The 43,705-nt window shown below is 35.1% G+C and carries 40 protein-coding genes and 1 pseudogene; 36 read left to right on the forward strand and 5 right to left on the reverse strand.

Annotation, left to right across the window (positions count from 1 at the left end; genetic code table 11):
- Positions 1-172: 172 nt before the first annotated feature.
- From RMR19_RS12530 to RMR19_RS12610, 17 genes and pseudogenes are all read left to right on the forward strand, one after another.
- A complete protein-coding gene (locus tag RMR19_RS12530) occupies positions 173-382 on the forward strand; it encodes a FeoA family protein (RefSeq protein WP_310603830.1) in 210 nt (69 codons plus the stop codon).
- 434 nt (positions 383-816) lie between these two features.
- On the forward strand, positions 817-1,041 hold the full coding sequence (locus tag RMR19_RS12535) for a FeoA family protein (RefSeq protein WP_310603831.1): 225 nt from the start codon (positions 817-819) through the stop codon (positions 1,039-1,041).
- A 17-nt stretch (positions 1,042-1,058) separates the two neighbouring features.
- Complete coding sequence (gene feoB, locus RMR19_RS12540) at positions 1,059-3,245, forward strand: ferrous iron transport protein B (protein ID WP_310603832.1); 2,187 nt, start codon at positions 1,059-1,061, stop codon at positions 3,243-3,245.
- 59 nt (positions 3,246-3,304) lie between these two features.
- Positions 3,305-3,442, forward strand: coding sequence for a FeoB-associated Cys-rich membrane protein (locus tag RMR19_RS12545; protein WP_310603833.1), 138 nt, complete (start codon positions 3,305-3,307; stop codon positions 3,440-3,442).
- A 50-nt stretch (positions 3,443-3,492) separates the two neighbouring features.
- Positions 3,493-3,954 carry a transcriptional repressor gene (locus RMR19_RS12550; RefSeq protein WP_310603834.1) on the forward strand — a complete coding sequence of 154 codons (462 nt, stop codon included), beginning with the start codon at positions 3,493-3,495 and terminating at the stop codon, positions 3,952-3,954.
- A 248-nt stretch (positions 3,955-4,202) separates the two neighbouring features.
- The gene (locus tag RMR19_RS12555; RefSeq protein WP_310603868.1) at positions 4,203-5,309 is read left to right on the forward strand and encodes a cysteine desulfurase family protein; all 1,107 of its coding nucleotides are present in this window, start codon (positions 4,203-4,205) and stop codon (positions 5,307-5,309) included.
- Between the two features lie 207 nt (positions 5,310-5,516).
- The gene (locus RMR19_RS12560; RefSeq protein WP_310603835.1) at positions 5,517-6,374 is read left to right on the forward strand and encodes an ATP-binding protein; all 858 of its coding nucleotides are present in this window, start codon (positions 5,517-5,519) and stop codon (positions 6,372-6,374) included.
- Positions 6,375-6,584: 210 nt separating this feature from the next.
- Positions 6,585-7,124: a rubrerythrin gene (gene rbr, locus RMR19_RS12565; RefSeq protein WP_310603836.1), complete on the forward strand. Its 540-nt coding sequence runs from the start codon at positions 6,585-6,587 to the stop codon at positions 7,122-7,124.
- A gap of 210 nt (positions 7,125-7,334) precedes the next feature.
- The gene (locus RMR19_RS12570; RefSeq protein WP_310603837.1) at positions 7,335-7,754 is read left to right on the forward strand and encodes an HIT family protein; all 420 of its coding nucleotides are present in this window, start codon (positions 7,335-7,337) and stop codon (positions 7,752-7,754) included.
- Positions 7,755-8,064: 310 nt separating this feature from the next.
- Positions 8,065-9,045: a Gfo/Idh/MocA family protein gene (locus RMR19_RS12575; protein ID WP_310603838.1), complete on the forward strand. Its 981-nt coding sequence runs from the start codon at positions 8,065-8,067 to the stop codon at positions 9,043-9,045.
- A 120-nt stretch (positions 9,046-9,165) separates the two neighbouring features.
- Positions 9,166-10,701, forward strand: coding sequence for a glycoside hydrolase family 43 protein (locus RMR19_RS12580; protein ID WP_310603839.1), 1,536 nt, complete (start codon positions 9,166-9,168; stop codon positions 10,699-10,701).
- A gap of 11 nt (positions 10,702-10,712) precedes the next feature.
- Positions 10,713-12,161 carry a 4Fe-4S dicluster domain-containing protein gene (locus RMR19_RS12585; protein WP_310603840.1) on the forward strand — a complete coding sequence of 483 codons (1,449 nt, stop codon included), beginning with the start codon at positions 10,713-10,715 and terminating at the stop codon, positions 12,159-12,161.
- A gap of 131 nt (positions 12,162-12,292) precedes the next feature.
- Positions 12,293-12,562: a hypothetical protein gene (locus RMR19_RS12590; protein WP_310603841.1), complete on the forward strand. Its 270-nt coding sequence runs from the start codon at positions 12,293-12,295 to the stop codon at positions 12,560-12,562.
- Positions 12,563-12,714: 152 nt separating this feature from the next.
- Positions 12,715-13,125: pseudogene (locus RMR19_RS22055) on the forward strand (GNAT family N-acetyltransferase); the annotation flags it as partial.
- A 30-nt stretch (positions 13,126-13,155) separates the two neighbouring features.
- Positions 13,156-13,566 (forward strand): metal-sensing transcriptional repressor, encoded by a 411-nt coding sequence (locus RMR19_RS22060; protein ID WP_310603869.1) that lies wholly within the window; start codon positions 13,156-13,158, stop codon positions 13,564-13,566.
- A gap of 134 nt (positions 13,567-13,700) precedes the next feature.
- The gene (locus RMR19_RS12605) at positions 13,701-14,423 is read left to right on the forward strand and encodes an ABC transporter ATP-binding protein (RefSeq protein ID WP_310603842.1); all 723 of its coding nucleotides are present in this window, start codon (positions 13,701-13,703) and stop codon (positions 14,421-14,423) included.
- Positions 14,407-15,993: a putative ABC transporter permease subunit gene (locus tag RMR19_RS12610; protein WP_310603843.1), complete on the forward strand. Its 1,587-nt coding sequence runs from the start codon at positions 14,407-14,409 to the stop codon at positions 15,991-15,993. Before RMR19_RS12605 ends, RMR19_RS12610 begins: the two co-directional genes overlap by 17 nt.
- Before the next feature lie 105 nt (positions 15,994-16,098).
- Here the strand turns inward: RMR19_RS12610 and RMR19_RS12615 are convergent, their stop codons facing one another.
- The 5 genes from RMR19_RS12615 to RMR19_RS12635 all read right to left on the reverse strand — a co-directional run bounded on the left by RMR19_RS12615 (position 16,099) and on the right by RMR19_RS12635 (position 19,969).
- Positions 16,099-16,764 carry an ABC transporter ATP-binding protein gene (locus RMR19_RS12615; protein ID WP_310603844.1) on the reverse strand — a complete coding sequence of 222 codons (666 nt, stop codon included), beginning with the start codon at positions 16,762-16,764 and terminating at the stop codon, positions 16,099-16,101.
- Complete coding sequence (locus RMR19_RS12620; RefSeq protein WP_310603845.1) at positions 16,761-17,624, reverse strand: hypothetical protein; 864 nt, start codon at positions 17,622-17,624, stop codon at positions 16,761-16,763. Before RMR19_RS12620 ends, RMR19_RS12615 begins: the two co-directional genes overlap by 4 nt.
- A complete protein-coding gene (locus RMR19_RS12625; protein ID WP_310603846.1) occupies positions 17,611-18,381 on the reverse strand; it encodes a hypothetical protein in 771 nt (256 codons plus the stop codon). Before RMR19_RS12625 ends, RMR19_RS12620 begins: the two co-directional genes overlap by 14 nt.
- 26 nt (positions 18,382-18,407) lie before the next feature.
- Complete coding sequence (locus RMR19_RS12630; RefSeq protein ID WP_310603847.1) at positions 18,408-19,535, reverse strand: hypothetical protein; 1,128 nt, start codon at positions 19,533-19,535, stop codon at positions 18,408-18,410.
- 83 nt (positions 19,536-19,618) lie between these two features.
- Positions 19,619-19,969 (reverse strand): hypothetical protein, encoded by a 351-nt coding sequence (locus tag RMR19_RS12635; RefSeq protein ID WP_310603848.1) that lies wholly within the window; start codon positions 19,967-19,969, stop codon positions 19,619-19,621.
- Between the two features lie 332 nt (positions 19,970-20,301).
- On the opposite strand from RMR19_RS12635, the gene RMR19_RS12640 reads away from it, so the two are divergent.
- The 19 genes from RMR19_RS12640 (at position 20,302) to RMR19_RS12730 (ending at position 43,564) form a co-directional block, all read left to right on the forward strand.
- Entirely contained in the window at positions 20,302-20,979 is a 678-nt protein-coding gene (locus tag RMR19_RS12640; protein WP_310603849.1) for a hypothetical protein, read from the forward strand.
- A gap of 234 nt (positions 20,980-21,213) precedes the next feature.
- Positions 21,214-22,938 (forward strand): methyl-accepting chemotaxis protein, encoded by a 1,725-nt coding sequence (locus RMR19_RS12645; protein ID WP_310603850.1) that lies wholly within the window; start codon positions 21,214-21,216, stop codon positions 22,936-22,938.
- 159 nt (positions 22,939-23,097) lie between these two features.
- Positions 23,098-25,314 (forward strand): poly(ethylene terephthalate) hydrolase family protein, encoded by a 2,217-nt coding sequence (locus RMR19_RS12650; RefSeq protein ID WP_310603851.1) that lies wholly within the window; start codon positions 23,098-23,100, stop codon positions 25,312-25,314.
- Between the two features lie 556 nt (positions 25,315-25,870).
- Positions 25,871-27,829 (forward strand): ABC-F family ATP-binding cassette domain-containing protein, encoded by a 1,959-nt coding sequence (locus RMR19_RS12655; RefSeq protein ID WP_310603852.1) that lies wholly within the window; start codon positions 25,871-25,873, stop codon positions 27,827-27,829.
- 61 nt (positions 27,830-27,890) lie between these two features.
- A complete protein-coding gene (locus RMR19_RS12660; RefSeq protein ID WP_310603853.1) occupies positions 27,891-29,099 on the forward strand; it encodes a tetratricopeptide repeat protein in 1,209 nt (402 codons plus the stop codon).
- Between the two features lie 25 nt (positions 29,100-29,124).
- Complete coding sequence (hflX, locus tag RMR19_RS12665) at positions 29,125-30,375, forward strand: GTPase HflX (protein ID WP_310603854.1); 1,251 nt, start codon at positions 29,125-29,127, stop codon at positions 30,373-30,375.
- A 252-nt stretch (positions 30,376-30,627) separates the two neighbouring features.
- Positions 30,628-33,033 carry a ribonucleoside triphosphate reductase gene (locus tag RMR19_RS12670; protein ID WP_310603855.1) on the forward strand — a complete coding sequence of 802 codons (2,406 nt, stop codon included), beginning with the start codon at positions 30,628-30,630 and terminating at the stop codon, positions 33,031-33,033.
- Between the two features lie 170 nt (positions 33,034-33,203).
- Positions 33,204-34,049 (forward strand): thymidylate synthase, encoded by an 846-nt coding sequence (thyA, locus tag RMR19_RS12675; protein WP_310603856.1) that lies wholly within the window; start codon positions 33,204-33,206, stop codon positions 34,047-34,049.
- A 91-nt stretch (positions 34,050-34,140) separates the two neighbouring features.
- Complete coding sequence (locus tag RMR19_RS12680; protein WP_310603857.1) at positions 34,141-34,632, forward strand: dihydrofolate reductase; 492 nt, start codon at positions 34,141-34,143, stop codon at positions 34,630-34,632.
- A 220-nt stretch (positions 34,633-34,852) separates the two neighbouring features.
- Positions 34,853-35,923 (forward strand): branched-chain amino acid aminotransferase, encoded by a 1,071-nt coding sequence (locus RMR19_RS12685; protein ID WP_310603858.1) that lies wholly within the window; start codon positions 34,853-34,855, stop codon positions 35,921-35,923.
- A gap of 189 nt (positions 35,924-36,112) precedes the next feature.
- Positions 36,113-36,880: a dihydroorotate dehydrogenase electron transfer subunit gene (locus tag RMR19_RS12690; protein WP_310603859.1), complete on the forward strand. Its 768-nt coding sequence runs from the start codon at positions 36,113-36,115 to the stop codon at positions 36,878-36,880.
- Positions 36,880-37,782, forward strand: a complete 903-nt coding sequence (locus RMR19_RS12695) for a dihydroorotate dehydrogenase (protein WP_310603860.1) — start codon at positions 36,880-36,882, stop codon at positions 37,780-37,782. Before RMR19_RS12690 ends, RMR19_RS12695 begins: the two co-directional genes overlap by 1 nt.
- A gap of 66 nt (positions 37,783-37,848) precedes the next feature.
- The gene (gene pyrE / locus RMR19_RS12700; RefSeq protein WP_310603861.1) at positions 37,849-38,526 is read left to right on the forward strand and encodes an orotate phosphoribosyltransferase; all 678 of its coding nucleotides are present in this window, start codon (positions 37,849-37,851) and stop codon (positions 38,524-38,526) included.
- 24 nt (positions 38,527-38,550) lie between these two features.
- Positions 38,551-38,703 carry a hypothetical protein gene (locus tag RMR19_RS12705; RefSeq protein ID WP_310603862.1) on the forward strand — a complete coding sequence of 51 codons (153 nt, stop codon included), beginning with the start codon at positions 38,551-38,553 and terminating at the stop codon, positions 38,701-38,703.
- Between the two features lie 363 nt (positions 38,704-39,066).
- On the forward strand, positions 39,067-39,564 hold the full coding sequence (locus RMR19_RS12710; RefSeq protein WP_310603863.1) for a hypothetical protein: 498 nt from the start codon (positions 39,067-39,069) through the stop codon (positions 39,562-39,564).
- A gap of 75 nt (positions 39,565-39,639) precedes the next feature.
- On the forward strand, positions 39,640-40,137 hold the full coding sequence (locus RMR19_RS12715) for a hypothetical protein (RefSeq protein ID WP_310603864.1): 498 nt from the start codon (positions 39,640-39,642) through the stop codon (positions 40,135-40,137).
- A gap of 237 nt (positions 40,138-40,374) precedes the next feature.
- Positions 40,375-41,022 carry a hypothetical protein gene (locus RMR19_RS12720; protein WP_310603865.1) on the forward strand — a complete coding sequence of 216 codons (648 nt, stop codon included), beginning with the start codon at positions 40,375-40,377 and terminating at the stop codon, positions 41,020-41,022.
- Complete coding sequence (locus RMR19_RS12725) at positions 41,016-41,852, forward strand: hypothetical protein (RefSeq protein ID WP_310603866.1); 837 nt, start codon at positions 41,016-41,018, stop codon at positions 41,850-41,852. Before RMR19_RS12720 ends, RMR19_RS12725 begins: the two co-directional genes overlap by 7 nt.
- The gene (locus RMR19_RS12730) at positions 41,843-43,564 is read left to right on the forward strand and encodes an ATPase, T2SS/T4P/T4SS family (RefSeq protein WP_310603867.1); all 1,722 of its coding nucleotides are present in this window, start codon (positions 41,843-41,845) and stop codon (positions 43,562-43,564) included. Before RMR19_RS12725 ends, RMR19_RS12730 begins: the two co-directional genes overlap by 10 nt.
- The last annotated feature ends 141 nt before the right edge of the window (positions 43,565-43,705 follow it).

Genomic DNA, 43,705 nt, shown 5'->3' on the forward strand with positions numbered 1-43,705 from the left:
GTTGCGGAAACTAATCTATGCAGAGTGAAAAATATCAAAAGATTATCACTTCTCTCAATAGAAGATAATATATTAAATTTTCAAGGAACAATATGACAAAGAGGCAGATTTATAATACCTCATTTGTCGGGCAACTCATTATAAAAAATCTATATAGAAAGAAGATGAGAGTATGCCATTAACAATGATGGAAGCTGGGGAAGAAAAACTTATTAAAAAAGTTGGAGGAAAAGATGAAACGAAACGTTTCTTAGAAAGTCTTGGATTCGTGACAGGAGGAATGGTTACGGTAATATCTAAGATTCAGGGAAATGTAATTGTGAATGTGAAAGAATCAAGAGTTGCAATTGGAGAAGATATGGCGAGAAAGATATTGGTATAGGTAATTGCGAAACTCCATTTTATGTGTCTAAGCTTCTTGCTTAATCTACGCTAACACAAAACACGTTGCACATCTAAGTACTTCTAGGTGTATACGGATAGATATTCAGAGGTCACGGAAACGCCTTCGATTCGGCATTCTGCCTCAGCTCAGGCTGGCTCGGCGTCCATGCCTCGCCTTCCTAGGTCGCATAGTATACACCAAGAAGTACTAAAGATGTTTCGCTATCGTTTTTTCGTTAGCGTAGATTAATCAAGAAGCAGTCAAGTATAATCAGAGTTTCGCAAATACCTATATAGTAGTGTAGTGAGAGAAAGGATAAAAAGGTGAAAGAAAATAAATATAAAGGAGAAACCATGCAGCAATAGGATTCTTTCACCTGTATTTATTTGAGCAGTATCACAAGCAGGCTTGTGATATGCATGGGTATAACTATGAAAACATTAAATGAAATTCCTTGTGGGAAGACAGTGACGATTAAGAAACTTACAGGGGAAGGTCCTGTAAAGAGAAGAATTATGGATATGGGAATTACGAAAGGAATTGAGGTTTTTGTAAGAAAGATAGCACCATTAGGTGACCCAATGGAATTGACCGTAAGAGGGTATGAGTTATCTCTAAGAAAAGCAGATGCGCAGATGATAGAAGTAGAGGAATAAGAGAAGGAGTGAATAAAATGGGAATTAAGATTGCATTAGCAGGGAATCCAAACAGTGGTAAGACAACATTGTTTAATGCATTAACTGGTTCAAATCAATTTGTAGGAAACTGGCCAGGTGTAACAGTTGAGAAAAAGGAAGGAAAGTTAAAGAAAGCATATCTTTCAAATCAAGGTGAGGCAGTTACGATTATGGACTTACCAGGTATCTATTCTTTATCTCCATATACATTAGAAGAAGTGGTAGCAAGAAACTACCTTATTGATGAAAGACCAGATGTTATATTGAACATTATTGATGGTACGAACTTAGAGAGAAATCTATATCTAACAACACAATTAATGGAACTAGGAATACCAATGATTATTGCTGTTAACATGATGGATGTTGTTGAAAAAAATGGTGACCGTGTACATATTGATAAGTTAAGTAAAGCATTAAACTGTGAAGTTACTACAATTTCTGCATTAAAGGGAACCGGTATTGAGGAAGCAGCAAAGAAGGCTGTGAAATTAGCAGATAAATCAATAAGCAAAGAGAAAGCAGTTCAAGTATTTTCGAATGAAGTAGAAACGATTTTAGACGAAATAGAAGAAAAAATTGTATTAGAAGTAGAGGAAAGTCAAAGAAGATTCTTTGCAGTGAAATTATTAGAAAAAGATGAAAAGATTAAGGCAAAGCTAAAGACTGTTCCTGACATTTCAAAAGAAATTGCTAAAATTGAGGAAGTGATGGATGATGATTCGGAGAGTATTATAACGAATGATCGATATGTATTTATCTCATCTATTATAAAAAGTTGTTGTACAAAGAAAAGTCATAAGAGTTTAACAGTATCCGATAAGATTGATCGAATTGTTACGAATCGTTTTCTTGCATTACCAATATTTGCAGTAATTATGTTCTTAGTATATTATGTGTCTGTAACAACAGTAGGAACATGGGCTACTGATTGGGCAAATGACGGAGTGTTTGGCGAAGGTTGGAGCTTGTTCGGACTAGAGATTCAAGGTATTCCAGTTATGTTAGAATCTGCTTTACAAGCGATTGGCTGTGCGGATTGGTTACAAGGATTACTACTAGATGGTATTGTAGGTGGCGTTGGTGCTGTACTTGGTTTCGTGCCACAGATGTTAATTCTATTTGCATTTTTAGCATTCTTAGAATCTTGTGGATATATGGCAAGAGTAGCATTTATCATGGATCGTATCTTTAGAAAGTTTGGATTATCAGGAAAATCATTTATACCTATGTTAATCGGCAGTGGTTGTGGTGTTCCAGGAATTATGGCATCAAGAACAATTGAAAGCGACCGTGACCGTAAGATGACAATTATGACAACTACATTTATCCCTTGTGGAGCGAAATTACCTATTATTGCATTAATTGCAGGTGCATTATTTAACGGAGCATGGTGGGTTGCACCAAGTGCTTACTTTGTTGGTATTCTTGCAATTATCTGTTCGGGTATTATTTTAAAGAAAACAAAAGTATTTGCTGGAGATCCAGCACCATTCGTTATGGAATTACCAGCATATCATATGCCAACAGTTAGTAATATCCTAAGAAGTATGTGGGAAAGAGGTTGGTCTTTCATTAAGAAAGCGGGAACTATTATTTTACTATCAACAATCCTTGTATGGTTTGCAACATATTTTGGCGTTGTAGATGGTCAGTTCAGAATGTTAGACGATATGGAAATTGATCACAGTATACTTGCAGCAATTGGTAACGGACTAAAAGTAATTTTCATTCCGCTTGGATGGGGAAATTGGAAAGCTGCGGTAGCAGCGATTACAGGGCTTATTGCGAAAGAAAATGTAGTAGGAACATTTGGCGTATTATATGGATTTGCTGAAGTTGCGGAAGATGGTAATGAGATTTGGGGTACACTTGCTGCGAGTATGACTACCGTAGCAGCATATTCATTCTTAGTATTTAACTTATTGTGTGCACCTTGCTTTGCAGCAATGGGAGCAATTAAGAGAGAAATGAACAATGCAAAATGGTTCTGGTTCGCAATTGGATATCAAACAGGATTAGCATATCTCGCTTCTCTTTGTATCTATCAAATTGGAACACTTATTACAACGGGAGCATTTGGATTTGGAACAATTGTAGCATTTGTGATAGTAGCAGTGTTTATATTCTTATTGGTAAGACCAAGTCAGAAGAAGAAAGTGGTTTTAGAGGCTGCTTTGTAAATAGGAGTTCGTTGTAGAATTAGATAAGTCTCTAAGGTTTGAAAGGAGAGTGTGTAGTGATGGGTACAGTTTTTGTAGGTAGTATTCTTGTATGTATTGTAACATTAATTATTAAGCACATGCTAAACGAGAAGAAAAAAGGTAACTCAATGGTATGTGGTGGAGATTGCAAGCATTGTGGTGGACATTGTTCGTAATATAGCTGCGCTTCAAAGTTTGTAGGTTTTGAGAAAGGCATGGTAGTAATATGGTAAAAGGACAATGTGAATGCAGTAGCGATCAAGAACAAAGAAGTTATCATCGTTCAAAGATGCAAAAAGAGCATATTATAGAGAAATTAAAAGAAAGCGGTTGTAGGATTACAAAACAGAGATTGCTTATCTTAGATATTATTCTGCAACAAGAATGTTCTTGCTGTAAGGAAATCTTCTATCAAGCATCAAAATCGGATTCTAAAATCGGCAAGGCTACCGTTTATCGAATGGTCAACACACTTGAAGAAATTGGAGCTATTCGAAGAAGTAATATGTACAAATTAATCAATCACACACAAGAAGACATAGAAGAAATCAGACGTATGGTAACATTAGATGATGGAACGATATATCAGATATCACCAAAGAAGTGGAATGATATCATTCTTGCTGGATTAACAAGCTTAGGCTATGTAAATAGACAGAAGATAGCGTCGGTTGAGACGGTAATGTAGAACATATAGATAGTGAAAAAAGCTTTTCCGTGGATAATCATTTAGATAATAAGAATGGTTTATCCTAGTGGAGAGCTTTTTTGAATTAGTAGGAAAAGCTCTTCCTTACGAATGGAAAAATGTTTTGCAACATTGTAAAAATAGACTGTCCATCTTGAATTACATATGTTATAATGCTACTATTCCTATAAGAAAAATATAAAATAAATGACTTAAACAGAGTAAGAGGCAAGAAAAGAGTGAAAGATATGATATATTTGGATTATGCAGCAAATACGCCAACAGATGAACGGGTGCTGCAAGAATTTTGTTTGGTAAATCAAGAGTACTTTGGAAATCCGAATTCACTTCATCCGCTTGGAGTTGCGGCAAAGGATAAGCTGGATTCGATTACCGCTAGAATAGTTAAAGAATTAGAATTAAAAGAAAGAGAAATTGTATATACATCAGGTGCAAGTGAATCCAATAATACTGCGATTAAAGGGATTGCCAGAAGTAGTAGGCATATGGGAAAGCACATACTTACATCTGGATTGGAGCATTCTTCTGTCAGTGGAACGCTATTGTATCTTCGAGAGCAAGGGTATGAAGTTGAATCACTTGCTATTTGTAACGATGGAACGATTGATAGAGATAGTTTAAGAGAACTATTAAGAAATGATACGGTATTAGTGACGGTTTGTGCTGTTGATAGTGAGTTGGGAATTGTTCAGCCAATAGAGGAGATTGCATCAATTGTTAAGGAATTTCCAAACTGTCGCTTACATATTGATGCGACACAAGCGATAGGGAAAGTTAAGTTTGATTTTAATTTAGGCGATACGATTAGTTTTGCACCGCATAAATTCTATGGTTTGAATGGTTGTGGAGTTCTGATTAAGAAAAGTGATTTGATAATGGAACCGTTAATTCATGGTGGTGCAAGTACAACGATTTATCGAAGTGGTACACCTGCAGTAGCGATGGCGGCATCTATATGGAAAGCGATTAAGTTAACGTATGACGAGTTTACTAATCGAGAACAAGTTGTGAAAGAGAATAATATCTACTTACGAGAAAGGCTTAGAAAAAGTGGGTATGTGATAATAAATAGTCCGATAGAAAGTGTACCACACATTCTCAATATAAGCATATTGGGGATTCGGGGATATGAGATGCAGGAAAGGCTTGCAAAACAGGGAATCTGTTTATCGGCAAAATCGGCATGTTCTACAAAGACAACACCGTCAAAGCCGGTACTTGCAGTAACAAAGGATAAGAAAAGAGCAATGTCATCTTTTCGAATAAGTATGAGTCATATTACTACAAAAGAGGAGATAGATATATTTTTGGAGATTTTGAATGGATGTAGGTGAGCAGTGTTTTTTATAGAAAAGTTGACTTAATTAGATGGAGAATATATAGTATAATAGAGTAACTTGAAGGGGGAGTCCCAGATAGTTAAGGAATATAAGAATAGGACGATAGCAAAATGATTTACTCACTCAATTCATCGATTGAGATAAGGGAAAATAATAGATCGTTCCAAGAAAAAGAACAAAAGCAGGAGAAATAATAAAAATATGAGTAGAGAATTAACAACTTGTCAATTAATAGAGAGAAGTATCAACAAGAAATTTAGAAAAGAAATATGGTCACCATTTGTACAGGCAATTAAAAAGTATGAATTAATTCAAGCGGGCGATCACATTGCAGTTTGTATCTCTGGTGGTAAAGATTCGATGTTGTTGGCTAAGTTGATGCAGATATTACAAAGAATCACAGAGATTCCTTTTGAGATTACATTTCTTATGATGGATCCAGGCTATAATCCAATTAACCGTCAGAAGATTGAGAGTAATGCAAAATTATTAGAGATACCACTTGTTATATTCGAAACGGATATCTTCGATATTGTAAATGAAATTGATAAGTCACCATGTTATCTATGTGCCAGAATGAGAAGAGGAAATCTATACAGTAATGCAAAGGAACTTGGTTGTAACAAAATTGCGCTTGGTCATCATATGAGTGATGTTATTGAAACGACATTGATGGGTATGCTATATGGTTCGCAGATTCAAGGAATGATGCCAAAACTTCATAGTACAAATTTTGAAGGAATGGAATTAATTCGTCCAATGTACTGTATATTAGAAGAGAATATAATAGCATGGAAAAACTATAATGAGTTAGAGTTTATTCAATGTGCGTGTCGTTTTACAGAAAATTGTACTTCTTGTGATAATGGTGTTAGTGTTTCAAAACGTCAAGAAGTAAAAGAACTTATCAAAAAACTAAAGAAAGATAATAAGACAATTGAAACAAATATCTTCAATAGTATCCATAATGTAAGTCTTGACACATTAATATCGTACAAGCAAAAGGGTGTAGAGCATTCTTTCCTTGATACGTATTATGATAAAAGAAAAGAAGAATAAAGAAGTATAACAATGAAAGATTGCAGAGATAATAAGGAATAGCTGATTACTTGATTATCTGCAATCTTTTTTTCTCATAGAAAGCGATATCTCTGTTACTGGTCACAGAGTATTCACAAATTACCAAAATATGATATAATAATAGAGACAGTTACATGAAATCAAGATATTTTAAATGAATGAATTTTTATATCAGAGGAGGAAATAAACATGTCGAATTTAAAAGGAACAAGAACAGAAGCAAACTTAATGGCAGCATTTGCTGGGGAATCACAAGCAAGAAACAAGTATACGTATTATGCGTCAAAAGCGAAAAAAGAAGGATATGTACAGATTGGAGCATTGTTTGAAGAAACTGCGAATAATGAGAAAGAACATGCAAAGATGTGGTTCAAATTATTGCATGGTGGTATGCCAGATACCGTAGAGAATCTTAACGATGCGGCAGCAGGTGAAAATTACGAATGGACAGATATGTATGCGAAATTCGCAGAGGAAGCAAAAGAAGAAGGTTTTGATAAAATAGCATTCTTATTTGAAGAAGTAGCGAAGATAGAGAAAGAACATGAAGAGAGATTTCGTAAGTTGTTAGCGAATATTGAAGGTGGACTTGTATTCTCAAAAGAGGGAGATGCAATTTGGGAATGTTCAAACTGTGGTCATGTTGTTGTTGGAAAACAAGCACCAGAGGTATGTCCAGTATGTGCACATCCACAAGCGTATTTTCAAGTTAAAGCAGAGAATTATTAGGAATAGAAATTAGAACAATAAATTCGATTTCAACAGCATAAAACTATCACTTATTTCGATTTTATAAAAGAAATGAGTGATAGTTTTTTTACGAATTATATGGTATGATAAAGCATAGGTAAGCGGTGTTTTGACGAAATAACAACCGTTGTCCTTGGAGTTATTATCTGAATCTTTTGGCAAAATACTAGAATATTAAAGGAGAATAGTATGAAAGATCAGAATTGTGCGTATTGTATGCAAGGTGAGTTAGTAGCTAAATTTGGATATTTAGCAATGGAGATGGAGAATAGCTTTGTGTATATATTCAAAGAACAAAGTAATCCAGGCCGTGTTATTGTAGCTCACAAGAAGCATGTAAGTGAGTTAATTGACTTATCAGATGAGGAAAGAAATGCGTATTTTGCTGAAATTGCGAAAGTAGCGAACGCAATGCACAAAGCATTTTCACCAGGCAAAATCAATTATGGTGCTTATGGTGATACTGGCCGTCATCTACATTTTCACTTAGTTCCTAAGTACGAGGGTGGAAGTGAATGGGGTGGAACATTTACCATGAACAGCGGTAAGGTTATGATTGATGACGTAAAGTGTGAAGAGCTTGCACAAAAACTAAGAGACGCAATGTAAGAACACAAAGGTTGAAAGGTCATGCACTTCATGCCTGCATGAAAAAGTAAGGCTTTGAGACTTGTAAAACATGAGAGATTATTAAGAGATGCTCCTTCTGAGAGAAACCATTTGCTGACTAGAATGGTTTGTTGAAAGAAGGAGCATATTTTATTGCTGTGAACGTTTTGTATGAACAGTAACAACGTATTTTTTATGTACAGAGAATCGTATCTTTCTCGTAGTAAGAAGTAGAAGTTAGGTGTATAATAAAACATATAAGAAATAGTTTCAAACATAATTGAGATAGATAAAAAGGAGGCATTATATAATGAAATTCGGAATTCTTGGTGCAGGAAACATTGCACAAACAATGGCTAATACGATAAGCAAAATGGCTGGAATAGAAAGTTACGCGGTAGCCTCACGTGACATATCGAAAGCAAATGCATTTGCGACGAAGAATGGGTTTAAGAAAGCATATGGTTCCTATGAAGAACTGGTACAAGATGAAGAAGTGGAGTTAATCTACATTGCAACACCACATTCCCATCATTATATGCAGGCAAAACTATGCATTGAACATGGAAAGCCTGTTTTGTGTGAGAAAGCATTTACAGCGACTGCGAAGCAGGCAAAAGAGATTCTTGCACTTGCGAAAGAGAAGAATGTGTTTATAACAGAAGCCATTTGGACAAGATATATGCCAAGTAGAGAGAGAATACAGACTATTATTGAAAGTGGAATGATTGGAAGGGTAACTTCCATTACAGCGAATCTTGGCTATGCAATTCCTGAAAAAGGACGTTTGGGTGATCCTGAACTAGCTGGTGGAGCATTGTTAGATTTGGGTGTGTATCCAATTAATTTTGCGCATATGATTTTCGGCTCGGATTATTCAGAGGTATCGTCTACCGCACTTTTGACGGATAGAGGAGTAGACAGTATGAACAGTATTACGTTATCCTATACGGATGGGAAGATGGCAACGCTTCACAGTACGTTTCATGCAAGAACAAATCGTATGGGTGTTGTAAGTGGGACAGAAGGATATATGGAAATCCAGAATATTAATAACTGCGAAGAAATTCGAGTGTATAATAGTAGGGAGGAATTAATTCAGAAAGAAGAATTCCAAGATCAGATTACGGGTTATGAATATGAAGTAGAAGCTTGTGTCGAAGCAATGAAAAATGGACAGATAGAATGTGCGCAGATGCCACATGCAGAAACAATTCGAATTATGGAATTAATGGACTCCCTTCGTAAACAATGGGGTGTGATTTACCCTTGGGATGAGACGGATAATTAGAGCATGAAATGCGTGGCAATCGGTGTATCAGTTGGGGCAAAATATCTTTTTGACCACAACATCATAATTTGAGCCTGTAACACAACGTTTGCAGGCGATAAGAAAGGCATGGTTATTTGTATGAAAGTTATAAACCCAATTATGCCAGGATATTATCCTGACCCATCTATTTGTGCAGTAGGAGAAGATTTTTATCTTGTCAACTCGACATTCACATATTTTCCGGGAGTTCCGATTTTTCATAGTAAGGATTTAAAGAACTGGACGCAGATAGGAAATGTTTTAACGAGAAAAAGCCAAGTCAGTCTTGATGACCAGTGGCATTCAGGGGGCATCTTCGCACCAAGTATCCGTTATCATGAAGGGGTATTCTATATGATAACGACGAATGTTGGAGGAGGTGGTAACTTCTATGTTACAGCGACAAATCCAGCAGGTCCATGGTCTGAACCATATTTTCTTGAAGGTGCAGATGGAATTGACCCGACGTTATTCTTTGATGAAGACGGCAAGGCATATTATGTAGGGCAAAGAGCAAATTCGGATGGAGAAGAGTACTGGGGTGACTGTGAAGTCTGGTTGCAGGAACTGGATTTAGAAAACGGAAAACTCTTAGGAGAATCACACGTTCTTTGGAGAGGTTCTATGAAACATGCGAACTGGGTAGAAGGGCCACATGTATATAAAGTTGGCGAATACTACTATGTAATGATTGCAGAAGGTGGAACGGGTTTTGAGCATTCGATAACGATTGCAAGAAGCAAGGCGCTACTAGGAGAATATGAATCTTGCCCAATGAATCCAATTGTTACCCATAGACATCTTGGTAAGAGCTATCCTGTTATCAATACGGGACATGGTGATTTGGTTCAAGATAAAAATGGTGAATGGTATATGGTGCTATTGGCATCAAGACCCAAACAAGGATATTGCAATATGGGAAGAGAGACATTCCTTGCAAAAGTGGATTGGGAAGATGGCTGGCCTGTAGTAAATAAAGGAATTGGAATCATAGCAGATGAGATCGAGATTTTGCTAGAGGAGCAGGAACAGACTTATAATAATCCATGTTATCATTTTTATGAAGATAAGTTAGATTGCCATTTTGTTTTCCTACACAATCCAGATGAAACAGCCTATGAGATTAGGAAAGAGCAAGGAATATTACGACTGCATGCACGTAAGGAAACGATGGACGATTTAGTGAGTTCTACGTATACAGGGATAAGACAGCAACATCACCGATTCCAAGCATCGACTCGTTTGACTTGGAATATCGTTGAGGGTGAAGAAACAGGTATGGCAATTGTACAAAGTAATGAGTATTATTTAACCGCTGCAATAGTAACAAAAGAGGATAAGACATATCTAAAAGCGTTGCTAAGAAACAAAGAGGAGCGTTTTGAACTTGGAGAGTGTGAGATTGCATCGAAACCAATCGAAATTATACTGACAGGACAAGACCAGATATTGAGTATTCGCTATAAACAAGATGGTATAGAGCAGACTTTGGCACAAGATATTACTATGAATTCGCTTAGTACAGAAGTAGCAGGTGGGTTTGTTGGCTGTACAATAGGAATGTATATTACATCAAATGGTAAGGAAAGCAGTAGTTTTGCTGATTTTAATTGGTTGTCTTATATAGGCAGATAGGAGAGAGAATTATGTATGCAGATGAGAATTTAGTTAAGATTAAACACGATGTTATGTATGAAGTTGCAAAATTAGCATTTGAAGGTAGACTTGAGGAAGAGAGAGATCATATTCCTATGAAGTTAATACCAGGGCCTTTGCCACAATTTCGCTGTTGTATCTATAAAGAGCGAGAGATTATCAGACAAAGAATCCGATTAGTAGAAGGCAAATCGGTTGGTTCTGTAGATGATGGTAACATCGTGCAAGTAATTAGTTCAGCCTGCGAAGACTGTCCAATATCAAGTTATGTGGTAACAGACAACTGCCAAAATTGTGCGGGTAAAGCATGTATCAATGCCTGTAAATTTGATGCCATTTCAAAAGGAAGAGACCGTTCCTATATTGATCCTTTAAAATGTAAGGAATGTGGAAAATGTTCAAAGGTCTGTCCATATAATGCGATTGCAGGATTAAAACGTCCATGTAAAAACACTTGTCCAGTGAATGCGATTACATATGATGAATATGGTGTATCAAAAATTGACCCTAAAAAATGTATCCAATGTGGTCGTTGCATTCATAGCTGTCCTTTTGGTGCAATTGCAACAAAGACATTTGTTGTTGATGTTGTGGAAGCTCTCAAATCAGATAGACCAGTATATGCTATGTTAGCACCAGCTACAGAAGGTCAATTTGGTACAGATATCACAATGGAAAGTTGGAAAGTTGCAGCAAAGAAAACTGGATTTACAGATTTGATTGAAGTAGGACTTGGTGGTGATATGACAGCAGCGAGTGAAGCGGAGGAATGGGTGGAAGCCTACAAAGAAGGAAAGAAGAAAACAACATCTTGCTGTCCTGCATTCGTGAATATGATTCGGAAACATTATCCGGAATTAGAAGCGTACATATCAACAACCGTATCACCAATGTGTGGGGTTTCGAGAATGATTAAGGCAAAGAATCCTAATGCAGTAACGGTATTTGTTGGCCCTTGTACTGCTAAAAAATCAGAAGTGAAAGACCAAAACATAGAAGGAAATGCAGACTATGTATTAACATATAGTGAATTCCGTGCCATTATGAAAGCGAAAGATGTTGCCCTTGAACCAACAGAGAATACATATCAGGAATCCAGCGTGTTTGGTAAATTATTTGCTAATGCAGGTGGTGTTACAGGCGCCGTATTACAATGCATGAAGGAGACAGAGCAAGAAATTGATGCAAAGGTTTGTAAGGCAAATGGTGCGGCAGAATGTAAGAAAGCATTATTGCTATTAAAAGCTGGCAAACTACCAGAGGATTTCATTGAAGGTATGGTTTGTGATGGCGGCTGTGTTGGTGGACCAAGTAGCTATGAAGAAGAGTTGATTGCGAAGAAGGCAAGAGGACGATTAATAGCAGAAGCAGACAAACGTGAAATCCATGAAAATCTAGGAAACTATGATATGAAAGCATTTTCGATGCATAGGGAGTAGAGCTTATTTACAGAGGGTGTATAATGTCTGTTTTTTGGGGATATGGTCAAATTGTGCCATTATAATGAAATGGACTTTGCATTTTGCATGTGATATAATCAAACGATTAGTACATATAAAAGGGGGAGAATATGATGACAATTGATGAAAAACTTGACTTAATTCTAGGCGAAATAGAAATTATTAAACAAGATCAAACATATATAAAATCACATCTAGAAAATGTCACGGATAAAAACATGCTATTAATAGCAGAAAGCCATTGTAACTTGAGTGGCAAGTTAAATCAAGCAAAGACTACTGATAAAGATTTTCTGTATGAAATGAAAGTAAATACCCTTACAGAAAAGGTTTTGGCTCTTGAAAAAGAGATAGAACAAATTAAAAATAAAATGTTATAACATATAGAAAAGATTAAAGTGTAAAGTCAGTTTAGTTCATGGCTTTGCACTTTTATTGATTTCATAGAAAAATTCCAAAAAGTCAAAAGATAGTGTATAATAGAATGAAAATAAAAATTACATAGCAAAAGAATGAAGGAATGGTAAAAGTCATGAAATACATTATTCAAAAAGCCATCAAAGAAGATTTAATATCAATTTTGGAATTGCAAAAAGAAGCATTTTATAAAGTCGCAGAGGCTGAAAATAATTTTAATATTAAACCTATAATTCAAACATACGAAGAAATCAAAGAAGAGTTTGAGAATAAAATATTTTTAAAATATATTGTAGATAATAAAATTGTTGGTTCGATAAGAGCAATTGTAGATCAAGATAATAAATGCCATATTGGAAGAGTAATCGTAAAGCCGAACTTCCAAAGAAAAGGAATTGCTTTGGAATTAATGAAAGCAATTGAAAAGGAATGTAATACCGCATCTGTATTTTCCCTTTTTACAAGTAAATCAAGTGTAGAAACGATACGATTGTATGAGAAATCAGGATATACAATTGTTGGCGAGTTAGGTGAGGGAGATGTGCAAATGGTTATTATGGAGAAGAATAATGTGCGCAAAGAAAGGGACAATCATCATAGCCATGAGTTAATAGAGGAACATACACATACATATGGAGACACGCATGAGCATAGCCATACACATGAGCATAGCCATACACATATACACGAACACAAACATGTCCATAGCACAGAAGAGAAGAAGGCAGTTGTAAATCGCTTATCCAGAGCAATTGGTCATCTTGAAGCAGTTAAGAGAATGGTGGAGAACGATACGGATTGCAGTGAGGTATTAATTCAATTAGCAGCAGTTCGTTCTGCTATTAATAATACAGGTAAAGTTGTCTTGAAGAATCACATTAATCATTGTATTGTAGAAGCAATTGAAGAGGAGGATCATCAAGCAATTCATCAATTGTCCGATGCGATTGATAAGTTTATGAAATAATGACATAATAAGTGTCACTTGCCTGCTTCTTGTGTCGCGTGTTTTGTGTTAATGTACGCGAATCAAGAAGCATACACAACATAAATGGAGTTTCGCAATTACCTACTAAATATAACAAAAGGGGGAGAAAAATTATGTTACAAATTAAAAACCTAACAAAACGCTACAAAGGTGGAAAAGAGGCAGTATCTGAGTTGACTCTGAACATTGAAGCAGGAGATATCTACGGATTTATCGGACATAATGGGGCAGGGAAAACGACTACAATCAAGGCAGTTGTTGGAATCATTGATTTTGAAGGTGGAGAGATTCTAATTGATGGACAATCTATCCGTGAGAATCCAATCAGTTGCAAGAAAAAGATAGCCTATATCCCAGATAATCCAGATTTGTATGAGCATCTGACCGGGATTCAATATTTGAATTTTGTGGGAGATATATTCGAAGTTTCTGCAAAGGCGCGAGAAGAAAAGATTCGAAAATACGCTGATGAGTTTGAGATTACAAATGTACTAGGAGATTTGATTTCCTCCTATTCTCACGGAATGAAACAAAAATTAGCGATAATATCAGCATTGATACATGATCCGAAGTTGTTGATACTTGATGAACCATTTGTTGGATTAGACCCTAAGGCAACAATTATTCTTAAAAACACGATGCGACAACTATGTGAACAGGGCAGTGCAATCTTTTTCTCTACACATGTACTTGATGTAGCAGAGAAGATTTGTAATAAGATTGCAATTATCAAAGAAGGAAAATTGATTGCATCTGGTGAGACAAAGGAGCTTACGAAGGAACAATCACTAGAAGAGGTATTCATGGAGGTAATTGAACATGCTAAGGCAGATTAGAAAGCTGGTAGGTGTGACACTTTGTAATACATGGGGAATTAATGTAGCGAGATATTCAAAGGATAAGAAAAAGATAAGAAATGTATGGTTGATGGGATTTACATTTTTGTTGCTTGCCTGCATGGGAGTATTCTATATAACGATGCTTGCATATGGGTTATGTAAGGTCGGGGCAGCAGATATTATTCCTGCTTATATTGTAATGATAACAAGTCTTGTAATTCTAGTCTTTTCAATACTCAAGGCGGGAAGTATTCTGTTCCAGATGAAGACCTATGATTTGTTGATATCCATGCCAATGAAACCATCAACAATTGTAACAAGCCGTTTTATTAGCATGTATGTTGGTAATTTGGTATTAAGTATGTTTACCGTAATACCAAGTTCCATTGTGTATGGAATCTATCAGAAGCCGAATATAGGGTTTTGTGTAATGATAGTGATTGGAACTTTTTTGCTACCGCTAATACCAATGACGATAGCGACTGCAATTGGTGCAATCGTTATTGCCATTAGTTCAAGGATGAAACATAAGAATCTAGTTACGATTCTATTATCCTTGCTATTAACAATGGCGGCATTAATACTGCCTATGAGTATGTCAACAACAGAAACAGAACTGAATCTTGAGATGTTAGCAGATATATCAGCAATGCTCGAAAAACAAATCTTTTCGATGTACCCTCCTGCAAAGCTGTTTTCACAAGGCGTAATTGAACAGAATATAGTATCTTTTTTAGGATTCGTAGCAGTATCAATTGGTGTGTTCTTATTGCTAATTGTACTTGTACAATGGAAGTTTGTTGCAATATGCAGTGCGATTAATGCCAATGTTGCAAAACGCAATTTTGTTATGAAAGAGATGAAAGCTGGTTCAGCATTAATGGCATTATATAAGAAAGAGTTACGAAGATATTTTTCTTCTGCGATTTATGTTTTGAATACTATGGTTGGACACGTTATGCTTGTAGGTGCATGTATTGCCATTGCTGTTATGGGGGTAAAAGAGTTTGAATCGACATTGCAGATGTCAGGTGTTGTGAATCAAGCGATGCCCCTTGTTATGGCGGCGATGTGCTCTCTTATGTCTACAACAACGAGTGCGATTTCGTTAGAAGGAAAACAATGGTGGATACCAAAGTCCATGCCAGTAAGCACGAAAACGGTACTAGACAGCAAGATATTGGTCAATCTCACAATTGCAACACCTTTTTTATTCGTATCTGAAATAATCATGTTCTTTACAATTAAGACTTCTGTTTTAGGATATATTATGATGGTGTTAGTTCCCGTTGTATATGTAGTATTTGTTTCGGTAGTGGGTATAGCAATCAATTTGCGTATGCCAGTGTTTAACTGGGAGACAGAAGCTGTAGTAGTGAAACAAGGAGCGGCAACGTTTATAGCAATGCTACTGTATTTTATAATTCTGTTAGTTCCAAGTGGGATAATGGTGTTTTTAAGTAATATAGATTCGAATTATATTATGGGAATTACGGTTATTGCGCTTAGTGGAGTAACAGGTTTTATTTATCAGAGCAATAATAAGAAAATATTGAATCAGATTTAATAAGAAATAAAAAATAAATGGGGCGGTCATATTTGTGACTGTCCCATTTGAAAATGTGTTTTATGATTGAGAAATTGAATGATTTGAATATCTAGAAATGTTTTATTAACAGAAAAATTCTTGATTTGAATGTTCTGAAAGCAGTGGTTTTCCGTTTACCAATTCAATTACATCATCACAGAGAATGTCAATATCTTCTGCGTGGTGTGATGTTAGTAGAATTGTTTTTCCTTGCTCTTTTAACTGTAAAAAAAGTTTTCTCATATCATCTACACCTTTATAATCTAGTCCGTTCATAGGCTCATCAAGTATTAATATATCTGGGTCTTCCATGATTGCTTGTGCAATTCCTAGTCGCTGTTTCATTCCGAGAGAATATTTGCCAACATGTTTTTTTGAATGTGGATCAAGTCCAACAAGAGTTAATGTATCGATAATCTGTTGTTTGGAAATCTTATTATGGATAGAAGACAGAAAACGTAGGTTTTGATAGCCAGTATAATTAGGAAGAAAACCTGGTGAATTAATAATAATGCCAATATTATCGGGAATATCAATATCTTTACCAATGATTTTTCCATCTACTTCAATACTTCCAGAAGTTAAAGTTAGAAGTCCACAGATAGATTTTAATAATACACTTTTTCCAGAGCCATTACGGCCGATTATTCCATGAACTTGCCCTTGTGTAAAATCTAAACTAACGTGATCTAAAACGGTTGCTTCACCGAATTTTTTTGTAGCATTTTTTACAGAGATGCTTATATTCATTCTTCTTCTCCCCCTTTTGTCTTTATTTTAAAAAGCTGTAAGGCATATAATATAACAAGAGATAGGATAATTCCTATAATACAAAAACGATAACAATAGGTAAACGTTGGATTACGAGTTGTATGTTTGAAATCTATTATACTTAATTTGCTCCATGAAAGTGGTGAAAACCATAACCATCTAGCATAGACGATATCGGTAGCTAAGAAGAAATCGAATAGAATAAAAAATGTGCCTACTAAAATGCCAGCATGAAATTTGGGTGTAATCATATTAAAGATATATACGAGTAAGCCAATAAGCAGTAAAGACAGAGCCATAAGACAATAACTATGGAACATAGCTTGAAGCGGTGTGAAGTGCTTAACAATGCTGGATGAATAGTGCAGTGTTTCTAGATTAAGGACGGATAGATTCGGTTCAGAGAGCGTACCAATAACCTTTCCCCAATCGGCATTCCATTCCATATGTGTTAGATTCAATATAATTGGTAAAAACATAACAAGAAAACTATATACAATTGCAGTGAACACAATATATAAGCATTGTCCTAAATAGTAAGGAAGATGTTTGCTTCGTATAATAATATAGTCGTGTATGATTGTAATTCTTGGTACTGTGCATACAAAGGGAATATAAAGTGTAAGAACGAATACTTTTAACATACGCGTGGAAGTAATAAAGGGTAGAAACCAAGGAGCTACTTTGTATCCAACAGTATTAGCAAAGGACATAGTTTCTTGTGTATATTGATAAAGAAGAATACATAGAATCAGAAACAGAGTCCATGTTTGGTATTCAGCCAATCGTTGGCGTAATTCAATCATAAAGCAACGAAAAGATTGTCTAAGTATCCGCATGTTTAACATTCCTTTCCACTTGGGAGACAAAGATACTTCCAAGCAAGAGTACTATAATGAGTAAGATAAGATGGGTACCGATAAAACTTGTTGTAACAGAGCCTAGATTCAGATTGGCTTTGGTAAAGCAGTATACACAAAATCGTGGGTTGATTGCATAGGAAATTTTGTCTGTAAAATAATAGATAAGAAAGGGCGAAACCAATATAACAAAACGATCAGCAATAAGCGTAGATATAATTAAACCACAGGAAACAAATACAGTACATAGGCTTGATAGAATGGAGGACTTTATAATAAAAAATAAAAAGGGATGTCCTGCTAGAATAACAACATGATAAGGTTCCCACATCATATCTACTGCAGTACTTACAGGGAAAAACATACACAGTATAAAGAGCAGTAACATCAGCCCCACAAATATGCAGACCCATGTAATGGTGATAATGGAGAAAAATAATGTTCTTCCATATGTAGTGGCGTTTGTTCGAATTAGCGTATATGTGGAAGCGTTCTCTTTTTTGTCATGATAGTAAAAAAGGCCAGCAGGTAGCATAGCAATGATGAAAATTAATTCTAAAAACCAGCCATCTGTTGTTGTGGAATTAAAAATATAAATAACGGAATAAAAATTTGGATTGTCTCCTTCTTGAATAACATTCGTAAGAACATCCATATTGGAGAGAATGCAAATAACAGGAACCAGTAAAATGGCACACCAAAATCCATATCTTATAAGTGAACGTTTTATTTCCATTAAAAATTGATTGAATGAGAGTAGCATTATCGGATCCTTTCTCCTGTAACGGCATGGAATAGCATGGAAGTTCCTCGAGTAAATGTTTCGTATTCATATTCCACTTTTTTCTCAGCTAATACAGACCAAACAGGAGTCATTATATATTCCAATGTGTCTGCATTGGTTAATATAGGAGCCATGCAAAATTCGATTCGTGTAATTGTTACATCTGTATCAAGTATGAGATTACGATATTCATATTTAATGTGTTCTAATAAATCCTCAATAGGAAGAATACTACCTTCTAAAGAACCAGTTTCTGCAACAGAATAGGTGCGTTCAATTTGAAAACAGACAAGCTCTTTCTTGCTGATACAAGCAAATAGTGTACTGCCGTTTTCTAAAAATGCAATGCCATTGACATTTTGGCTATAGTTTCCTGTAAAGATATTTTCTCCATGACACTCGATATTCCAAAGCATATAGTAACATTCATCATCAGTATTCCAATTTACATCAATATCAAATTTATTGATATGATCCCAAAAAAGTTCATTGCTATCTACTTTCTGTAACATCTCTGCATAATAGGATTTATCAATAGCAAAAAATACATAAGGTTCTGGAGCGAGTTCGATATTGAGGGAATTGGCCTTATCACGTATGGTGTCTTTTGCTGATTCCGGTGTAAATGTTTCTAAATCTTTTGCTTGACTTTCAGTAAGTAAACTTTCGCAGTGTTGAAATAGAGTTTCAGAATTATCCTCGAAATGCATAGAGCCAAATAGTGCATTAAGGTATGTGATATAATCCATGCTCTGAAACCACAGAATGGTAGAAAACATACTATTGGCATCTTCAGATTGAACAATCTTTACTGAATCAGAGCCATTGTCATATTCTTCGCCAATATTATCAAATAACACGTTATTAATCGTAGCAGGCTCAAAGATATTGAGTGTTGCAGGATAACTGTATACGGTTTGAGAATGGGGAGGGGTTATGTTAGCATCGACAATCAAATGCGAATCTAATGTTTGCTTAATGTGTTCTGGAATAAAGATATCTTTCTCAACAATAGTTGGATTAGTGGATTCATTTTTGGAGCAGGAAGACATTACACATAACATAATAAGTAAGCTATAGATATAGATGGATTTTTTTGTTTTCATAATAGCATCTCCTCTAGTAACTACTTCAACAATAGTATATATTAAGAGTATATTGTTGAAGTAGTTAGATAATAATTACTTAATTAAGGAGTCCAATACCCTTCTGCTTGGCAGTCTCCTTTTGTACACCAACCATATAAGTTGTAATAACCAAATTTTTGTATATAATCTGATTTGTAGTATAGTGTAATAATAGAAGAAGACGAAGAGGATTGAGTTCCATTATTCGTTGCCGTTGTTAATCCGCTGCTTACAGGGTCTTTATATAATAGTCTGCAATTGAAATTAGTATATGTATTTATCTTAGTTGATAAACCTACAGAAGCAGTAAGATACTCAGAATACTCTGTATATCCGAAGTTAAGTCTAGAACCAGCAGATTGATTGTTATCATCCTCTGTACCAAATTTAAGATTAAATTTAAATGGATTCATTTGTATTGAAGCATAACTGATAGTGCCACTTAAAGCTAACACTAAAGTAGAAAACAAAACGATCCGAAATTTCCTGCGCTGCTTAATTTTAGTTGACATAATGTAAATCTCCTTTCTTAATAACAATAATAGTTTAATTGTAGTTATACAGCAACTGTATTTAATATATATGCGCATAACAAAAGTATACAATAAATACCAAAAAAGTCAAGGAGGTTATTGTAAAAAAACCATTTATTTCAAAGAAAAATATTTACAAAAACCAGACATTATATTCTCACTTTCATCTTATAATAGTAAATAGGATATAGAATGTAAAAGGAAGGCATTGTATGCGAAAACGTTTGTTATTATGTACATTACTAATTGTGTTTATTTTGAGTTTGACAGCATGTAAGAAAGCAGAGAATAGTAAGGGATTTATTCCGCCAATGAAAGGTATTGTATGGGGGATGACACAAAAAGATGCATTGAAAGTTATTGGTGATGCGAAATACGAAACAATAGAGCTTGATGATGGAATGCATGTAGCAGTTATTTTGGCTGATCCAATCACACAATTTGGATCAGAAGCACAAATCTATCTACTGTTCTCAAAGGAATTGTGTAAGAATACAGAGAGTGGAGGAAGGTTACAGGCAGTTGTATTAAGGTATCCGAATATAACAGAGGAACAATTGCTTACGAATATGACAGACGAGATAGGAGATGTAACAAGAGACTCCTCTCCAATGAAGGAAGTTAAGAATTACATATGGGATAGTAAAGATGTTTTGAAAGACTTATCAAAGAATGATTATGAGAAAATTACGAACTTCTTGGAAAATAATGAGCAAGCAAGAAATCTTGTTGATCCAGATAATGGAATTGTATTAGATGTTTCGGCGGAACAACAACCAATTAATGCAATTGCGTTAAAAAAGATAACAACGAATGATGGTGATTCTTTAAGTGTAGTATATTATGGAGACTGGGCATATTTATTGAAGGTAATAAATGAAGAACAGTAATTGAGAATAATTTTTTATATATAGGGTAATAGACTAATTGCAATGATAAGTTAGTTCTATTACCCTAAAAAGATGTAAAAATTAAGTGAAAAATAAAGATGACAAATTGTATGCCAAAGAATACAAGAAATCGACAGTAGATAGGGTTGAAGTTTTGAAAAATGAGTAGTATAATGCTCAAGTCATATTATGATATAGGCAAAAAAGGCCTAACACATTCCAAGGAGGATTTTTATGAATAATTTAAAAGTAGGTGCTAAATTAGCACTAGGTTTTGGAGTTGCTATTCTAGCGATTATATATATCGGGATTTCTAGTTACATTAGTTTGGGGAAACTGAATGAAGGACAAGTAGATATGTATTCATGTGGTAAAAGTCTAGCAGCTATTAGTGGGACAGATTCTGAGATGAGAAATGTTCGCGTAGCATTGCAGATATTATTAAATGAGAAACAAAAAGATAAGGCGCAGATGAAAATCCAAGAGATAAACACTGCATATGGAGTTATTGATGAAAAACTAGCAGAATATAAAACATATTTGAATGGAAATTCAGAGGATACGGCAAATCTGGAAGAGCTTGAGAATAAGATAACTGTTTTTAAAGCTTCTCTTGAGGAAGTTAAGTCTGCTGTTTTAGCAGGAGATTATGTTTTGGCTAATGATTTAGCATACAGTGGTACATATCCAACTGTGAGAAACGAAGTTTTTACACAGTTACAAACTATGCTTAATTGGAACATTACTGCAATGGAGAATACAAGTGTTGAAGGGGAAGCAATCTATAATAAATCAGAAGTTAGTATCGTAGTGACGATTGGTTTTGCAATTCTTATTTCAGTGAGTTTGGCAATTTTTATTGCACTTGGGATTACAAAAGGACTACAATATATGCAGAAATTAGCAGGAGATATTGCTGATGGGGATTTAACAGTTGCTTTTGATAAAAAAATGTTAAAACGAAAAGATGAAGTTGGCAAGCTTTCGGTAGCATTAAACGAAATGAAGGATAAAACACATAAAGTGATAGCAGAAATTGTGTTATCAAGTAATGAAATATTAGATATGTCTGATGAATCGAATCAACGTTTTGTTGAGCTAAATCGATTTATTCAAGAAATTTCAGCAGCGACGGAAGAACTTTCGGCTGGAATGGAAGAAACAGCAGCTTCAGCAGAAGAATTAAATGCAACAGCGGAAGAGATTGATAATGCGGTAGAGGTAGTTGCTTCTAGATCTCAGGATGGTGCTAAAATGGCAGGAGAAATTGCTAGCCGTGCTAATAGTTTGAAAGAAGATTTTACTGTTGCAAAAGGAAAAGCAGATGATACATTCTACGCGATTAGAGACGGTTTGGAGGAATCGCTTGAGGAAGCTAAGAGCGTTGAAAAGGTTAATTCTCTTGCAGATGCAATTTTAGGAATTGCTGACCAGACGAACTTACTTGCGTTAAATGCAGCGATAGAAGCGGCTAGAGCAGGGGAAGCAGGGAAAGGTTTTGCGGTTGTTGCAGATGAAATTAGAAATCTAGCGGAAAATTCAAAGGAAACAGCTACTCAGATTTTAAGTGTTGCAAGTACGGTAATAGAATCTGTTGATTCATTAGTTGGTGATGCACATAAACTACTCAAATTTGTTGCAGATGATGTTACAAATGATTATGTATCTATGTTAGATGCGACTGCTGATTATAGTAGTGCGGCTAGAGATGTGGATGATATGACTGCTGATTTTAGTGCTACTTCTGAGGAATTGCAAGCATCTATTCAAGCAGTAGTAACTACGGTTGGAGAGGTTACTAGGGCGGCTGCCGAAGGTGCAGAAACAACAGGTGGTATTGCAGAACAGGTTAGTAAGGTTGCTAATAATGCTGAGGTTGTTATGGGGAACATGAACGAGACAAAGGATAACGCAATCAAATTAGGAAATTTAGTTAAAGGATTTAAAGTTAATTTCTAGTGAAATGATGTTCCTTAGTTTACCTTAGATGACTTTATGTTGCTGTGAACGTTTTGTGTGAACAGTAACGACTTTATTCAAAAATTGACATTAATTATAGGGGATGTTAAAGTAGAAACGGATAAAGATTTGATGGGATAAACTACAAGGAGGACATACATGGAGAAAGAAAAGAAGTTTCAAAAGATAAAAGATGTACGAAATAAAATAGTAATTGTTATTAAAAAAATATGGCACATATTCTCTTCCTATTGGAAAAGAAGTTTTGAAGATACATATCGAGGTCTTGCAATATGTTCGGTACTGTTTTCAGCGGTATCAATAGCAGTAGGATTAGAGATGTACTTTTCGCCACTGAATATAAACGGAATACTGTTTTGCTTAGCGGGATTCATAGGTGCTAGTATTCTGTTTCCACTACTATTTCTTGCTACGAAGATACTATTTGGAAGTAGTAGAAAGGGAGTAATTTATTGGTTCGTTCCATTTTTCCTTTTGTATACAGTAGCGTCAATGATAAATAGTCAAGAAGTGGCAGTCTTCTTCGCTGCAATTACCCTGATATGTATAGACTTTTTCGGAAGAAGTATGTGGGCAATTATAAAGCAAAGAAGGCGTACCATTACTCCTTTTGTTACATTGATAATTGCAGTATTAGGTTTAGGTGGAATCAGTGTGTTCTTGGTAAACGAAGGATTTAAAGACAAGTATATAGAGTCGTATCTTTCTATGAAGGAAGAGAATGTAATTGAAGGTAAGCAGTCGAAAGAGAAGGAAGTCTTTGCAAATGCAATCGCAAAGGGATCATATGAGACGACATCGTTAGAGTATGGAATTGGTGATTCTTACGATTTGCAGTCTTCTACCTATAATTTATCATCATTTGCACAGAGAAGTTCTATTGCAGGCTGGGTAATGAAACAACATTTTGGTTATGACCTAGAGAAAGTGCCTGTAACGGGTAAAGTATGGTATCCTGTAACGGAAAATAAATGTCCTGTTTTATATATTGTACATGGAAATCATAGTTATACAACACAGTCCTATCTTGGCTATGATTATCTAGGAGAATATTTGGCATCAAATGGCTATGTTGTAGTTTCTGTTAATGAGAATTGTTGTAATGAATTAAGTGATGAAAATGATGCAAGAGCGATTTTATTACTTGAAAATATAGAGCAAGTACTTCAATATAACAAAGAAGAGAATAATCCTTTATATAATAAGATAGCAGAAGAGAGTATAGCAATTGCGGGACATTCAAGAGGTGGTGAATGTGTATCAACAGCATATCTTTTCAATAACTATAGTCACTATCCAGACAATGGAAATATTCGATTTCATTATAATTTCTCAATTAAGTCTATTTTAGCAATAGCACCAACGGCAGATCAGTATATGCCAGCGCAACATGAAGTTTCTATAACAGATGTGAACTATCTGCTAATTCATGGTGTGAACGATCAGGATGTGCAGACGGTAATGGGAAATAAGTTGTATAAGAATACAACATTTTCAGGAGAAGGTGATTTCTTCAAATCAGCAATCTATATAGCAGGAGCGAATCATGGACAGTTCAATAGTGAATGGGGACGATATGATATGGGTTTTCCACTAAAATATTTCTTGAATGTGAAGAATATGATTGCGGTTGAGGAACAAGAAGATATATTGAAGATATTTACAAAGATATTCTTAGATGTGACATTAAAACAAGACACAACGAATAAAGATTTATTCAATAATTATCTCGCGTATGAAAGTTATCTGCCAAAGACGATTTATCAGCAGATGTACCAAAATTCTAGCTTTGAATGTGTAAGTGATTTTGAAGAGGATTCCGACTTAACAACAGCAACAATGGAAGGTGCTACGATTTCTGTATTGCATACCAGGGTTTGGGAAGAAATGAAAACGGCATATGGAGATGGTGGTACAAAAGAAAACTATGTGTTACGGATGAAGTGGAAAAACACAAGTATGGCAACTGTAAAATTCAAAATACCAAGTTATGATATGACGGGTAAGAATCTACAATTTGATATCGCAGACTTGCAAGAGGAAGAGATACAAACGCAATTAATTGATGGCACAGTAAGAATTACGGATAGTTTTAATCATGTAGCAAATGTAAAAATCAGTGATTGCGCAATAATATATCCGACATTACCAGTGCAATTATATAAAGTTAGCTTCTTGATGAATGAATATGAATATAAACATCAGATGCAAACGGTTTCTATGAAAGAAGAGCAGTTTTTGGCGGATAATCCAGAAATTAAAACGAATAATATTACATCAATCGAGATTATATTTGATTGTATGGAATATGGAAATATTAAAATTGACAATGTCGGCTTTGAGAAAAATAGATAAGAAAAAAATTTTGAGTTGACATATGTAAAATCGTGGTATATGATACTTATTGTAATAGAGAGCTATTATGATAAAAAGAATGTTACGTGTAAGTAATCTTGAGATAACAATTTTGTTATCAGATTGCACACTGTATGGAGGGACGACGATGATTATTATTACTCGCTAATTGGAATGGAACTTAATAACAAAAACGATTCGGTTGCCGATTTATTGGTTTCTGAGTCAAGAGCATGTTTCAAACACGCTCTTGCATAACAACAGTTGTTGATTATGTCATGTTTTTGTGCCATTTAGCAAGTATAGTATCTTCTCGTCTATCCAAGATAAATTATAGATGCATCTTATGTTGTATAATTAAGTGTAGAATAATTTTTATTGAATTATTCTATGTTTATGATATAACTAAGGTTCATTTTACGTTTGCTTTGATAAGAAGACACTAGGTATTTGCCTTGTGTCTTTTTTGTCGTTCATAGAGAGGTTTTGACCATACAATTACGTTGCTAAGGGCATGTGGTAGAGAGCTTAATGCGTTAGAAAGGGGATATGTTATATGAAATATCAAATCGTTGGTGGTATCGTTCGATTTGCAGCGACTACCATTTTAGAAAATATTAATTTTGAGATACGAGACAATGAAAAAATTGCAATCGTAGGTCGTAATGGTTGTGGTAAAACTACATTGTTGAATGTAATTGCAGGAAATATAGCACTGAATAATCTTGATAGTGATGAAGAAAGTGGAATCTATATGGCAGGGGGATTGAAAATAGGTTTCTTAAAGCAGATAGATTTCACGGATAATGTGTTATCAATTGAAGAGGAAATTATGAAAGTGTATGAACCAATACAATTGATACATAAGCGAATGGTCGAACTTACAGGGCAGATGGAAAAGGATTCATCTGAGAAGATATTGAATGAATACGGGAAACTATCAGCTATGTATGAAAGTGCTGGTGGATACACATTCAGACAGGATATGGAGACGATATTTCAACGTTTTGGATTTCCACTAGAAGACTTAAAGAAGCCAGTCAAAGAGTTATCGGGAGGGCAGCAGACAAGAATTGCATTTGTTAAGTTGCTACTTAGTAAGCCAGATGTTCTGTTGCTAGATGAGCCTACAAACCATCTGGATATGCCAACAATTGAATGGCTAGAAGGGTATCTCAAAAACTATAATAAAGCAGTTGTTATTGTATCCCATGACCGTATGTTTTTGGATCAGATTACACAAGTGACCTATGAGATAGAATATACCCATATTAAAAGATATCCGGGAAATTACAGTGCATTTATTCAAAGAAAACGACTTGATACAGATAAACAGGAGAAAGATTATATTGCACAGCAGAAGGAGATTGCAAGACTAGAAAAGCTTGTAGAACAGTGGAAGAACACGCCAACGAAAGTTGCTATGACGCGTTCTAAACTAAAGGCAATCGAGCATATGGATAAAATCGAGAAGCCAAGACGATTTGATACGAAGGCATTTCATGCACAGTTTTCTCCTAGAATAGAGTCACACAAAGAGGTAATGCGAATTAAGAAATTAGCAATCGGTTATGATACTATTCTTAGTACGGTTAATGTTGCTATCTTAAAAGGTGAGAAAATTGCTGTTATCGGTGAAAACGGAAAAGGAAAATCTACGTTACTAAGAACTCTAGTGGGACAAATAGAACCATTAGGAGGTGTATATGAATATGGTGTAGATGTGGAAATGGGATATTTTGAACAGCAGATGGCACAGTATTCTAGCGAGGAAACGATAATCGATGACTTCTGGAATGTCTATCCTGATTTGAAACAGACAGAAGTTCGAACTGCATTAGGACATTTTTTGTTCTCGCAAGATGATGTATTTAAGAAGATTAATCAACTATCAGGTGGTGAAAAGGTACGACTTGCCCTACTTAAGATATTCAATAAACGACCAAATTTCTTAATACTAGATGAACCTACAAATCACATGGATATGATAGGAAAGCAAGCACTTGAGAGTATGTTAAGAGCTTATACAGGAACGGTATTGTTCGTTTCACATGATCGCTACTTTATCAAAGAAGTGGCAACAGCAATGCTTGTATTTGAAGAGAATCAAGTTGTCTATTATCCATATGGATATGAAGAGTATCTAATGGAGAAGCAGAAAAAAGAAGTAGCTAACGTAGAGAAGACAAGTAAAAAAGTACAGGCAAAAACATTTAATGTGAACAATCCTACAGATAATCTAGGCGAATCAGAAACTGCTTGCGAGAAAAAGATAATCAATCCGGGGAAAGAGGAAGCAAAGAGAAAACGTCAGATAGTTAAGTTGGAGGAAAAGATAGCTGATTGTGAAGAGCGGATTGAATTATTAAAAGAAGAAAGTCTGAAAGAGGAGTATGCAAGTGACTATATGAAACTAGAAGAGCTTACAAATCAAATCGAGATGATAGAAAAAGAATGGGAAGAACATATGGAGAACCTAGATCTGATACAGCAAACCATAGCTTGCAATTATTAGAAGTACAAATTATAATGTAATTTATGGGCATCAGAGAAAAAAATGGAGGTATGGTATCATCATGGTTCGATTAAGACAAGGTAAGATAATTTTAGTATCAATTGCATTAATGCTTGCAGCTACTGGATGTAGCAGTGGTAAGAGTGCTGGAGATTATTATAAAGAGGGAATGAAACAATATAAGGAGCAAAAATATGAGGAAGCAAGTGCAAGTCTGAAAGAGGCTGTAACAAAGAATCCGAATAAAGCAGAATATTATATTGATTATGGTATGACTCTTATTCAATGTGAAAATTATGAGGAAGCATTGATTCAATTTGATAAGGCGATTCTTGATAAAGAGAATAAAATTGTTAGAGAGAATAATAAGATGGCGTATCGTGGTAAAGGAATTGTGTATTATAATTTAGCAGAATATGAATCAGCAGAAAAAGAATTCGAGAAAGCGTTAAAGATTACGGAACGTTCGGATTTAGATGTAGATATTCTCTTCTATCTTGGAGATGCGCAAACGAAAACATTGAATCAAGAAGGTGCAATTGCGACATATACAAAGATTATTGAGAAGAAAGCAAGCCAAAGTGACGCATACTATAAACGTGCAGTATTAAGAGGTCAAGTTGGAGAGCTTGCAGAATCAGTTGCAGATTTTGATAAGGCAATTTCTTATGATAAAGATAATTATGAATACTACTTTGGGAAATATGCAATCCTATTACAACAAGGTGATAGTACGGCAGCAGATGAAGTTATTAAGAGTGCACTTGCCATTAAGACAGAGTCGGATGAGGATTACTATAATGTAGCAATATTACATTTTTATCAAGGAAATAATGATACGGCAAAAGGTGAGTTCGCTACAGCGATTGAAAATGGATTTACAGGAGCATATTTTTACCTTGGAGAAATCGCTATGATGGAAAAAGAGTATGAAAGTGCAGCGGCGAATTATGAACAGTATATTCAGAGCATAACAAATCTAAAATCTGCGATTGTATATAATCAATTAGGGGAAGCATATCTTCAATTGGAGTCATATGAGCAAGCACTTAAAGCATTTGAAAATGGAATCAAGTTAAATGATAGCGCAGTTATGAAACCGTTAAAGCATAATGAAGTTGTTGCGTTAGAACGTCAAGGTGAGTTTGATAAAGCGTATAAGAAGGCAAAAAAATATTTGGAAGATTATCCAGGAGATGAGGGTATGACAAAAGAAGTTGAATTCCTCAAAACAAGACAGGAAGAAGCCCTCACGGATAATACGAAGTAGTTGATAGAAAGGGCATGGTATTAACATGGCGGAAACATATGAAGTAAAAGAACAAGAAGAAAGAATGATTTTAGTTGGCGTTGCTACAAGTGATGGCGATGATACAGCAGAATCACTTGATGAATTAGAAGAATTAATTAAAACGGCAGGAGCAGAGACAATCGCAAAAATAATTCAAAATCGCGAGAAGATACATCCTGGAACATATATTGGAAAAGGTAAGATTGAGGAAGTACGTTTACTTGCACAAGAGTTAGATGCAACTGGCGTAGTATGTGATGATGAATTGTCACCAGCGCAGCTTAAAAACCTAGAGGAAGCACTTCAAATTAAAGTAATGGACCGTACAGTTACGATTCTTGATATATTTGCACAGAGAGCTTCTACACGAGAAGGTAAGATTCAGGTTGAGTTAGCGCAATTAAAGTACCGTTCTTCACGTTTAGTAGGTCTTAGAAGTTCCCTATCAAGACTTGGCGGCGGTATTGGTACAAAAGGTCCTGGTGAGAAAAAATTAGAGATGGATCGTCGTTTAATTCGTGATAGAATTTCACAATTGAATCATGAACTTGATGATGTAGTACAAACAAGAGAGACAACAAGACAGCAAAGAAGCAAGAACCAGACACCTGTTATTGCAATTGTAGGATATACGAATGCGGGAAAATCTACGTTGTTGAATACGTTAACAAGTGCGGGAGTATTGTCGGAGGACAAATTGTTTGCAACACTTGATCCTACAACAAGAAATCTAAAACTAGAGAGTGGGCAACAGATTCTTCTAACAGATACCGTTGGATTTATTCGTAAATTACCACATCATTTGATCAATGCATTCCGTAGTACTCTTGAAGAGGCAAAGTATGCAGATATGATTATACATGTAGTAGATAGCTCGAACCCCGAAGCATACAAGCATATGCATGTTGTTTATGAAACGTTAGAAAATCTAGGTGTTAAGGACAAAAAAATCATTACTGCATTTAATAAAATCGATAAAGTGGAAGAGCCACAAATTCTAAAAGATTTTAAAGCGGATCGTACTATTTCAATGTCTGCGAAATCTGGAAAAGGATTAGAGGAACTTCTTGCTACGATTGAAGAAATATTAAAAGAACAAAAAATATTAATAGAAAAAGTATTTTCATATTCAGAAGCAGGTAAGATTCAAACTATCCGCAAATATGGGCAATTGCTAAAGGAAGAGTACCAAGGCGAGGGAATTTATGTAGAAGCATATGTCCCAAAAGAGATATATTTGCAACTAGAAAAATAGGTAATAAATACTATTGAAAACACAATATGTAGTATTTGGGCTGGAAAGCGTGCGTATATGTAGTAGATATATCGCTTGACTTAAAAGCTGTATTCTGATACAATTTAACCGATGAGGAAATCGAAAATCATGATTTTCTTATCGGTTTTTTTATTATAATTATAATGAATATTAGTGGGGAATTTTATAGCAGACACAAGATATAGTGCATCGATTGAGAAAGAAAATGAATTATGAAGGGAGAACGGTTTTATGTTTAATGTTGTTAAGAGAGATGGGGAAGTTGCAGAGTTTACCGTAAAGAAGATTTCGGATGCAATTTCAAAAGCATTTAATGCGACAGAAAAGCTTTATAATGATGATATCATTAATCTCTTAGTTCTACGTGTTACTTCGGATTTTCAGAACAAAATGAAAGATGGTGTAGTTAGCGTAGAGGATATTCAAGATTCCGTTGAACGTGTACTAGAACAAACAGGATATACAGATGTAGCAAAAGCATACATCTTATACCGCAAAAATCGTGAAAAAATCCGTAACATGAAATCGACAATTCTTGACTACAAAGAAATTGTTGATAGCTATGTGAAGGAAGAGGATTGGAGAGTAAAGGAAAACTCAACGGTAACATATTCTGTTGGAGGATTGATTCTTCATAATTCAGGATCAATAACTGCAAACTATTGGTTGTCTGAAGTTTACGACGAGGAGATTGCGGCTGCACATAGAAATGCAGACATACATATTCATGATTTATCTATGCTAACAGGATATTGTGCAGGCTGGTCACTTAAGCAATTGATTAAAGAAGGTCTTGGTGGTATTCCAGGTAAGATTACTTCATCACCTGCAAGTCATTTATCAACGTTATGTAATCAGATGGTTAATTTCTTGGGAATTATGCAAAATGAGTGGGCTGGAGCGCAAGCATTTTCATCGTTTGATACGTACTTAGCTCCTTTAGTTAAAGCAGACAATTTCTCATATAAAGAAGTAAAACAATGTATTCAATCCTTTGTCTATGGTGTAAATACACCGAGCAGATGGGGAACGCAAGCACCATTTTCTAACATTACTCTTGACTGGACTGTTCCAAATGATTTGGCAGAACTTCCATGTATCGTTGCAGGTAAGGAGATGGATTTTAAATATAAAGATTGTAAGAGAGAAATGGATATGGTGAATAAGGCATTCATCGAAATTATGATTGAGGGAGACGCCAATGGACGTGGCTTCCAATATCCAATTCCAACGTACTCTATTACAAGAGACTTTGATTGGTCAGAAACAGAAAATAATAAAATGTTATTCGAAATGACAGCAAAATATGGTACTCCATATTTCTCAAACTATATTAATAGTGATATGGAACCAAGTGACGTTCGTTCTATGTGCTGTCGTTTGCGACTTGATCTTAGAGAATTAAGAAAGAAAACAGGTGGTTTCTTTGGTTCAGGAGAAAGTACGGGAAGTGTTGGTGTAGTTACAATTAATATGCCACGTATTGCATACCTTGCGAAGAATGAAGAAGATTTCTTTAAGCGGCTAAATCGTATGATGGATGTAGCCGCACGCTCATTGATGGTTAAGAGAAAAATCATTTCTAAGTTATTAGAAGAAGGTTTGTACCCTTATACAAAGAGATATCTTGGAACGTTTGATAATCATTTTTCTACAATAGGTCTTATCGGTATGAATGAAGTAGGTTTAAATGCACGCTGGTTAGGAATGGATATGACAAGCAAGGAGACACAAGATTTTTCCGTTAAAGTATTAAAACATATGAAAGAACGTCTATCCGAATATCAAGTAGAGTATGGTGATTTGTATAATTTGGAGGCAACACCAGCAGAATCTACAACATATCGTCTTGCGAAACATGATAGAAAACGTTGGCCAGAGATTAAGACTGCTGGAAACGAAGGGGATACACCTTATTACACAAACAGTTCTCACCTACCAGTTAATTATACAGATGATATCTTCTCAGCATTGGATATTCAAGATCGTTTGCAAACATTATATACATCGGGAACGGTATTCCATGCATTCTTAGGTGAGAAACTTCCAGATTGGGAAGCAGCTGCAAAGCTGGTTCGTAAGATTGCAACAAATTATAAATTGCCATACTATACAATGTCTCCAACGTATTCAATCTGTAAGAATCATGGTTATATTAGTGGTGAGCATTTTACTTGTCCAGAATGTGGTGAGAAGGCAGAAGTTTATAGTCGTATCACAGGTTATTATAGACCTGTTCAAAACTGGAATGAAGGAAAATCACAAGAGTATGTAAATCGTAAGCTGTACAAGGCAGGAAATGCTTTTGAGGGAGCTGTTCAGGGACTTGAAAAGAGTGCAGTAGCCGAAGGGAAGGAAATCCATATAGTTGCTGATGAAAAAGAATGCAGTGATGTATCAAAAGATGGATTATATTTGTTTACAACAAAAACTTGTCCGAATTGTATCATGGCAAAAGCGTATCTCGAAGGCTTGGATTATGTAGTCGTTGATGCGGAAGAAAACATAGACGTAGCATCGGAACTTGGTATTATGCAGGCACCAACTTTACTTGAAGTAAAAGCGGGAAATGTGAAACGATACGTGAATGCTTCGAATATTAAGCGTTTTGTTGAAGAAAATTATGTAACGGTATAGGATAGCAAGGTTGCTGCTTGTACAAATCGTTCAAAGTAATAGAAAAAACAAGGGCTTTGCAGAGTGAGTTATGCAAAAGCTCTTGTTTTTTTGATATAGATACTTTAGAATAATGTAGGGTACACCCTATGTCAAGGGGAGTTACAATCAGAGAGCTAAGGAGGCAGTACATGAGTTTAGCAGATAATTTATTTATAGATATGTGTAAAGACATTTTAGAAAATGGCGTTAGTACAGAAGGAGAGAAAGTTCGCCCGAAATGGGAGGATGGTTCTTTTGCATATACAATTAAGAAATTCGGAGTTGTAAATCGTTACGACTTATCAAAAGAATTTCCAGCATTGACACTTCGCAGAACGGCTATCAAAACTTGTATCGATGAGATACTATGGATTTGGCAAAAGAAATCGAACAATGTGAATGATTTGAATAGTAAGATTTGGGATAGCTGGGCGGATGAGACAGGCTCTATCGGTAAGGCTTATGGTTACCAAGTTGGAGTAAAACATAGATATAAAGAAGGCATGATGGATCAGATTGACCGTGTTATCTATGATTTAAAGAACAATCCATATAGCCGTCGTATTATTACGAATCTTTATGTACACCAAGATTTAGATGAGATGCACTTATATCCATGTGCGTATAGTATGACATTCAATGTGACAAAGAAAGCAGATGGCAAGATGTATCTGAATGCGATTCTGAATCAACGTTCACAAGATATTCTTGCAGCAAACAGTATGAATGTGTGCCAATATGCAGTACTTATCCATATGTTAGCACAAGTATGTGATTTGGAAGTGGGAGAGTTTGTTCACGTAATTGCAGATGCTCATATCTATGACCGTCATATACCGATTATTGAAGAGTTAATTACAAGACCGACTTATGATGCGCCAACATTCTGGATGAATCCTGAGATAAAGGATTTCTATCAGTTTACAGTAGATGATTTCCGTCTTGATAATTATGTGACAGGGCCAAAGGTAGAGAATATTCCTGTTGCGATTTAGGTACGTGTCTGAAGAAAGAAAATAATGATAAAGGAGATATGCGCCCTAGGGCGGTATCACAGCAAGTTTGTGATATGCATGAGTGTATTATATGAATATAATCGTAGCAGTAGATAAGAATTGGGCGATTGGGAATAAGAATGATTTACTTGTTAGAATTCCTGCTGACCAACGTTTCTTTCGAGAAGAGACGACAGGGAAAGTGGTTATTATGGGACGTAAAACGTTAGAAAGTTTTCCTCAAAGTAAGCCATTGCCAAATCGAATGAATATTGTAATTACAAGAAAAGCAGATTATAAAGTAGATGGAGCAACTGTTGTAGGCAGTATAGAGGAAGCGCTTGAATTAGTGAAAGATTATAAATCAGAAGATGTCTTTGTTATCGGTGGTGATTCTATCTATCATCAAATGCTTTCATATTGTGATGTTGCTCATATAACGAAGATTGATTATGGTTATGAAGCGGATACGTATTTTCCGAATCTTGATGAAATGCCAGAATGGAAGATTACAGATCAATCCGATGAGCAGACGTATTACGATTTAGAATATTGGTTTATTAAATATGAAAGACAAAACTAATAGATAGTAAAATCGATATGATTAATTAGAATAGTAGTATATAAATTATATAACTATAATGAATATAAGCTATAAACAATTGATATGTAAAAAGATTTTGTGAAACTATTGAATTTCATTTTTGAGAAGACTAATATATATTTCAGAAGTGGATAAGTGCTTACTGTTCACACAAAGCGTTCGCAACAACGATAAGTTACAATTAGGAAGGTGAATGATTATGTTAAATATTAGATATGAAAAAACAACTACACCAAATGAATTACCAGCAGAAGATAATCCATTAAAATTTGGTACAATCTTTACAGATCATATGTTTATTATGAATTACGAAACTGGTAAAGGATGGCATGATGCAAGAATTGTTCCTTATGCACCAATTACGTTAGCTCCTTCAGCTATGGTATTTCACTATGGTCAAGAGATGTTTGAAGGCTTAAAGGCATATAAAACAGAAGATGGAAGAACATTATTATTCCGTCCAGACAAGAATATAGAGAGAGCAAATAATACAAACAGAAGAATCTGTATCCCAGAAATTCCAGAGGAAGCTTTCTTAGATGCATTAAAAGCGCTTGTTAAAACAGATGAAGCTTGGATTCCAACAAAACCAGGAACATCTTTATACATTAGACCTTTTGTTATTGCAACAGATCCGTTCCTTGGCGTTCGTCCATCAGACACATATATGTTTATGATTATTTTATCACCAGTAGGTGCTTACTATCCGGAAGGGCTTAATCCAGTTAAGATTTGGATTGAAGATGAATATGTTCGTGCTGTTAAGGGTGGAGTTGGTGAAGCGAAAACAGGTGCTAACTATGTTGCTTCTTTAGCTGCTCAAGTAAAAGCACATGATGATGGATATTCACAAGTATTATGGCTTGATGGTGTTGAGAGAAAATACATTGAAGAAGTTGGAGCAATGAACATCTTCTTTAAGATTAATGGAACAGTAGTTACCCCTAAATTAAATGGTAGTATCTTACCTGGTGTTACAAGAAATTCTGTTATTGAATTATGTAAATCATGGGGCGTTCCTGTAGATGAGAGAAGAATCTCTGTAGATGAATTATATGAAGCGTCGAAAGATGGTTCTTTAGAAGAGGTATTTGGTACAGGTACAGCAGCAGTTATCTCACCAGTAGGTCATCTTCGTTTTGAAGATCATGTAATGCAAGTTAATGATGGTGGAATTGGTGAGCTTAGCCAAAGAATCTATGATACGATTACAGGCATTCAATTAGGTAAAGTGGAAGACACATTCAACTGGGTTGTTGAAGTAAAATAAAGAACAGAAAGAGAAGAAGCCGAGAAGTTTGGTTTCTTCTTTTTCTAGTTGTCATACCCACGTTAATTTGTTAGAATAATTGTAGTTATTCAAGAAACATATTTTTTGCAATTTGTGTGCACAAACTAATTGGATAGACGTAATCTTGAAAATTAGTTATATAGAAAAGAAAAGAGAGGTACAAGTATAGTGGCAGAGAATTTCAAAAATACAGCCGTAATCACAAGCGTAGTTAAATTACAAGAAGATATTGTCAGTATGTGGCTTAAAGATAAAGAGATTGCTATGGCGGCAAAACCAGGACAATTCGTTTCGTTCTATTGCAAGGATGGAAGTCGTCTATTACCTAGACCAATTAGTATCTGTGAGATTAATCAAAGTGAAGGAACATTACGATTTGTATTCCGTTTAGTTGGCGAAGGAACAAAGGAAATCGCTACGTATCAAGTAGGAGATACCATTACAATTATGGGGCCTCTTGGTAATGGATTTACATTAGAAGGTAAGAAAGCAATCCTAATCGGTGGTGGAATTGGAATTCCTCCAATGTTAGAGTTAGCGAAACAACTTAATATAGAGAAAAGCATTGTACTGGGATACAGAGATGTTACATTTATGAATGAAGAATTTGAATCTCATGGTGATGTATACATTGCAACAGAAGACGGGAGTACAGGTGTAAAAGGAAATGTTATTGACGCCATTCGTGAACATGCGCTTGACGCGGATATCATCTTTGCTTGCGGGCCAACGCCAATGCTTCGTGGAATTAAAGCATATGCACTAGAGAATGGAATCAAAGCTCAAATCTCTCTTGAAGAGAGAATGGCATGTGGTATTGGTGCATGTCTTGCCTGTGTATGTAAAACAAAAGAAGTTGACCATCATACGCATGTTCATAACACAAGAATATGCAAAGACGGTCCAGTATTCTATGCTGAGGAGGTAGAACTATAATGAATCTAAAAGTAAACTTAGCTGGTGTAGAACTTAATAACCCAGTAATGACTGCCTCTGGTACATTTGGTTCTGGAATTGAGTATAGTGATTTTGTTGATTTGAATCGTTTGGGCGCAGTTGTGACAAAAGGTGTAGCAAATATACCTTGGGAAGGAAATGCGACTCCAAGAATTGCTGAGACATATGGTGGTATGCTGAATGCAGTAGGATTACAAAATCCTGGTATTGATGTATTTGCAGAGAGAGATTTACCATTTCTTAAAAAGTACGATACGAAAGTAATTGTAAATGTATGTGGTAAGTCGGAACGTGACTATGTTGAGGTTGTAGAACGATTAGCCAATGAATCGGTTGATTTGTTAGAGATTAATATATCATGTCCGAATGTAAAAGAAGGTGGAATTGCTTTTGGACAAAATGCAAAAAGCGTGGAAGAGATCACTCGTGCAGTAAAGAAAGTGGCAAAACAGCCAATTATTATGAAGTTAAGCCCGAATGTTACGGATATTACAGAGACAGCGAAAGCAGCAGAAGCTGGTGGAGCAGATGTGTTATCATTGATTAATACGCTTACTGGAATGAAGATTGATGTTAATAAAAGAAGTTTTGTATTAGCTAATAAAACAGGCGGATTATCAGGCCCAGCGATTAAACCTGTTGCAGTTCGTATGGTTTATCAAGTTGCAAATGCAGTAAGCTTGCCAATTATTGGAATGGGTGGTATTATGAATGTGGAAGATGCTTTAGAATTCATAATGGCAGGAGCAACAGCGGTATCTGTAGGTACAGCGAACTTCGCAAATCCAACAGCAACAATGGAAATCGTAAAAGGTTTAGAAGAGTATCTGAAAAAGAATTCGATTGAAGATATTAACTCTTTGATTGGTTGTGTAAAATAGTATAGTGAAGAGCTTGTGTTAGAGCAAAAGAAAATTAAAACATATCAGAAAACAGGAGGATATACAATGGAACAATATAAGAAAGAGTTTATTGAATTTATGGTGGATTGTGGCGTATTAAAGTTTGGAGATTTCGTTACGAAGAGTGGAAGAAAGACGCCTTTCTTTGTAAATACAGGATTTTACCGTAAAGGTGCACAATTACGTAAACTAGGTGAATATTATGCGAAGGCAATCGAAAGCAAATTTGGATTTGACTTTGATATTCTTTTTGGACCAGCTTATAAAGGAATTCCTCTAAGTGTAGCGACTACAATGGCAATCAGTGAACATTATGGCGTAGATATCGGATACTGTTCAAATCGTAAAGAAGAAAAGGACCATGGAGATACAGGCATCCTTCTTGGAAGCCCTATTCAGGATAAGAACAAAGTTGTTATTATCGAAGACGTAACAACGGCTGGAACATCGATTCAAGAAACACTACCAATTCTTAAAGCACAAGGAGATGTTGATGTTCTTGGACTTGTAGTTTCTGTAGATAGAATGGAACGTGGTCAAGGAACTAAGAGTGCATTAAGTGAGATAGAAGAAGCATATGGTTTAAAGACAACAGCAATTGTAACTATGGCAGAAGTTGTAGAACACTTGTATAATAATCCGTATAATGGTAAAATTATTATTGACGATACATTAAAAGAAGCGATTGATGCATATTATGTTCAATATGGTGTGCAAGAATAACTTCTATTGATTGGAGGAATGAAGATGGGCGAAAAAGTATATAAAACTATGAAATCAGTAGGAACATGTAATCTAGTATTAGGCATCTGCATTATCGTGTTTGGTATTGGAGCAGGTGTTGCTACGATTGTTAATGGTGGAAGATTACTTAGCAAGAAGTCGGATATATTGTTTTAAGTAATTATAGGGAATAAGTAACAAGGCACAACTTGATTGACATCATTTTGTGCCTTGTATGCTTTATCATGCAATGGGAATGGGAATTTTAGTGGATATAATAAGCCTTGTAGCACTGCAGAGATGCTATAAGTTGTAATAGAAAAAATACATATTTTATTAAATAATAAATAAAAAATAGGAAATTAGTACCCTATTCCATATCTAACACTTGAAAAAAGGCGTTAACTCTGATACGATTATGTTTGTGGTCTTTCAACCAACACGCAAGATATGATATTATGAAGAAGAGCCGCATTCATATCTTTCGTATAATAGGCAGCAAGTATTATAAGGAGTTTATAATACTTAAGAGGAGGAAAAATGAAAAAAATCACTAAAAGTTTAATCGCAGTGCTTGCGTTATGTTTAGCATTTGCATTAACAGGATGCTCAGACAAGAAGGCAGAAAAAAAATACCACGATGATGTAGAGGCAATACAAAGCAATATAATATTGGCTAATTCAACAATGCTTACAGATTTACAAACATTTATAGCAGATGTAACAAATGAAGATGCAAAAGCAAAAGTTCTTGAAGATATTAAGACAATGGAAACAGAATTTACTACATTAAGAGATTTAACAGCTCCCAAAAGATATAAAGAGGCACAAATTGTTTATAAAGAAGCAGCAGAAGAAGGATTAAAAGGAACTGAAGATTATTCTGTAGCAATTCAAAATTGTACAGAGGCAGTATTCACAGATCAAACAGCTAATGATGAATTCATGACACGTATTACAGAAGGTGACGATCATATTACGGCAGCTGGTACAAAAATTTCAGAAGCAAGTCAAATTGCTAACGAAGCAAATAAATAACGGTTAGTTATTTGTTGATATAATAATAAAAGATAAGTATTATAAGGACGTTATAGTACATAAAAGGAGAAGAAAATGAAAAAAATTAGTAAAATTTTAATTGCAATGCTTACTTTATGTTTAGCATTCGCATTAACAGGATGTTCAGACAAGAAAGCTGAAAAACAATATTATGATGATGTTCAAGAGATACAAACTAATTTAACAACAATTAATTCATCATTTTTAACTGACTTACAAACATTTGCATCAGATGTGACAAATGAAGATACAAAAAAAGCATGTCTTGATGATATTAAAAAGTTAGAAGATGAACTTATTAAGTTAAGAGATATAACAGCACCAAAGAAATATAAAGAGGCACAAGTTGTATTTAAAGAAGCAGCAGAAGAAGCATTAAAGGGTACAGAACCTTACCGTTCAGCAGTTGAAGCTTGTACAGAAGAGATATATACAGATGAAGCTGTTTATACAAGCTTTATTGAGCTTATTACAGAAGGTGACGAGTTCATGGCAACAGCTACTACGAAAATGTCAGAAGCAGTAAATCTTGTTAATACAGCAAACAAATAAATATATTTAATAAAAACATAGAAGTTCATGAAAAAATGGATTTCTATGTTTTTTTAATATAAAAACACACCATGTAAAAAAATGGTTTACAAATGAGAAAAATTGGTATATAATCTTTTTATCTGAAACAAATCTTATAATATCTGGTTTATTATTTTATTTCATTTATGTTCTAAAAACAATCCAAAAATTTTCAAAGAGTATTCAAAAATAAGTTCATAATAAAAGGAGGAATGAATGGCGAAGGCAATAGGTTTCATTGGTGTACCTAGTCGAGACATTGTGTACTATATAGGTAGAATACTACGTATATGTGGGCAAGAGGTGTTGGTTGTTACATACCAAGAAGAGAAGAAGGCGGTATGTCAACCGAGTTATAATATGGGGCTTGACTGGCTAGAATGCAGTAGAGAATGGCTTCAAGAGCATAAGGAAATAGTAGACTCATATTCTTATGTTTTATATGAAGTGGAAATCTGTGAGGAGGGAATAGAAAGAGATTTAGATAATACATTTGATTATATTGTTGTAATTACAAATCTGTATAAGAGGGTGATGCAAGGAGCAGCCCAAATAATATCGCAATATAAGAAGCAATGTATCTTAATCGTGAGAGACATCTGTAATAAGAGGCTTGATAGTAAGTATTTTATTCGCAATTATCCACTGTGTGAGGAATGGTGTATTATAAATGAGATCTGGCTAGATAGTTATGATCTTTATTATAAGCAGTGTTTAGAATTTGAAGAAGGGAAGAATTTTAGGAATATGTCGAATGACATGATTAAAACGTTGGCGTGTATCGTAAGACAGATGCAATTGTTTACAACAAGAGAGATTCATTCTGCAATACAGCAGTTAAAGAAAGGGGGAGGGGAATGCTAATTGCGTTTTACAGTGATATTCGAGGAAATGCAGGAACGACAAGTAATCTCTGTTGTTTAGCAGCATACTATGCAATTAGAAAGAAGCAAAAGATTTTACTTTGGGAGAATCATAGAAACTGGAATCGAATTGAGGATAACTTTACTCCAAGAACAAGATTATCACTTCTATGCGAAAGCATTACGCCTTATCATATGAATGCGTCGAAAGAATTGTTTTGTCGGTTACAGAGTAAGGAAAAACTTGAGTTGGTATGGCAAGTAGAAGAATTAGCGGAAGAGTTATACACGGATACGTTATATTATCTTCCAAATCGTCAGATTGAAAATGCGCTTTTAGAAAAAGAGCTTATGAAGATACTGCCACAGTTTATTACGTTGTGTAGGGAAAGTGAAGAACTTGTATTTGTGGATTTACAGGACATGAATAAAGCGAGTACACAGTACATTCTTGAAAAGGCAGACCTTGTTATGCTAAATCTTATGCAACATATGAATCCTTTTGGAAAAAAGGAATTAAGAAAACATATATCTATATCGAATGTTCGATATCTTATTGGCAATTATCAGCCGAATTCCAAAATCAATATTAAAAATATAGCTAGAAAATATAAGATTCCATCTATGGATATTGCTACAATTCCTTACAACATTCTTTGCAAAGAGGCAATGTCAGAAGGAAGAGTAATAGATTTTATATCAGCAAATATAGAGTGCAAGCAAGGGGATTATAATTATCCTTTTATGTATGCGCTTGAACAGGCAGCAAAAATGTTAAATGAAGCAATGCAATCAATTGACAAAGGTAGGTGTGAAGATTGTTGCATATAGGAAAGAGAAAACGTATAGAAATTGAGCGAAAGCAAATTACAACAATAGCTGAGTTACAAATGGAAGTAGAGAATACATTTCGTGAGATGTTACGCTCAAACATATATGATAGTAATGGGAATCATACAAACCAACAAAAACAGGCGAAAAGGAGGAGAGAATTAAGGAAAGCGTTAAAAACATGTACATTTGGCGACTGGCAAGCCAAATTATATATTAAAGAATATATCGTGGATATGTTAATTGGAAAATTTCAATTTAAGGAGGGAGATTTAGAGAATTTTATTGGTTTTGAAAGTGGGGATTTATCTGCAAGAGAAAAATTTGATATCCTTCTATATCAATATATTCAAAAGTATGAGAGTAACGCATTAATAAAGATGATAGAAACATATAAGTTAGATGCACCTAAAGTGAATGATGATGGAGAAGCATATTATGAAATTACAGATACGCAAATTCATGCAATGTATCATCGAAGTCATATGTGTTTGGATCTCTATGATAAATTACAGATTCTAAGCCAAAGACTATATTCCTGCTATCGTGGAAATGGTGTAATAGATGAGATTCGTGATATGTCGATAGATGGTGTATCAGCAGGTGTATCTGGGATTACAAACAATATGGAGGTAGAACGGTTTGGAGAAGTCAGAGTATTACCTGCTTCCTATGAAAGCATCTGGTTGTTTTATAAAGGAAAGTCCATTCATCTATCATTCTTAGGGTTTGAAAGCAAGAAAGAGTTAATTCGAGTCTGCAAGAATATCTATCGTTATAATAATCCTGGGCAATTATCCGAAGTACGAGGATATATCGTTAATGAAATGGTAGATGGATCTCGTGTAGCGGTTGCTAGACCACCATTTTGTGAAGGGTGGGTACTCTTTGTTCGTAAGTTCCATAAAGAGATGCAAAAGGATATTAGCACGTTAATTACGGGTAATAATTGTATGCTGCCGATTCAGTTGATGAAATGGCTGATTAAAGGGTGTCAGGTTATTGCAATTACGGGAGAACAAGGTTCTGGAAAAACAACGTTGTTAATGTCGCTAATTCGCTATATTCGCCCTACCTACAATCTTCGCGTGCAGGAGCTGTCATTCGAATTACACCTAAGAAAGATTTATCCGAAGAGAAACATTGTATCTTTTAAAGAAACGGATTATGTCAGTGGTGTAGAAGGATTAGACTTTGCTAAAAAAACGGATGGAACAGTAAGTATATTAGGAGAAGTGGCAACGGCAAGTGTTGCTAGTCAGATGATAGGAATGTCACAGGTGGCATCGCTTTTTACACTGTTTACCCATCATGCAAAAACAACAAAGGACTTAATCTACGCCATGAGAAATGCATTACTTACAGAAGGAGGATTTCAGAATGAGACGGCAGCGACAAGACAAGTAGTTGATGCAATTCAATTTGATGTACATATGTGCAAGCATGCAGATGGTCATAGATATATAGAAAGAATTTCGCAGATTATTCCTATAAGGCAGAGTATTATACAAACATGTTATCGTTCCTCTAAGGATGATGATGTAGTTGAGCCACAATTCTTAGTTTCCGATATTGTCGTATATGAAAAAGGAAGATATCAATTAAAAAACCCAATAAGTGAAGAGATAAATAAACAGATTTTACGGCATCTTACGGTATCAGAAGAAGAGGAATTCATTAAGAATCAGCAAGAATGGGGGAATGTGCACTGATAATATTAAATTTCTTAAAAGTGAGAAGGCAAATTCAAGAATGGATTCTACCTAATCAGGAAGAGAAAATTGAATACGAGACGAGAAGATATCTGCGTGCAGAAGGAGCGTTTATTCTTGGATTTATATGTGTAGCATTAT

This window comes from Anaerosporobacter sp., from assembly GCF_031551385.1.
Taxonomy (GTDB): domain Bacteria; phylum Bacillota; class Clostridia; order Lachnospirales; family Lachnospiraceae; genus Anaerosporobacter.

Excerpts from the sequence above, each read along its gene's own strand:
- RMR19_RS12530 (WP_310603830.1), top strand. The coding sequence starts at position 173 with ATGCCATTAACAATGATGGAAGCTGGGGAAGAAAAACTTATTAAAAAA.
- RMR19_RS12535 (WP_310603831.1), top strand. The coding sequence starts at position 817 with ATGAAAACATTAAATGAAATTCCTTGTGGGAAGACAGTGACGATTAAG.
- feoB (WP_310603832.1), top strand. The coding sequence starts at position 1,059 with ATGGGAATTAAGATTGCATTAGCAGGGAATCCAAACAGTGGTAAGACA.
- RMR19_RS12545 (WP_310603833.1), top strand. The coding sequence starts at position 3,305 with ATGGGTACAGTTTTTGTAGGTAGTATTCTTGTATGTATTGTAACATTA.
- RMR19_RS12550 (WP_310603834.1), top strand. The coding sequence starts at position 3,493 with ATGGTAAAAGGACAATGTGAATGCAGTAGCGATCAAGAACAAAGAAGT.
- RMR19_RS12555 (WP_310603868.1), top strand. The coding sequence starts at position 4,203 with ATGATATATTTGGATTATGCAGCAAATACGCCAACAGATGAACGGGTG.
- RMR19_RS12560 (WP_310603835.1), top strand. The coding sequence starts at position 5,517 with ATGAGTAGAGAATTAACAACTTGTCAATTAATAGAGAGAAGTATCAAC.
- rbr (WP_310603836.1), top strand. The coding sequence starts at position 6,585 with ATGTCGAATTTAAAAGGAACAAGAACAGAAGCAAACTTAATGGCAGCA.
- RMR19_RS12570 (WP_310603837.1), top strand. The coding sequence starts at position 7,335 with ATGAAAGATCAGAATTGTGCGTATTGTATGCAAGGTGAGTTAGTAGCT.
- RMR19_RS12575 (WP_310603838.1), top strand. The coding sequence starts at position 8,065 with ATGAAATTCGGAATTCTTGGTGCAGGAAACATTGCACAAACAATGGCT.
- RMR19_RS12580 (WP_310603839.1), top strand. The coding sequence starts at position 9,166 with ATGAAAGTTATAAACCCAATTATGCCAGGATATTATCCTGACCCATCT.
- RMR19_RS12585 (WP_310603840.1), top strand. The coding sequence starts at position 10,713 with ATGTATGCAGATGAGAATTTAGTTAAGATTAAACACGATGTTATGTAT.
- RMR19_RS12590 (WP_310603841.1), top strand. The coding sequence starts at position 12,293 with ATGATGACAATTGATGAAAAACTTGACTTAATTCTAGGCGAAATAGAA.
- RMR19_RS22060 (WP_310603869.1), top strand. The coding sequence starts at position 13,156 with ATGGAGAAGAATAATGTGCGCAAAGAAAGGGACAATCATCATAGCCAT.
- RMR19_RS12605 (WP_310603842.1), top strand. The coding sequence starts at position 13,701 with ATGTTACAAATTAAAAACCTAACAAAACGCTACAAAGGTGGAAAAGAG.
- RMR19_RS12610 (WP_310603843.1), top strand. The coding sequence starts at position 14,407 with ATGCTAAGGCAGATTAGAAAGCTGGTAGGTGTGACACTTTGTAATACA.
- RMR19_RS12615 (WP_310603844.1), bottom strand. The coding sequence starts at position 16,764 with ATGAATATAAGCATCTCTGTAAAAAATGCTACAAAAAAATTCGGTGAA.
- RMR19_RS12620 (WP_310603845.1), bottom strand. The coding sequence starts at position 17,624 with ATGCGGATACTTAGACAATCTTTTCGTTGCTTTATGATTGAATTACGC.
- RMR19_RS12625 (WP_310603846.1), bottom strand. The coding sequence starts at position 18,381 with ATGGAAATAAAACGTTCACTTATAAGATATGGATTTTGGTGTGCCATT.
- RMR19_RS12630 (WP_310603847.1), bottom strand. The coding sequence starts at position 19,535 with ATGAAAACAAAAAAATCCATCTATATCTATAGCTTACTTATTATGTTA.
- RMR19_RS12635 (WP_310603848.1), bottom strand. The coding sequence starts at position 19,969 with ATGAATCCATTTAAATTTAATCTTAAATTTGGTACAGAGGATGATAAC.
- RMR19_RS12640 (WP_310603849.1), top strand. The coding sequence starts at position 20,302 with ATGCGAAAACGTTTGTTATTATGTACATTACTAATTGTGTTTATTTTG.
- RMR19_RS12645 (WP_310603850.1), top strand. The coding sequence starts at position 21,214 with ATGAATAATTTAAAAGTAGGTGCTAAATTAGCACTAGGTTTTGGAGTT.
- RMR19_RS12650 (WP_310603851.1), top strand. The coding sequence starts at position 23,098 with ATGGAGAAAGAAAAGAAGTTTCAAAAGATAAAAGATGTACGAAATAAA.
- RMR19_RS12655 (WP_310603852.1), top strand. The coding sequence starts at position 25,871 with ATGAAATATCAAATCGTTGGTGGTATCGTTCGATTTGCAGCGACTACC.
- RMR19_RS12660 (WP_310603853.1), top strand. The coding sequence starts at position 27,891 with ATGGTTCGATTAAGACAAGGTAAGATAATTTTAGTATCAATTGCATTA.
- hflX (WP_310603854.1), top strand. The coding sequence starts at position 29,125 with ATGGCGGAAACATATGAAGTAAAAGAACAAGAAGAAAGAATGATTTTA.
- RMR19_RS12670 (WP_310603855.1), top strand. The coding sequence starts at position 30,628 with ATGTTTAATGTTGTTAAGAGAGATGGGGAAGTTGCAGAGTTTACCGTA.
- thyA (WP_310603856.1), top strand. The coding sequence starts at position 33,204 with ATGAGTTTAGCAGATAATTTATTTATAGATATGTGTAAAGACATTTTA.
- RMR19_RS12680 (WP_310603857.1), top strand. The coding sequence starts at position 34,141 with ATGAATATAATCGTAGCAGTAGATAAGAATTGGGCGATTGGGAATAAG.
- RMR19_RS12685 (WP_310603858.1), top strand. The coding sequence starts at position 34,853 with ATGTTAAATATTAGATATGAAAAAACAACTACACCAAATGAATTACCA.
- RMR19_RS12695 (WP_310603860.1), top strand. The coding sequence starts at position 36,880 with ATGAATCTAAAAGTAAACTTAGCTGGTGTAGAACTTAATAACCCAGTA.
- pyrE (WP_310603861.1), top strand. The coding sequence starts at position 37,849 with ATGGAACAATATAAGAAAGAGTTTATTGAATTTATGGTGGATTGTGGC.
- RMR19_RS12705 (WP_310603862.1), top strand. The coding sequence starts at position 38,551 with ATGGGCGAAAAAGTATATAAAACTATGAAATCAGTAGGAACATGTAAT.
- RMR19_RS12710 (WP_310603863.1), top strand. The coding sequence starts at position 39,067 with ATGAAAAAAATCACTAAAAGTTTAATCGCAGTGCTTGCGTTATGTTTA.
- RMR19_RS12715 (WP_310603864.1), top strand. The coding sequence starts at position 39,640 with ATGAAAAAAATTAGTAAAATTTTAATTGCAATGCTTACTTTATGTTTA.
- RMR19_RS12720 (WP_310603865.1), top strand. The coding sequence starts at position 40,375 with ATGGCGAAGGCAATAGGTTTCATTGGTGTACCTAGTCGAGACATTGTG.
- RMR19_RS12725 (WP_310603866.1), top strand. The coding sequence starts at position 41,016 with ATGCTAATTGCGTTTTACAGTGATATTCGAGGAAATGCAGGAACGACA.